This window comes from Chromobacterium phragmitis (genome assembly GCF_003325475.1).
GTDB classification, from domain to species: domain Bacteria; phylum Pseudomonadota; class Gammaproteobacteria; order Burkholderiales; family Chromobacteriaceae; genus Chromobacterium; species Chromobacterium phragmitis.
Map to the genome: position 1 here is coordinate 223,775 of NZ_CP029495.1, position 56,867 is coordinate 280,641.

53 protein-coding genes (2 of these 53 running past the window's edge) are annotated in these 56,867 nt (G+C 64.6%); 31 read left to right on the forward strand and 22 right to left on the reverse strand.

What is annotated here, in order from left to right; translation table 11 throughout:
- From DK842_RS01165 to DK842_RS01190, 6 genes are all read left to right on the forward strand, one after another.
- Positions 1-593, forward strand: partial view of a sensor histidine kinase gene (locus DK842_RS01165; RefSeq protein ID WP_168191771.1) — the final stretch only. It extends 853 nt beyond the left edge of the window; the window shows 593 of its 1,446 coding nt (coding positions 854-1,446); the start codon falls outside the window, past its left edge; its stop codon occupies positions 591-593.
- Positions 590-3,070 (forward strand): two-component system response regulator, encoded by a 2,481-nt coding sequence (locus DK842_RS01170; protein ID WP_114059717.1) that lies wholly within the window; start codon positions 590-592, stop codon positions 3,068-3,070. Before DK842_RS01165 ends, DK842_RS01170 begins: the two co-directional genes overlap by 4 nt.
- Positions 3,071-3,134: 64 nt before the next feature.
- Positions 3,135-3,626: a GNAT family N-acetyltransferase gene (locus tag DK842_RS01175; protein ID WP_114059718.1), complete on the forward strand. Its 492-nt coding sequence runs from the start codon at positions 3,135-3,137 to the stop codon at positions 3,624-3,626.
- A 196-nt stretch (positions 3,627-3,822) separates the two neighbouring features.
- Complete coding sequence (locus tag DK842_RS01180; RefSeq protein WP_168191772.1) at positions 3,823-4,713, forward strand: tyrosinase family protein; 891 nt, start codon at positions 3,823-3,825, stop codon at positions 4,711-4,713.
- 29 nt (positions 4,714-4,742) lie between these two features.
- Positions 4,743-5,219: a DUF7868 domain-containing protein gene (locus DK842_RS01185; protein ID WP_145963950.1), complete on the forward strand. Its 477-nt coding sequence runs from the start codon at positions 4,743-4,745 to the stop codon at positions 5,217-5,219.
- Between the two features lie 4 nt (positions 5,220-5,223).
- Positions 5,224-5,982: a copper chaperone gene (locus tag DK842_RS01190; protein ID WP_114059721.1), complete on the forward strand. Its 759-nt coding sequence runs from the start codon at positions 5,224-5,226 to the stop codon at positions 5,980-5,982.
- 4 nt (positions 5,983-5,986) lie between these two features.
- Here DK842_RS01190 and DK842_RS01195 read toward each other — a convergent pair whose 3' ends face one another.
- Positions 5,987-7,465 (reverse strand): hypothetical protein, encoded by a 1,479-nt coding sequence (locus DK842_RS01195; RefSeq protein ID WP_114059722.1) that lies wholly within the window; start codon positions 7,463-7,465, stop codon positions 5,987-5,989.
- Positions 7,466-7,893: 428 nt separating this feature from the next.
- Between DK842_RS01195 and DK842_RS01200 the strand changes: the two genes are divergently transcribed.
- The 4 genes from DK842_RS01200 to DK842_RS01215 are packed head-to-tail and all read left to right on the forward strand — an operon-like array spanning position 7,894 to position 12,969.
- On the forward strand, positions 7,894-8,739 hold the full coding sequence (locus DK842_RS01200; protein ID WP_114059723.1) for a heme-binding protein: 846 nt from the start codon (positions 7,894-7,896) through the stop codon (positions 8,737-8,739).
- A gap of 42 nt (positions 8,740-8,781) precedes the next feature.
- Positions 8,782-10,044, forward strand: a complete 1,263-nt coding sequence (locus DK842_RS01205) for a ferritin-like domain-containing protein (RefSeq protein WP_114059724.1) — start codon at positions 8,782-8,784, stop codon at positions 10,042-10,044.
- A 14-nt stretch (positions 10,045-10,058) separates the two neighbouring features.
- On the forward strand, positions 10,059-11,882 hold the full coding sequence (locus DK842_RS01210) for a LodA/GoxA family CTQ-dependent oxidase (RefSeq protein ID WP_114059725.1): 1,824 nt from the start codon (positions 10,059-10,061) through the stop codon (positions 11,880-11,882).
- Positions 11,872-12,969, forward strand: coding sequence for a tryptophan 7-halogenase (locus DK842_RS01215; RefSeq protein WP_114059726.1), 1,098 nt, complete (start codon positions 11,872-11,874; stop codon positions 12,967-12,969). The genes DK842_RS01210 and DK842_RS01215 overlap by 11 nt, the downstream gene beginning before the upstream one ends.
- Before the next feature lie 65 nt (positions 12,970-13,034).
- On the opposite strand, the gene vioE is transcribed toward DK842_RS01215, so the two are convergent.
- From vioE to DK842_RS01260, 9 genes are all read right to left on the reverse strand, one after another.
- Positions 13,035-13,610, reverse strand: a complete 576-nt coding sequence (vioE, locus tag DK842_RS01220) for a violacein biosynthesis enzyme VioE (RefSeq protein ID WP_114059727.1) — start codon at positions 13,608-13,610, stop codon at positions 13,035-13,037.
- 9 nt (positions 13,611-13,619) lie between these two features.
- Entirely contained in the window at positions 13,620-14,741 is a 1,122-nt protein-coding gene (locus tag DK842_RS01225) for a tryptophan hydroxylase (RefSeq protein WP_114059728.1), read from the reverse strand.
- Complete coding sequence (locus DK842_RS01230; RefSeq protein WP_114059729.1) at positions 14,741-16,030, reverse strand: FAD-dependent oxidoreductase; 1,290 nt, start codon at positions 16,028-16,030, stop codon at positions 14,741-14,743. Before DK842_RS01230 ends, DK842_RS01225 begins: the two co-directional genes overlap by 1 nt.
- A gap of 1 nt (position 16,031) precedes the next feature.
- A complete protein-coding gene (gene vioB, locus DK842_RS01235; RefSeq protein WP_114059730.1) occupies positions 16,032-19,028 on the reverse strand; it encodes an iminophenyl-pyruvate dimer synthase VioB in 2,997 nt (998 codons plus the stop codon).
- A 69-nt stretch (positions 19,029-19,097) separates the two neighbouring features.
- Positions 19,098-20,351: a flavin monoamine oxidase family protein gene (locus tag DK842_RS01240; RefSeq protein WP_114059731.1), complete on the reverse strand. Its 1,254-nt coding sequence runs from the start codon at positions 20,349-20,351 to the stop codon at positions 19,098-19,100.
- Positions 20,352-20,655: 304 nt separating this feature from the next.
- The gene (gene sph / locus DK842_RS01245) at positions 20,656-22,158 is read right to left on the reverse strand and encodes a sphingomyelin phosphodiesterase (RefSeq protein ID WP_114059732.1); all 1,503 of its coding nucleotides are present in this window, start codon (positions 22,156-22,158) and stop codon (positions 20,656-20,658) included.
- 211 nt (positions 22,159-22,369) lie between these two features.
- Positions 22,370-22,948, reverse strand: a complete 579-nt coding sequence (locus DK842_RS01250; RefSeq protein WP_114059733.1) for a YceI family protein — start codon at positions 22,946-22,948, stop codon at positions 22,370-22,372.
- Between the two features lie 30 nt (positions 22,949-22,978).
- On the reverse strand, positions 22,979-23,548 hold the full coding sequence (locus DK842_RS01255) for a YceI family protein (RefSeq protein ID WP_114059734.1): 570 nt from the start codon (positions 23,546-23,548) through the stop codon (positions 22,979-22,981).
- Positions 23,549-23,568: 20 nt separating this feature from the next.
- The gene (locus DK842_RS01260; RefSeq protein WP_114063557.1) at positions 23,569-24,111 is read right to left on the reverse strand and encodes a cytochrome b; all 543 of its coding nucleotides are present in this window, start codon (positions 24,109-24,111) and stop codon (positions 23,569-23,571) included.
- A 278-nt stretch (positions 24,112-24,389) separates the two neighbouring features.
- On the opposite strand from DK842_RS01260, the gene DK842_RS01265 reads away from it, so the two are divergent.
- The 5 genes from DK842_RS01265 to acs all read left to right on the forward strand — a co-directional run bounded on the left by DK842_RS01265 (position 24,390) and on the right by acs (position 29,346).
- Entirely contained in the window at positions 24,390-24,836 is a 447-nt protein-coding gene (locus tag DK842_RS01265; protein ID WP_114059735.1) for a lysozyme, read from the forward strand.
- Positions 24,837-24,906: 70 nt separating this feature from the next.
- Positions 24,907-25,092: a hypothetical protein gene (locus tag DK842_RS01270; RefSeq protein ID WP_114059736.1), complete on the forward strand. Its 186-nt coding sequence runs from the start codon at positions 24,907-24,909 to the stop codon at positions 25,090-25,092.
- Between the two features lie 230 nt (positions 25,093-25,322).
- Positions 25,323-25,631 (forward strand): DUF485 domain-containing protein, encoded by a 309-nt coding sequence (locus DK842_RS01275; RefSeq protein ID WP_114059737.1) that lies wholly within the window; start codon positions 25,323-25,325, stop codon positions 25,629-25,631.
- Positions 25,628-27,310, forward strand: coding sequence for a cation acetate symporter (locus DK842_RS01280; RefSeq protein WP_198414608.1), 1,683 nt, complete (start codon positions 25,628-25,630; stop codon positions 27,308-27,310). Before DK842_RS01275 ends, DK842_RS01280 begins: the two co-directional genes overlap by 4 nt.
- 71 nt (positions 27,311-27,381) lie before the next feature.
- Entirely contained in the window at positions 27,382-29,346 is a 1,965-nt protein-coding gene (gene acs / locus DK842_RS01285) for an acetate--CoA ligase (protein WP_114059738.1), read from the forward strand.
- Between the two features lie 64 nt (positions 29,347-29,410).
- On the opposite strand, the gene DK842_RS01290 is transcribed toward acs, so the two are convergent.
- The gene (locus tag DK842_RS01290; RefSeq protein WP_114059739.1) at positions 29,411-31,300 is read right to left on the reverse strand and encodes a methyl-accepting chemotaxis protein; all 1,890 of its coding nucleotides are present in this window, start codon (positions 31,298-31,300) and stop codon (positions 29,411-29,413) included.
- Positions 31,301-31,553: 253 nt separating this feature from the next.
- Here DK842_RS01290 and DK842_RS01295 point away from each other — a divergent pair, with 253 nt between their 5' ends.
- Positions 31,554-31,955, forward strand: a complete 402-nt coding sequence (locus tag DK842_RS01295; protein ID WP_114059740.1) for a hypothetical protein — start codon at positions 31,554-31,556, stop codon at positions 31,953-31,955.
- Positions 31,956-32,073: 118 nt separating this feature from the next.
- On the opposite strand, the gene DK842_RS01300 is transcribed toward DK842_RS01295, so the two are convergent.
- On the reverse strand, positions 32,074-32,895 hold the full coding sequence (locus tag DK842_RS01300) for a 3-methyl-2-oxobutanoate hydroxymethyltransferase (RefSeq protein WP_114059741.1): 822 nt from the start codon (positions 32,893-32,895) through the stop codon (positions 32,074-32,076).
- A 125-nt stretch (positions 32,896-33,020) separates the two neighbouring features.
- Here DK842_RS01300 and DK842_RS01305 point away from each other — a divergent pair, with 125 nt between their 5' ends.
- The 5 genes from DK842_RS01305 (at position 33,021) to DK842_RS01325 (ending at position 37,741) form a co-directional block, all read left to right on the forward strand.
- The gene (locus DK842_RS01305) at positions 33,021-33,953 is read left to right on the forward strand and encodes a LysR family transcriptional regulator (protein WP_168191773.1); all 933 of its coding nucleotides are present in this window, start codon (positions 33,021-33,023) and stop codon (positions 33,951-33,953) included.
- Positions 33,954-33,979: 26 nt separating this feature from the next.
- Positions 33,980-34,747: an electron transport complex subunit RsxB gene (gene rsxB / locus DK842_RS01310; RefSeq protein ID WP_114059743.1), complete on the forward strand. Its 768-nt coding sequence runs from the start codon at positions 33,980-33,982 to the stop codon at positions 34,745-34,747.
- Positions 34,744-35,376, forward strand: a complete 633-nt coding sequence (gene nth / locus DK842_RS01315; RefSeq protein ID WP_114059744.1) for an endonuclease III — start codon at positions 34,744-34,746, stop codon at positions 35,374-35,376. The genes rsxB and nth overlap by 4 nt, the downstream gene beginning before the upstream one ends.
- A 127-nt stretch (positions 35,377-35,503) precedes the next feature.
- Entirely contained in the window at positions 35,504-36,967 is a 1,464-nt protein-coding gene (locus DK842_RS01320) for a DegQ family serine endoprotease (protein ID WP_114059745.1), read from the forward strand.
- A gap of 114 nt (positions 36,968-37,081) precedes the next feature.
- Complete coding sequence (locus DK842_RS01325) at positions 37,082-37,741, forward strand: dihydrofolate reductase family protein (protein WP_114059746.1); 660 nt, start codon at positions 37,082-37,084, stop codon at positions 37,739-37,741.
- A 55-nt stretch (positions 37,742-37,796) separates the two neighbouring features.
- Here the strand turns inward: DK842_RS01325 and DK842_RS01330 are convergent, their stop codons facing one another.
- The 5 genes from DK842_RS01330 to treP form a co-directional block, all read right to left on the reverse strand.
- The gene (locus DK842_RS01330) at positions 37,797-39,194 is read right to left on the reverse strand and encodes an amino acid permease (RefSeq protein WP_114059747.1); all 1,398 of its coding nucleotides are present in this window, start codon (positions 39,192-39,194) and stop codon (positions 37,797-37,799) included.
- A 273-nt stretch (positions 39,195-39,467) separates the two neighbouring features.
- Positions 39,468-39,914 (reverse strand): hypothetical protein, encoded by a 447-nt coding sequence (locus DK842_RS01335; RefSeq protein WP_114059748.1) that lies wholly within the window; start codon positions 39,912-39,914, stop codon positions 39,468-39,470.
- 111 nt (positions 39,915-40,025) lie between these two features.
- Positions 40,026-41,297, reverse strand: coding sequence for a carbohydrate porin (locus DK842_RS01340; RefSeq protein WP_114059749.1), 1,272 nt, complete (start codon positions 41,295-41,297; stop codon positions 40,026-40,028).
- A 107-nt stretch (positions 41,298-41,404) separates the two neighbouring features.
- A complete protein-coding gene (gene treC, locus DK842_RS01345) occupies positions 41,405-43,054 on the reverse strand; it encodes an alpha,alpha-phosphotrehalase (RefSeq protein ID WP_114059750.1) in 1,650 nt (549 codons plus the stop codon).
- Entirely contained in the window at positions 43,047-44,501 is a 1,455-nt protein-coding gene (gene treP / locus DK842_RS01350; RefSeq protein ID WP_114059751.1) for a PTS system trehalose-specific EIIBC component, read from the reverse strand. The genes treC and treP overlap by 8 nt, the downstream gene beginning before the upstream one ends.
- A gap of 812 nt (positions 44,502-45,313) precedes the next feature.
- On the opposite strand from treP, the gene DK842_RS01360 reads away from it, so the two are divergent.
- Entirely contained in the window at positions 45,314-45,682 is a 369-nt protein-coding gene (locus tag DK842_RS01360; protein WP_114059753.1) for a 4-fold beta flower protein, read from the forward strand.
- A 113-nt stretch (positions 45,683-45,795) separates the two neighbouring features.
- Complete coding sequence (locus DK842_RS22855; RefSeq protein ID WP_145963951.1) at positions 45,796-46,038, forward strand: hypothetical protein; 243 nt, start codon at positions 45,796-45,798, stop codon at positions 46,036-46,038.
- Between the two features lie 166 nt (positions 46,039-46,204).
- Here DK842_RS22855 and treR read toward each other — a convergent pair whose 3' ends face one another.
- Positions 46,205-46,909 carry a trehalose operon repressor gene (gene treR / locus DK842_RS01365; RefSeq protein WP_114059754.1) on the reverse strand — a complete coding sequence of 235 codons (705 nt, stop codon included), beginning with the start codon at positions 46,907-46,909 and terminating at the stop codon, positions 46,205-46,207.
- An 87-nt stretch (positions 46,910-46,996) separates the two neighbouring features.
- Positions 46,997-47,893, reverse strand: a complete 897-nt coding sequence (locus tag DK842_RS01370; protein ID WP_114059755.1) for a LysR family transcriptional regulator — start codon at positions 47,891-47,893, stop codon at positions 46,997-46,999.
- Positions 47,894-48,018: 125 nt separating this feature from the next.
- Between DK842_RS01370 and aceB the strand changes: the two genes are divergently transcribed.
- The 3 genes from aceB to DK842_RS01385 all read left to right on the forward strand — a co-directional run bounded on the left by aceB (position 48,019) and on the right by DK842_RS01385 (position 51,165).
- The gene (aceB, locus tag DK842_RS01375; RefSeq protein ID WP_114059756.1) at positions 48,019-49,614 is read left to right on the forward strand and encodes a malate synthase A; all 1,596 of its coding nucleotides are present in this window, start codon (positions 48,019-48,021) and stop codon (positions 49,612-49,614) included.
- A 142-nt stretch (positions 49,615-49,756) separates the two neighbouring features.
- A complete protein-coding gene (locus DK842_RS01380; protein ID WP_114059757.1) occupies positions 49,757-50,452 on the forward strand; it encodes an SIMPL domain-containing protein in 696 nt (231 codons plus the stop codon).
- Positions 50,453-50,553: 101 nt separating this feature from the next.
- Positions 50,554-51,165: a glutathione S-transferase gene (locus DK842_RS01385; protein WP_114059758.1), complete on the forward strand. Its 612-nt coding sequence runs from the start codon at positions 50,554-50,556 to the stop codon at positions 51,163-51,165.
- Between the two features lie 59 nt (positions 51,166-51,224).
- Here the strand turns inward: DK842_RS01385 and DK842_RS01390 are convergent, their stop codons facing one another.
- Positions 51,225-51,902 (reverse strand): DUF1345 domain-containing protein, encoded by a 678-nt coding sequence (locus DK842_RS01390; protein ID WP_114059759.1) that lies wholly within the window; start codon positions 51,900-51,902, stop codon positions 51,225-51,227.
- 155 nt (positions 51,903-52,057) lie between these two features.
- Between DK842_RS01390 and DK842_RS01395 the strand changes: the two genes are divergently transcribed.
- Complete coding sequence (locus DK842_RS01395; protein WP_114059760.1) at positions 52,058-52,825, forward strand: 2OG-Fe dioxygenase family protein; 768 nt, start codon at positions 52,058-52,060, stop codon at positions 52,823-52,825.
- 79 nt (positions 52,826-52,904) lie between these two features.
- A complete protein-coding gene (locus DK842_RS01400; protein WP_232538570.1) occupies positions 52,905-53,642 on the forward strand; it encodes a substrate-binding periplasmic protein in 738 nt (245 codons plus the stop codon).
- A 72-nt stretch (positions 53,643-53,714) separates the two neighbouring features.
- Here the strand turns inward: DK842_RS01400 and DK842_RS01405 are convergent, their stop codons facing one another.
- Together DK842_RS01405 and DK842_RS01410 are read right to left on the reverse strand one after the other, a co-directional pair.
- A complete protein-coding gene (locus tag DK842_RS01405; protein WP_114059761.1) occupies positions 53,715-53,996 on the reverse strand; it encodes a hypothetical protein in 282 nt (93 codons plus the stop codon).
- 120 nt (positions 53,997-54,116) lie between these two features.
- A complete protein-coding gene (locus tag DK842_RS01410) occupies positions 54,117-54,332 on the reverse strand; it encodes a YdcH family protein (protein WP_114059762.1) in 216 nt (71 codons plus the stop codon).
- Positions 54,333-54,522: 190 nt separating this feature from the next.
- Here DK842_RS01410 and hflK point away from each other — a divergent pair, with 190 nt between their 5' ends.
- The 3 genes in view from hflK to DK842_RS01425 are tightly spaced (each overlapping or abutting the next) and all read left to right on the forward strand, a layout consistent with a single transcriptional unit that may run on beyond the window.
- Positions 54,523-55,557, forward strand: coding sequence for an FtsH protease activity modulator HflK (gene hflK / locus DK842_RS01415; protein ID WP_114059763.1), 1,035 nt, complete (start codon positions 54,523-54,525; stop codon positions 55,555-55,557).
- On the forward strand, positions 55,557-56,435 hold the full coding sequence (gene hflC, locus DK842_RS01420) for a protease modulator HflC (RefSeq protein WP_021476555.1): 879 nt from the start codon (positions 55,557-55,559) through the stop codon (positions 56,433-56,435). The genes hflK and hflC overlap by 1 nt, the downstream gene beginning before the upstream one ends.
- Positions 56,432-56,867 carry the 5' portion of an NRAMP family divalent metal transporter gene (locus tag DK842_RS01425; RefSeq protein WP_198414609.1) on the forward strand. The gene runs 818 nt beyond the window's last position, so the window shows 436 of its 1,254 coding nt (coding positions 1-436); the start codon lies at positions 56,432-56,434; its stop codon lies beyond the right edge, outside the window. The genes hflC and DK842_RS01425 overlap by 4 nt, the downstream gene beginning before the upstream one ends.

Consider the following 56,867-nt stretch of genomic DNA (forward strand, 5'->3'; position numbering starts at 1 on the left):
ACCACCGGGTCAAAAACAATCTTCAAGTCATCATCAGCCTGCTGAACATGCAGACCCGCTACGTGCGCGAGGAAAGCACCCGCGGCGTGCTGCAGGACAGCCAGGCGCGCGTGCGCTCGATGGCGCTGATCCACCAGTTGCTGTACGAGCGCCACGATTTTTCCAAGGTGGACCTGGGCGAATACCTTCAGCGCTTCAACCAACTATTGCTGAGCAGCTACGGCCAACTGGCCGGCGAACTGGCCGTGGAGCTGGACGCGCCGGCCGGCCTGGTCTGCATCGAACTGCAGCGGGCAACGCCCTGCGGCCTCCTGATCAACGAACTGCTGACCAACGCGCTCAAGCATGCCTATCCCGACGGGCGAGGCGCCATCAGAATCCAACTGACGCGCGAGAACGAGCGGCAAGCCTTGCTGGTGGTGGCCGACCACGGCGCCGGCATGCCCGCCGCCCCCCCCATCCAATCTCTGGGCCTGCAACTGGTGCCCATGCTGGCGGAGCAGATGGGGGCCCGGCTGGACACGCTGGACAACCGGCCCGGCGTACGGGTGGAAGTCCGCTTCCCGGTGTTCGGCGCAGGAGGAACGCCATGAAGAACGTCCGCATCCTGATAGTCGAAGATGAACGCATCATCGCAATGGACCTGCAGCTGCAGTTGCAGGCGCTTGGCTATCAAGTGTGCGGCGTGGCCGCCGACGGCGCCCAGGCGATCGCCCGCTCGCGCAAGGAACAGCCCGACCTGGTGCTGATGGACATTCATCTGGAGGGCCCGATGGACGGGGTGGAAGCCGCTTGCGAAATACATCGCCAACTGCGCATCCCCATCGTATTCCTGAGCGCCTACGCGGAAAACGCCACCTTGCAGCGGGCGGAAAGCGCGATGCCCTACGGCTATCTGGTCAAGCCGGTTTCCCCGCGGGAGCTGCACGCCACGCTGCAGATGGCCATGGTGCGCTTCGGCATCCAGCGCCAGACGGACGAGCACCTGGGCCGCATCGGCAAGGCGATGCAGGCCGCCGAACTCGACGTATGGGAATGGAAGGTCGATGCCGACCAGATGCGGATGTTCAGCCTGGCCGACGATGCGCCGGCGTCCGCCGGCCTGGCGGCGGACGAGTCCATCCGCCACTTCCTGGAACAGATAGACGCCCGCGACGCCCCGGCAGTAGAGGCCGCCGTGGCCGCGGCGCGAGACCAGGGCTGCGGTATGGACGTGCAGTTCCGCGCCCGTACCGGTCCCGATCAGGATGAGCGCTGGCTGCTCGCCCGCGCCCGCTGTTTCGACGAAGGTGAACGCGGCCGCCGCATCGTAGGCGTGCTGCAGGACATCTCCGGCCAGCGGCGAGCCGAGGAAAAACTGCGTCAGGCCGCGACTGTGTTCGACTCCACCTCCGAAGGCATCGCGATATTGGACGCGCAACGCCGGGTGATTTCGGTCAACCCGGCCTTCAGCCTGCAAACCGGCTACAGCGCGGAGGAGGCGATGGCCTGGCCCGACATTTCCCCGCTATACCCGTCTACGCACGGCTTCTCCCATCCCGATCCGCAAACGCCGCCTGGAGACCGCAAACTTTGGCAAGGCAACGTCAATTACCTGCACAAAAGCGGCGAGGTGCTCAACATCTGGGAAAGCATCAGCATCGTGCCCGGCCCCGGCGGCGGCATCGCCAGCTACGTGCTGGTGTTTTCCGACATCAGCTCGGTGCTGGCCGTTCAGGAACAGCTGGACTATCTGGCCAAGCATGATCCGCTGACCAATCTATGCAACCGCCGCATGCTGCAGGACAGGATGGAATACGAACTGGCCCAGGCCCTGCGCCACCAGAAAATGATGGCGCTGCTGCTGATCGATCTCGACCATTTCAAAACCATCAACGATTCGCTGGGACACGGTCACGGCGACCAGTTGCTGACCACCATCGCCGCCAGGCTGCAAAGCGGCGTCCGCGCCAGCGATACCGTCGCGCGACTGGGCGGCGACGAATTCTGCATCGTGCTGGGCGACATCGACGCCCCCGGCGACGTGGATCTGATGGCGCAAAAGCTGCTGCAGCGACTGGCCGAGCCAGTGCGGCTGGAGCAGATGGTGTGCTACGTCACCGGCAGCATCGGCATTTCGATGGCGCCGGCGGACGGCCTGTGCGTGGACGAGCTGTTGCGCAACGCCGACCAAGCGATGTACGGCGCCAAGCATGCCGGCCGCAATCGCTATTGCTTCTTCGCGCCGGCGATGCAGAAGGCAGCCGAAGTCAGGCTGCAAATTTCCAGCGGCCTGCACCAGGCGCTGGAGCAAGGCCAGTTCCAGCTGGAGTTCCAACCCATCGTCGATCTGGCCAACGGCCGCATCCACAAGGCCGAGGCGCTGCTGCGCTGGCAGCATCCATTGCATGGCACAATCGCGCCGGCGGTATTCATCCCCATCGCCGAGGAGTGCGGGCTGATCTCCAAGATAGGCGAATGGGTATACGACCAGGCGCTGCGCGTGGTCCGTGAATGGCGCAACGCGTTGCGCGACGATCTGCGCATCGCAGTCAATATCTCCGCCGTGCATTTCCGCGACCCTCAAAACCCTCTGCGCTGGCTGGACAAGCTGTCGCGCAGCGGCGTGCCGGGCGAGGCGCTGATGCTGGAAATCACCGAGACCCTGTTGCTGGATGCCGATCGCAAGGTCCAGGACTCCCTGGATCGCTACCGCGCCATCGGCATCCAGATCGCGCTGGACGATTTTGGCACCGGCTACTCCGCGCTGTCCTACCTGAAACGCTATCGGCTGGACTACCTGAAGATAGATCAGGCTTTCGTGCGCCAGATCGCCGAGGACCCGCGCGACCACGCCTTGTGCGAAGCCATCATCGTAATGGCCCACAAGCTGGGATTGAAAGTCATCGCGGAAGGCGTGGAAACGCCGGCCCAGGCCGCCATCCTGCAAGCCTGTCATTGCGAATACGCGCAGGGCTTCCTGTATTCGCGGCCGCTATCGGGCGCCGCCTTCGCTGATCTGCTGCGCAACCATAATGGAAGCATGCCCGGAGAATTTCCTCCCTCCATGCGCGCCCTGCCCGCGGCTTGACCTGGCGGCGAGCGCAGCCGAAGATGGCGGTTTCCGTTGCGCGTCCCGGCGCGAGGAGCCGCTCATGCTGGAAATCCGCCTGGCCGACTTGCAAGACCGGGACGGCATCGCCTCCCTGCTGCGAGACAATTCGCCTTCCCGCGGCGGCGCGCTGACCGGAGAATTCCCCGCGGACAAGGTCGCCGCCATGCTGCAGACAGGCATGCCGGTGATTGCGGCCTTGCGCGGCGGACAAGTGGTCGGCGCGCTGTTCAGCGCCGCCGCCGACCATCCTTCGCCCCCGCCAGCGGTAGCCGCCATGCTTCGCGCCTGGCCGGGATCGCCCAACGCCTATGTCTACGGACCGATTTGCATCGCCGAGTCGGAACGGGGACAGGGACTGCCCGCCCGGCTCTATGCTGCGTTGCGGGCCCGCCTGCCGGGAAGGGAGGCCATCCTGTTCATCCGCCGCGACAATGCCCCTTCGCTGAGCGCCCACTTGCGGCTGGGCATGCGCGAAAAGGTGGCCTTCATCCTGGACGGCGTGGAATACACGGTATTAAGCGACGCGGATTAACCATTGCAAAACCATCCGTACTGACACTTAAGTATTCGCCCCGTAGCGGCGCGCTCCCTTTGCCAGCTATATCTGCATGGCGGCTCTCGTCCGCCGCGCATGGAGGCGCAAGCCCCCCTTCCCGCCAGGAGGCCCGCTCCGCAACCGCGCCGTCCGCCTCCAGGCCAGACGCGATGCCCTATCAGGAGCGGCCGACATGACTACCCCCCGCCTGCGCAAGGATGTGTTCAAACTGGATGCCGGCGACCAAACCCTGCAATGGTATGCCAAAGCCATTCACGATATGCAGCAGCGGCCGATCAGCGACACCTCCAGTTGGCGTTACCAAGCCTCGATTCACGGCACCCTGCAGAACCCATCATCGCTGACTTCGGACCAACGCCAGGCCTGGGCGCAATGCCAGCACGCCACCTGGTTTTTCCTGCCCTGGCACCGCGCTTATCTCGGCATATTCGAAGACATCGTCGCGGCGACGGTCGCCAAGCTCGGCGGTCCTGGCGATTGGGCACTGCCGTACTGGAACTACAGCGAAGCCAACGCGCGCGCGCTTCCCCCCGCCTTCACCGCGCAGGCATTTGCCGGACTGCCAGGCCAGAATCCCCTGCGCGTGGAACGCGACCAGGGCAATGACGGCAAGCCTTTTCTGGACAACAAGGCGGTCAGCCTGAACTGCCTGAAGCGCAAGATATTCGGCGGACACCTGACCACCGCCGGAGACTCCGGCTTCGGCGGCCCTGTCCGCGGTCCCAACCATATGGGCGACAGCGATCAGGGACAACTTGAAATGGTGCCCCACGACATGGTGCACAGCGATATCGGAGGCCTGATGGGCGATCCGGACACTGCCGCGCTGGACCCCATTTTCTGGCTGCACCACGCCAATATCGACCGTCTGTGGGAAGTATGGCGCAAGATGGGCAACGCCAATCCGACAGACCCCAAGTGGCTGAGCGCGACCCGCTTCTTCTTCCACGACGCAAGCGGCAGGGCGGTCACCTTCGCGCCGCAGGACGTAGTGGACACGGCAACCGGCCCATGGCGCTACCAGTACGACAACCTCGCCAACCCGCTCGGCAATGTCCGCTAGGGCTGCGCAGCATACGGGAGCAAGCAATCATGTCATCGGAACACCCGTGCGAAATGGTGGCTGCCACGCAGGAGCCATTCCCGCTCACATCGCGTGACGCCACTATCAGCCTGTCCATCGAAAAGCCCACCGGGCCGGCATTGCAGGCCCAGACGGCCGGCAGGCCGCGCCAGGTTTACTTGCGGGTGGAGCGCGTCACCGGCAAGGGAGCGCCGCCTGGTTATGAAATCTACCTGCACGCCACGGGCGAGGATCATCCCGGCCGCCGCGAAGAACTGTGCGCCGGGGTCCTGCCGCTGTTCGGCTTGGACAAAGCCTCGCGCCAGGGAACCGGCCATGCCGGCACCGGCTTGCACTACGTGTTCGACGTCACCGAGCTGATGGCGCTGTTGGAGCGGGAGCCCGGCTGGGACCCGAAAGACCTGCGCGTCACTTTCGTGCCTCGCCGACAAGCCAAGCCCGGCACGGAAATCCGAGTGGGACGGGTCAGCCTGTATTACGAGTAAGGGCATGCCCGCCCTCCTCGCCGACACATCTGGATTGGCATCGACGCGCTGGCGGAAACTATTCGCGCGTTGGCTGCGAGACTGCCCGGAATGGTGGGTGCTGGCATTGTGCGCGGCCGCCTGGCTTTGGCTGCTGAGCCTGTCTGGCATGCCTTGGCTGGACGATATTTGCCGCGTCGACGCAGGCGGAACCAATCTTGTGCGAGCGCTGCAGGGCTCGATAGACGACGCGATGTTGCCAATGACCGCCGCGATGATGCTGCCGCTGGCCGCCGGCCCCGCCCGCTATGCATCCTTGCGCAGCCTGTGGCGCCGCCGGCACCTCGCCATTTTCCTGGTGCTGTGCGGCTACTTGGGACTGTGGCTGGCGGCCGCCCCGCCGCTGCATGCGCTCTCCGCCTTCATCGGGTTGATGGCGGGCGATCCGTCCATCGCCATGGCCGTCGCCGTTGCGGCAGCCGCGCTCTGGCAGAGCAGTCCCTTCAAGTCCGCCGCGCTGGCCGCCTGCCATCGGGGCCGCGCGCTGGCACCTGCCGGCGCGGCCGCGAATCGTGACTGCCTGATTTACGGCGCGCAAAGCGGGATCGCCTGCCTGCGAAGCTGCTGGCTGCTGATGCTGCCGCCGCTGGCGAGCGGCCATAGCCCGACCGTCATGATAGAAATCGCTGCGCTCGCGGCCGCTGAACGCTACCGGGGGCTGCCGACAACGATTTCCAGCGCGCTGCTGCTAGGCCTGCTCTTCGCTTGGCGAATCTGGGGCTGAGCCGTCACTCCGCGTCGAAACTGTCCAGGGAACACATCGTCAATCGCGCTTGCCCGCCGTAAAAGCTCGCCACCTGCTCCAACGCGCGGTGCCCCAGTTCCATCATGTAAGCCATGCTGTCGAGCGCCCGGCGCTGGGCGGCGGCGCCCAACAGCGACATCTCGCGGAAAAACAGCTGCGGCAGCGCCGCGAAACCCTCATCCGCCCCCCCCTCTCCCGAACCGGCCTGCGAATAACAGGCTCGCTCCTCGGCTACCCGCCCCTCCTGCATGCAGGCCAGGCTTTTCATGCCCAAGCCGCCCTCGAAAGCCGTCAGCGCGGCGAGATAGCCTATCGGATCATAGCGGCCCAGCACGGTGAAGGCATCGACATAAGCCTGGAACAACGGCAGCGGCAACGCTTGATCCAGCCAGGCTGCCGGCACGCCCAGCGCTTCGCATACCGAACGGCCATACACTTCCCGTCCCAACTCCTCCTGGAAATAGCGGTGCACATGCTGCTTCAGCGGCAAGCGCATGCGCTTGATCATCAACGGCGCGATGATCTCTGCGAAGCGGCGGGAGACATGGTATTGCTCGATGAACAGGCCCTGCACCAATACGCCGCTATCGGCGCCTTCCCGTTCCATGCGGCGCGCGAGGCCGCTTTCCCCCAATTGGGCGAGGCCGGACCGTCGGCACTGCCTGGCGCGACGCATGAAATTGACGCCGCTGTCGGCCATCGTCGGAGACGGCCAGCCGGGCAGCAGCCGATTCGCCCGCGGCGCCGGCGCCATCCGCACCAGTTCGACCAGGCATAGCAAATAGGCCTCTTCCTGAGTCGGGCAATAGAAACCCATCACATCGGGCCGCGCCACCCGGCCCTGCGCCTCCATGGCGTTGAGCGGCAAACCGGCAGCCTCGGCGAAACCCTGCAACACGCGGCGCCACAAAGGAATCAATTGCGGCAAATTGTCTTCCAGATACAGCTTTTGCAGATGGAAAGTCTGCAGGGCGAAATTGTCGGCCCACTCCGGCGCACCGACCTCTCCCAGCGAAAAGGCGCCCGCAACCGGAGGCGGCTCGTCCAGCAGCCTCAGCATCGCCAGCGCGATGGGCGCATGCAGTGCAGCCCGCTCGCCGCAAACCGCCAGCAAACGACACACGCAGCGCTGGATCAGCGACTCTTGCTCCAACCGGCGCATTTCCAGCGCCGAGCGCCCGGCGGGCGCGTCACGAATCAAGGACAGCTCGTCCAACTGTCTGGCCAGCGACAGCTGCCAGGGCTGAGCGGTGCCGGAATGGATGTCGAACCAGATTTCCGAGCCCGGATTCGCCATCGCCAGCACGCTGTCCAGCACCCGGCCGCCTTCCACGCCGTTGAACGCCAGCTTGTATTCGTTGGCGTCGGCAGCCAGCACCACGGTATTGCCATCCGCGTCGAGGCGGGCGCTGAACGATACCAACTGCGGCGCCCGGTATTGATTGATGCGCCAGGTTTCCATCGCAAGCTCCTGCGTGGGCCGGCGCGGAACAAACGGCCGGCTCGTGGTCCAGGGGCATGTCATGGACAGCGCCCCGCCGGCCCCAGCTCTGCGCGCAGAACAGGACCGGCAATTCTTATCTTATGCCGAGCGCCCTCCCGTCCGCAGAACCAGAAGCTGTCATAAATAACTGTTTTTAAAACAAAAACAAACAACAAAAGAGGTGAAATAAATTCGTCCCATCGCTCGCCAAGCCCCTCCCCGCTTGACTTGGCCCCTCTTACGGCTATAACCAGCACATGCCGGATATTCCACATGGCAAGTATGGTTAAGCAATACTACTTAACCGGCATGATCCGTCATCAAGACGGACCACAATATCGCGGTATCGGGTCGGCAACACACCAGGCAGCAGCAGTCATCCTGACCATGTCTTGGGAGAGCCAACCATGAACCTCAGCCAATTCCAGCGCGCGTCCGCGCCGCTGTCGCAAAGCCTGGACCATCTCGGCCCGCTGGCCGAACTCGCCGGCCATTGGACCGGCCACGGCTACAATATGATCGCCGTGCCCGACCATCAGCACGGCCAGATCTTCCGCCTGATCGTCAACGCCACCACCGAATCCATCAGCTTCACCCCGATAGGCGGCCCGGTGCCCAACCGCGGCTCCAAGCAAAACGACATCTTCCTGTATGGCCTGACCTACCTGCAGCAGGTCAACGACGCAGCCACCGGCGAAGGCATCCACATCGAACCCGGCCTGTGGCTGAACGTGCCGGCCACCACCGCGCCGAGCGATCCGCCCACCATTGTCCGCCAGGCCACCATCCCCCACGGCGATTCGTTGCTGGCCCAGGGACAATCGTCCAGCGAGGCGCGCGCGCCCAATATCGCGCCGGTCAGCACCTTGCCCACCCGGGTGGACGGCAAGCCGTTGCCGCTGGGCTACACCGATCCCTACCTGAATGGCCATTTCCCGCCGGGCTTCGACATGCAGAACCCCAACCAGGCGCTGGTGGACGTGCTCAAGCGCCAGCAGCAGCAACTTGAGCTCAAGGTGGCCAGCACCGTCAACCTGCCGGTCAGCACCCGCGACGCCGGCGGCATCAGCAACATTCCCTTCATCGTCCGCAACGCCGACGCGGTGGAGATGAACGCCATTTTCTGGATCGAAACGCTGCAGCGCCCCGACGGCACTCAATTTCTGCAATTGCAGTACACGCAGACCGTGCTGCTGGTATTCGACGAGATCATCTGGCCGCACGTGTCGGTGGCCACGCTGATCAAGCGCTGAGCGCGTCCGTTGTTTGCCCATCCGACGATACGCGGAGGAAACATGAGCATCGATTCGAGCAAACCCTTCGGCAAGCTGTTCGACCGCATCTACGGCCAACCCGGCGCCGAGGACGCGGCAGACCCGCGCAAGCCGCTGCAGGACGCGGCCCAGTTGGCCATCCAGGTGGAAATGACCACCATCCCGCCCTATCTGACCGCGCTGTATTCGATCAGCGATCCCAACTGCGAGGCCTACCAGCTGCTGCGCAGCGTGATGATGGAGGAAATGTTCCACCTCAACCAGGCCGCCAATCTGCTGGTAGGAATAGGCGGCAGGCCCAAGTTGACCGGCAGCGCCGCGCCGGTCTATCCCTGTTATCTGCCCCACGCCAACACCAGCACCACCCCCTTCATCGGCCTGTGCCGGGCGTCGGTGGAAGTGTTCAACGACACCTTCACCGCGATCGAAACCCCGGCGCCGCCGCACGCGCCGCCGCGCGGCGACAATTACAGCTACATCGCCCAGCTGTACGACGCGCTGCTGGACGGCCTGGCCGCCTACCCCGACCAGCAGGCGCTGTTCGCGCAGAACGCTGACGCCTGTCAGCGGCTGGACATCTATCTGGGCAAATTCGGCGGCAAGCCCGTTTTGGTCACCGACCTGGCCAGCGCCCAGCTAGGCGTCCAGCAGATCGTGCAGCAGGGCGAAGGCAGCGTGCCGGAATCACAATCGATGATCCCCATCGAACCGTGGGCCACCTACAACACCTATGGCGAGCGCACCGATGGCACTTACGGCCCCATCATCGGCACGCCGTACGAAATGTCCCACTTCAAGAAATTCCGCACCGTGTCGCTGGACAAGGCCGCCTTCCCGCCCACCTACCCCATCGTCTCCAATCCCAAGCGCGCCGACTTCACCAATCCGATGGCCATCCAGCTGGCGGAGATGTTCGACATCGCCTACAGCCTGATGCTGGACGCGATGGAGCGCAGCTTCGTCGCCGGCCACGCCCGCGACAGCTTCTTCACGCTGGGGCTGCCGCTGATGCACCAGGCTCTGCCCAGCCTGGCGCGCAAGCTGATGCAGACGCCGCTGCACAAGGACACCGACAGCGACGTCGGCCCCAACGGCGCGCCCACCTATCTGTACCAGCCCGGCAGCAAGCTGGCCGATCTGGAAAAGCGGCTGCCCGCAGCCGTCCAGGCGGCCAAACAGCAGATAGACGATCCGACCGAGCGGAACGACATGGTCGACGCGCTGGAATGCGTGCGCGACAACATCGGCCGCCTGGCGGCCACCCATCCGTCCGCTCACGCTTGAAATCGGGAGACATCATGATCGAATACCGGATCTACCCCGCCATCGGCATCGCCCGCGTCGGCAACGCGCCGGAAAAGTTCTATATCGAGCCGGACCGCTACTGCGGCCTGCCCATCATGCCGGACGGCCAGCCCTTCACCCAGCAGGACTTCCGGGACGCCGAGGGCCGGCTGTGCCGCCAGGCCGCGCGCTTCAAGGTGTACAAGGTGGAAAACGGCGTCAGCGAGGAAGTGACGCTGAAAACCGACGGCGTCCAGGCCATCCGCTGGACCGCCCATCTGGCCAACAAGAAGCCCAGCTGGTACACCTTCGTCCCGGCCGAAGGAGAAGGCGGCTACGCGTCCAACCACCCGCTGCGCAATCCTCAGGTCGAAGACAGGCACACGCTGCTGATCGACGCCGGGCCGCGCAGCATCTCCGGCGCCGGACAGCAAGGCGTGCCATTCAGCAAAAGCACTGTGCCGGAAGGCTACGATGGCGCGCACTTCCCGCCCAGTCCGCTCTATCCGATGAAGGATTCGATCGACACCTTGGGCGAACTGCGCACCGACCAGGATGGCCGGTTGCTGGTGCTGGGCGGCTACGGCGTCTCCGGCTCCGCCGATCCCGACGCCGTCATCACCGACTACGCCAACAACGACGGCTGGTGGGACGACACCTCGGACGGACCGGTCAGCGCGGTGATCGAGCTCTCCGACGGCAGCCGGATCGAGGCGCTGCCAGCCCACGTGCTGGTGGCCCCGCCCAAGTACGCGCCGGAGGTGCCCAACCTGATCACGCTGTACGACACCATCTTCGACGCCATGGTGCGCAGCGGCCACTATCCGGCCCTCTATGAAAACGGCTTCTGGAAATCCGGGGCGGATGGCTTCAAGCCCAATTTTCACACCGAAATCCGCCCATTGCTGGAACGCGCCACCTATATGCCGTGGGTGGCCGCCATTCCGCCCAAACCGCACCATTTCGATTTCGAAAAACTGGGCGCGACCGGGGCGGACGGCCAGGGCGCGCCGGAATACCAGGGCTTTCGCCAATACATCCTGGACTTCATCCGCCCGCCCTACCAGGAAAACGACATCCTCACCGCCAGCGGCGCGACGATGATGCCGTATCTGGCCGGCGACAACTGCCTGGTGCTCAGCACCGCCACCAGCAAGTACATGCGCCTCACCGACACCCAGTACTTCATGTTGCAGCAGTGGGTGGGCGGCTGGTTCGTCAACCGGCCGGAGGAAGGCGACGCGGCCGAGAGCCTGACCCGCGCGGCGCTGGACAACTGCGTCGGCGGACCGTTTTCGCCCGGCATCGAGATGACCTGGATATCGCGCAACCCGGCCATCTACCGCCAGCCCTTCCGCATCCGCAACCACTTCGTGCCCGAAGGCCCGCTGAGTCTGGACTTCAATCTCAAGCGCGGCATGGAGCCCGGCGACGTCACCCGCTACATGGCCATTCCCTGGCAGGCCGACTTCAACGAGTGCTCGTCGCAGCCGCTGGACGGCAGGCGGCTATGGTGGTGGCCGGCCCAGCGGCCGGAGTTCGTCTATCTGGAGCCGCAACCGCAACCACGGACGCTGGCGGCCGCCTCGCCTCCGCCGCCGCCTGACCAGGAAACCGGCAAGCAGGTGCCGTGGCTGGGCACCGACTACGACCAGCTGGCGGGCGACTTCATTCAGTTCGCCGACGACATCGACATGGTCAAATACTGGTCCGGCCTGGGCTTCGTGATGGAAAAACGGGTGGACGGCGAACGCCGCTTCGTCGAGGTGGAACGGGAACTGCCGCGTCCGTTCGACCCCGCCCATCCTCCGCAGCCGGAACCGCGCAATGAGCGTTAGCCGCTATCCGGTGGCGATTGCCGGCGCCGGACCGGCCGGCAGCGCCGTCGCGCTGGCGCTGCATGCGCTGGGCGTGGAGGCGCTGCTGCTGGACCGGCCGCTGGCCCAGCCCTTCCGCATCGGCGAATCGGCCACGCCCGACGTCGCCGGCTTGCTGGACAGGCTGGGCGCCGGCCACGCGCTGGACGGCCATCTGCGCTACCACGGCAACCTTTCGCTGTGGGGAAGCGAGACGCCCCGCCTGGATCACTTCCTGCACCGCGGCCAAGGCCACGGCTGGCATCTGGACCGCGCCCGCTTCGACCAGGCGCTGCGGCAGGAGGCGATGGCGCGCGGCGTGACGGCGCTGGGCGACTCCGGCGTCGACGGCATCGCGCCTTCCGGCGACGGCTGGCGGCTGCAAGTGCGGGGCTTGGGCGAGGTGGAGGCCAAGGTGGTGGTGGATGCCGGCGGCCGGCGTTCGCCGCTGGCCTCCCGGCTGGGCGTGGAACGGCACCGGCTGGATCGGCTGCAGGCGCTGGCCTGCCACGCGCCCAATCACGGCGGCTTGAGCGGCTACTCGCTGGTGGAAGCCGCGCCTTACGGCTGGTGGTACGCCGCCGCGCTGCCGGACGGCCGCGCGCTGGCGACGCTGATGGTCGACCAAGATCTGGCGCGCGGGCAGAAGCTGGACCAGCCCGCCCAATTCCTGGCCGCCTGGCGCGCCACCCGGCTGCTGGCCGAGCGGCTGCCGCCGCCCGCGCGGCTGGACGCCGTGCACGCCTTCGCCGCCCACAGCGGCTGCGTCGCCCGCGCCGCCGGCCGCGGCTGGATCTGCGTCGGAGACGCGCTGATGGGACTGGACCCGCTGACCTCGTCCGGCATCAGCGGCGCGCTGGGCGACGCGCTGGCCGCCGCGCCGGCCATCGCCGCGATGCTGGACGGCGACCTGGCGCCGGCGCGCGCCTACGCCAAACGCGCCGACGACGGTTTCCGCCGCTACCTGGCGGAGCGGAGGCGGCATTACCGGCAGGAAACCCGTTGGCCGGAGCAACCGTTCTGGCAGCGTCGCGCCTTCGCGCCCGCGGCGCTGGCCGTTTCCGCCTGATCCGCGCCCGGCGACGACAACGGGGCTGCCCGCAAGCAGCCCCGTTTTTCTACCCGATCCAAACGCTAAGAGTTGGCGGCGAAGACCGCGTCGGGGATGCCAGCCTCGCTGACATTGGGGAAATCGCGCAGCGACGCGCGCGATGCCTCATCCCCGGTCACCATCCTCAACGGCGCGCCGCTGGCGGCGTCTAGATACAGCGTGGACGGCCCCTTGCCCGGACGTTCGTAACGCCAGCCGTCGGCCTCGCGGCCCAGCACCTCGCGGCGGCCGATGAAGCGGGCGCCCAGCCGGCGCAGCACGTCGCGCGGCAGGAACAGCTCGGCGAACGGGCCGGTTTCGTCGTCCAGCGGACGCTCGCACAGCTGTTCGCCCGTAGCGGTCCGCTCGCGGCCGTAGGCCACCTTCTGCTTCCAGGTGCGGCCGCTGGCGGCGTTGCCGACCTCGGACATCCACAGCCGGTAGCCGGTGTCGCGCTCCGACCAGGGATTGAACAAGCCGTCGATGCGACAGACATCGCGCTCGTAATCGAACCAGCAGTAGCCGGACGTCAACTGGTCATCCGGCAGCATCGGACTCCAGTACGACACGTAGGCGCTGCTCCAGCGCGCCGGCAGCAGCGGCGGTTCCCGGTTTTCCATGCGGCCTCCTCAGCGTTGCAGCGCGTAGCGCAGGTTCTGCGCCAGCGCTTCCGGCATCGGCGGCAGCGATTTGCGGCGGGCGTCGAAGCTCTGCACGAACTCGGCGCTGGACAGGTGCATGCGCTCGTCCACTGTTTCGAACCAGACCCGGCTGTTGTCGGCGTGGCCGCGAAACAGCTGGACCAGCGGCAGCGCGCGCTCCTCGAAACTCCGCAGCGCGGCCGGCACGCCATCCTCGGCACACAGCGCCTTGACCAATAGCTGCGCGACCACCACCGCCATGGTTGTGCCGTGGCCGATGGAGAAGTGGCCGGACTGCAGCGCGTCGCCCAGCAGCACCAGCTTGCCGTCATGGCAGCGGTCATGGCTCAGCGTCATGAAATTGCGCCAGCCGATGCCAGGCTGGCTCGCCAGCCCGTGCCCGCCCAGCTCGGCCTGGAACACCTTGGCCACGTATTCGGCCGACGCTTCGTCGGACATCTCGCCCAGCCGGGTGCGGGCATAGGTTTCCTCGCTGCATTCGACGACGAAGGTGCTCATCGTGTCCGAGTACTTGTAGGCGTGGGCGATGAAGACGTCCTTGCCGTGGGTGCGGAACACCAGATTCATCTGGTCGAACAGTTGGCTGGTGCCGTACCAGATGTATTTGTTGCGGCCATAGTCCACCTGCGGCGCCAGCGCCTCGGTGAAGTGGGAAGTCTTGTGGTTGACGCCATTCGCCAGCACCACCAGGTCGTAGTCGGCCAGCGGCAGCTCGCCGCGCTCCAGCAGCGGCGATTCGAAGCGGATGGAAATGCCTTGCGAGCGGCACTTGTCGCGCAAGGCGTGCACTAGGCCGCGGCGCTCCACGCCGCACAGCAGCACGCCGGTGCTCATCAGGCTGGGCTCGTTGTGATGCACCAGCTTGAACTCCTCCAGGAACTGCGGACTCAGCCTTTCCGGCGCGTCCAGATAGGACAGCGGATTGGCCGGATGCTGGCCGGGCTTTCCGGGCAGCACCACGCCCCAACCCAGCACTTCCTGCTCGTCGTTCTTTTCGACGATGTCTATCGTCCATTGCGGACGCGCCTGCTTCATTTGGCTGGCGAACACCAGGCCGGCCGGCCCCGCGCCGATGACCAGAATCTTCATCAGTTGACCCTCCCTATTTTGTACCAAACGTTCTGCTTGCTCTGGATCTGCTGCAGCCTGTCGTACGGTTCCGACGTGAAATACAGCTTCTCCGCCATGTCCGGCGGGTAAAGGCCGGGAAACTTGTCGTGCATGTAGCGGGTGTAGCGGGCGCGCATGAAAAAGATGGGATTGGAGCAACTGAGCACGTCGTAGTTGGCTCGCGCCATGTCCTGCATCGCGTCCGCCTGCACCTTGCGCTGCGCGGTGAACTCGGGGAAAGCCTTGTCCTGATCGCCCTGGTGGCGGTCCAGCAATTCGACAAAGGCGCGGGCGTCCTCCAGCGCCATGTTCATGCCCTGGCCGAGGAAGGGCGCGGTGGCGTGGGCAGCGTCGCCCAGCAGCAGCGCATTGCCCTTGTAGTGGAAGGTGCTGGAGCGGACATTGATCAGGTCGTTGCTGGGTTTGGCCAGGAACTGGCGCAGCATCTCGTCGCGCGCGTCTTGCGGCAGCTTGGCGAAATAACGGTCGAAGAAGGCGCGCATCGTCGGCTCGTCGGTGGTGTTCAGGCTGGGGCTGCCGCTATAAGGCAGGCAGACCGCGATGCTGACGCTGCCGTCCGGGATGGTGGCGGCGCGGCCGGCGAACAGGCCGCCGGAATCCATGCCGAAGAAGTACAGCGTGTCCTTGCGATAGCCCAGCGCCGCCGCGTCCGGCAACACCAGCGTCTTGTAGCCGTGGCGGAAGAAGGACTGCTGGAATTCGAAGCGGCGCAGGCCGCTCTGCATCGCCTGCCGCACCGCCGAGTGGGCGCCGTCGGCGCCGATGATCATGTCGCCGGCCAGACGCAGCGATTGGCCATCCTTGTCCTGGATCAGCACCGACTTGCCCTCCAGGTCCACCTCCAGGCATTTGTGCTCGAAGTAATAGCGGACGCCGGCCAGATTGGCGTACTTGTTCAGCAGTTTCTGGAAGGCCGCGCGGTTCAGCGACAAGGGGCGGAAATCCTCCAACGGCTTCAGTTCCCGCATCCGATACTGGCCGCCGACCGAGAACGCCATCGCCACGATGGGTTCGCCGCAGGCCTCCAGCTCTTGTCTCGGGATGCCGGCGGCCAGCACCGCCTTGATGCCGCGCACCGTCATGCTGACGCCTATCGCCCGCGAGCTGACCACGTCCACATAGGACGATAAGTCTTGCAGCGGATCGCCGCGCTTTTCAGCCACATGCACCTCGTAGCCGCGCTTCGCCAGGTAGATGGCGGTCAGCCCGCCCGCGAGCCCGCCTCCGACTATGATTGCTCTCTTCATTTCAGGCCTCTCTTGAAAGCTTTCCACAAGCCAAATCCAGCATCTGCCGGCGATAGAAATCCAGCAGTTCCAGTTGCGCGTCTGGCAGCCAGCCCGGCTCCAGCATCGACGCTTGCGCCAGGAGCCGCTCGCAGCGCCGCGCCAGCAGCTTGCAACCCAGCGCGTAGTCATCGCAGTTGCGCGTGTCCGCCGGACCCGGCAGCGGCGGCCCGGCGGTGCGTCCGGCGATGCCGGACGGCAGGTTCATCAAGGCGCAGGACAGCGGCCGCAGCAGGCCGGTCATCAAGTCGATCGCCGCGTTCATCAGCCGCGAACGCCTGAGACTGCCCAACGGCTTCACGGCGAAATGCTGCGCCATCATCGCGAACATCAACTCGTACACGCCTTGGTACAGCCCCATCAGCGCCCGCGCCCGCTCGTCCCGCACGCGCTGGCAGCCCGGCTCCTCATCCAGCACCGGATTGCGCAAAGCCGGCAGCGCCGGCTCGAACGGTGCCGGCTGCGCCATGATCCGGGCCGCCAGCTCGCGCAGCCGCTGGAAATGGGAATGCTCGTAATGCGGCGAATCCAGCGCCCCGCCCTCGCCCTGGTCGGTGACGAAAGCGATGCCGAACAGCGCGCTGTCGCGATCGAACACCTCCAGCTGGTAGCCCGGATTCGCGCGATTGGTCAGTTCGTTGAGGAACAGGTGATGCTCGCCGCCGCGCTTGCCGGCCTCGCCGTCGAACAGGTCGGGCAGATCGAGGAAGGCCTGGCGGATGGCGGCGTAGAAATCCGCGATGGACTTGCCCGGCGCCGGGATGAAATGCGGCCATTCCAGCCGAACGAAGCGCGCCAGCGCCGATTCGGAGAACGGCTCCAGCGCGAACTCGGTGTCCAAGCCGAACGCCTGCCGCGCCGCCTCGCCCATCAACGGCACGCCGGCGTAGAACGGCTCGCCCAGCGCCATCAGCAGATTGTTCACCACCAGGTAATGGATCATCTCCTCGTGGGCGATTTCCAGCAGCGCGGCGCGGATGCCGCCGTCGCGGCGCCGGTCGCCGCCGCCGCAAGCCAGCTGCAGCTGTTCCGGCGTCCACGCGCCGTCGGCCACGCGTTGCTGGCCTTGGGCGTAGTTCGGGATGGAATAGGCTGCGTACAAATACTGCAGCATCACCGACAGTTCCAGATCCACCGCCTTGCGCAGCTCGGCCGCCAGCTCCGCCTTGCTCGCGATGCGCGCCGGCCCGGCCGGCGGCGGCGCCTGCAGCCTGGCCTCGCCCTCGACATGGGCCAGGTATTTGAGGAACAGCCTGGCCTTGGGCGCGGACAGCTCGCGGGTGCTGGGCATGTAGTAGCTCTTACCGCGGTTCTGCGGATCGCACATCTGCCACATCAGCCTGGCGTAGGTCTCGCACTTGCAGCGGTCGGCCAGACTGAACACCTTGTCGGACATGAAGGGATAGACCAGTTCGTAGTAGGCCATCACGTGTCGGTACAGGAAGGCGTAATCGACCTCCTCCACCGTCGCGTCGTCCAGCGCCCAGTCGTCCGGCAACACCCTCAGCCGGATCGCCTCCTCGCCGTCGCCCAGCACGATGCGAGCCGGGCCGGGCCGCAGGCCGGTCAGCCGCCATTCGGTGGCGATGCCGTCCTGGCGCGACTCCACCCCGACCAGGCCCATGCCCTCGATCTGGTAGGGAATGGATGCCCGCTCGCGGGCCTCGCCGCGGAAATAACTGCGCAGCGAGATGTTTTCCGGAAAGAAACGGCCATGGCGTCGATCCGGCGCTTCCAGGTAAAGATTGGAGGCGTCGGATTGCGTGACCCAATCCTGCTCGCGCCACTCGGCCAGCTCGCTGGACAACGTCAGCGAGCCCTTGGGCTCGCGCAGCAGCGGCAGATCGATGATGCCGTGGTTAGCCCAATAGTCCTGGTACAGCGCCTGCGGCACCCGCGCCAGCAGCGCGCCGCCCTCGTCGCGCAGCAGCAGATCGCCCAGCGGCAGCTTGCCGCCCAGATCCGGCGTCAGGACGCCCGCTGAGGACGGCTGTTCCGCTCGGGTGGAAAACGGAATCGCGCAAGCCAGGTTGAGCGCCGCCCGGCCGCCGCCCACCTTCAGCGTCAGGTCGCCCAACCCGGGCCGGCTCGGCCGCAGCAGCCGGCCGGCCGGATAGCTGGCCAGCTCGCCCCGCCGCCACAGGCCCACCACGCCGACCATGTCGTGAAACACCGGCGAATTGGGCTGCGGCGGCGTGGACATATTGAACAGCGCGTACTGCACCGTCAGGCCGAGCGCGTCGTCGCTCTCCAATTCCCGTTGCAACCGGTTCCAAACTTCGGAATCGAACTGCCGCGGATGAAACAGGAAGTGCGGTTGCTGTTTGGACACCGAGAACTGGAACAGACGGACCAGGCCGAATTCATCGTCCAGAAAATGGCCGCTTTTCTCCGCCACGTGGCCGCCGCGCGTCCAGCGCGCGCCGTGGCCCTCCTCGATATCGGCGGTGAACAGCCAAGGCGTGCCCGGGCCGGCACCGGCAGGGCTGATGGTGAACTGGCCGGCATAGATCTGCGCGGCGTCGCGGCGGGTGGGATCGTTGTCCACCCAGCGCGCGCGGTTGAAAGTCGTGCGCAGGTAGTCGTTGTAATGGCCCCACAGCGCCAGCTTGGCGCCGACCAGGCCATCGCTCCGATCCGGTCCGCCACCGTCCAGCTCCACGTGGCTGACTGCGGCGTTTTCCCAGGAAAAATGGTTGTTGCCGGCAGCGTTGTAGCCTTCCGCCAGGCTGAACGGCCCTGCCGGGTCAGGCCGGCCGTCCAGGCCGAAGCGCGGCTGCAGCGCTTGCAAATGGCGATGAAACTCAGTCGGATGGCGCGCGAGATCGAACGGCTGGCCGTCGATGAAAACCGCGTTGCCGGCCATGTCGATCTGGCCATGCGGGTCGCGGTTGGCGGTGGGCGCGTTGACGCGCGCCCAGCCGCGGAAATGTATGCGGGGAAAATCCAGAATGCTCATGTGTCTCCCGAATGATCATGGCGAGGCATGGCCCAAACAGCGGCCAGGCCCCGCGTTCAGGCTGGCGCGTCAGGAGAGGCGCTGCAGCAGCAGCCGGCTGGCTTCGCGCGCGCTGAGCAGGCCGCCTTCCATCCAGCCGCAGTGCTCGGTATAGGCATCCGAGCAGGCGATGATGCCGTTGTCGCGGTGGCTGAGCGCGGGAGGATGGGCGATATCGCTATCTCGACAGAACTCAACCCCGTGGGTCCAGTATTTGTGCAGATGCGAGCGAGGCTGCGGAATGCGTTCGGCGGCGATGCCCAGCGCGTCGGCCAGATGGGCGCGAATCTGCGCCAGATAATGCTCCTCTCCCTCCGCCAGCGCGCCGCGCCAATGATTGGCCATCTCGCTGTCGGTGTAGAAGAACAGGTATTTGTCGCCCTTGAAGTAGATTTTGCGCAGCGGGTTGTCGACAATCAGCACCTGGTCGTCCAGCTTGTAGTCCAGCCACCAAGGCTCGTCATAGGTCAAGAAGCCCTTGAACAGCGGCAAGGAGCCGTAGCGCGCGCCACTCCAGGCCTCGGGGAAACCGACATCCAGCCCCGCCATCGCCGACGGCGGGATCGCCAGAATCAGGTGCCGCGCGCGATGCTCCAGCTTCCAGCCGTCGTCGCCGGCGAACTGCAGCCGGTAGCCGTCGCCGTCCGCCGCCACCGACAACAGGCGGTAGCCCAGGCTGAGGCGCGCGCCGCCCGCTTTCACCTTGGCCTTGATGCCCTGGATCAGGCCATCGAAGCCGGTTTCCGCGGAAAACCACTGATTGGCGTCGTTGTCGGTCACGCTCTGGATTTCCGGATGCTTGCCGACGATGTCGTAAGCCATCTCGGCCGAGATGTCCGGCAGGAACAGCGCGTCGTAGCCCATGGAGCGGATCATGCCCACCGCGCGGTCTTTCCCCTGGAAACGGCTGACGAACTGCAGGAAGGACTCCTTCCCATGCTCCTTCAGCCGGGGAAACAGGTCGCTCATCGTCCGCTTCAGCTTCTGCTGAGCATGGCTCTTGAACTTCAGCTGGGTGAACGGATACACCTCGCTCTTCTGGCGGTAATGCTGCATCGCGCTCTGGAAATGCGGGTGCAGCTGCGGGGAGAAGCGCCCCGCGCCCAGCTCGATCGCGGCCTTGCCGTCCAGCGTCTTCGAGCGGATGCGTCCTCCCGCCTCTTGCTGCATGTCGAAAACGCGCAAGGACAAGCCGCGGCAGGCCGGCGAGTCGAGCAGATGGCTGGCGCAAGTCAGGCCGCTGATCCCAGCGCCAACAATGCAAATATCGGAAGAATGCTTCATCGCGAATGTCCCTTTGACAATTCAATCCAGGCCCGCCGAGCGGCGGCGGCGGGCAAGCATGGCGGCGAAATTCTTGCAGCGTTCGCCTCGGAATCGGGATGTAGCCTCTTGTTTCCTCATCAACTCCGGCAAGCAGAGAAGATATTTGGCATTCAAATTAAATTTGATCTATGCCTTTGTAATTTCAAGCAACGGTAGTCCATCCGTATCCATTCATCAAGAATATTGTCGGACACAGTGACGAATCCTGTTCCAATGAACAGGCCCTGCCGTGGAGAATGGGAGACAAGAGGCCGCATCGCGGCTAGCGGCGCCAGGCCTGGCGCGGCGCGTCAACCCCCAGCCGGATGCGGAAACGCTCCCCATCGCCGACAGTCGGCTGCCATAAATAGAGTTGGTCCCCGTGGCTGCCGCCGCTCCAGGCGGTCAGATAATAATCGGCGGCTCGCGCCCAGTCGCGAAACGACACGATGTCGCCATCCGCCAGACATCCCCCCGGCCGACTATGGTTGATCAGGCGCAGCTCCGGCGAGCGGCTCAATGGCCCCTGAGCGGTGTAGTAAGCATATTGGTTGCCGCCCGCGCCGCCCCACCAGGTCCAGAACCAGCCCGGCCGGTCTGCTCGCTCCAGCCTCACGTATTCTCCGGAGCGGATGCAGCCGTTATCGCGCATCGAAAAGTTATTGGACAAATTGAAGCGCGCGCGCGGCCCCGCCTCCGCCGCGTCGGTCCTCAGCCAGCCGTCGTTCGCCTCAGCGGCCTGGACGTAGCGGCCGCTGGCCAGGTTCTGCAGCGTGGCGTGGCGATACCCACCGCCGCCTTTCAGCCTAAGGGGGGCCTTCGCGGCGGCCTGGGCGTAGGCTTGCACCGGGTAATGATCGCTGTAATCGGCGTAAGCGTAGGTCTGCTTCGCCAGCGCCGACTGCGCCGTCCATTGCGGCGACGCCGCGTCCAGCGCCAGATTGGTCCAGCCCAAGGGCTGGCGATGGGCCGTCAGCGCCAGAATGTAATCCAGGTATTCCGGCGCGTCGCCGGTGCGCGCGCCGTAGCGCTCCAGCGCGATGCCGTTGCCGGCGGTGTCGAAGCTGTGCGGCGCGCCGGAATAGGCCGGCTCGGACGCCTTCAGGATGTCCAGCATCGCCCGGTACTCTCCGGTCTTGCCGCGGTCCACGTTCATGTCGCCGGCGATGATGACCGTCTCGCCTGCCGGCAGCCGGCGCGCCTGGACCCAGGCGGCGATCTCGCGCAGCTGCGCCTGGCGCACCGCGATATCGGCATGGTTGGCGCAGCCGCTGTCTTCCGATTGCAAATGGGTGCCGATCACGTGGTAATTGCGGCCGCCCACATCCAGCCTCGCGTAAGCGAACCCCTTCAGCGCCTGGCCATCCCAGCTGCAGCCGGCGGTCCGAAACAGATACTGCCGCTTCTCGACGATGGGCCAGCGGCTGACGATGGCGACGCCGCCGTCTTCCGGCTTCATGCCGTTCCAGCCCTCGGTGCCGTCCCAGCCATCCCGCGATCGGCCGATCACCGGCGTCTGCTGGGGAAAACGGGGTTTGAGCAGGGCCAACAGCTTCTCCGACGCGGCGTTGTCCTGCAGTTCCTGAAACACCAGCACATCCTGCTCCTGCAGAATGGGCGCGGCCGCCATCAACTCGACGCGGCGCATCTGGCCGTAGTTGGGATACAGCGCCTGCGGCAGCAGCATCGCGTTCCAGGTGGTGAGCCTCAACTCTTCGGTGGCTTCGGCATGAGAGGCGACAGGCAGCGATAGCGCCGCGCACAGCAGAAAACGCCAGGCTTTCATCGGTCATCCTTGGTGGGTGAGAAAGCGGAAAAGGCTGGATCAGTTTTCTTGCACTATGGTTAATTGACAGAAATTTAATATTCAATTTACATTTCAAGCACCCATAAGCCACGCCGGGACTAATCCATCCCATACCCCGCCGAAGCCTGCGGACGCAAAAAAGGCGCCGTCCACAAGGACGGCGGCTTTCGCGCGAAAAGCCTCCGCGCGCTTACTCGTGGATGGCTTCCAAGGCGATGTCGATGGTGACGTCGTCGCCGACATACGGCGCGTACTTGCCGGCGTTGAATTCAGTGCGCTTGATCTTGACGCTGGCATTGGCGCCGATGGCGTCCTTCTTCAGCATCGGATGCTCTTTGTTGGTGAAGCTGGACAGTGTCAGCGTCACCGGCTTGGTCACGCCCTTGATGGTCAGATTGCCCTCCACCGCAGTCGGCTGGTCGCCGTCGAACACCACCTTGGTCGACTTGAAGGTGGCGGTCGGGAACTTGGCGGTGTCGAAGAAATCCGCGCCCTGGATATGGCCGTTGAACACCGGGTAGCCGGTATTCACCGATTTCATGTCGATGGTCACGTCGACGGAGCCGGTCTTGGCCTCCTTGTCCAGCACGACCTTGCCGCTGGCCTTGTCGAAACGGCTCAGCTGGGTGGAAAAGCCCAGGTGGCTGTACGAAAAGCGCGGGAAAGTGTGGCTGCCGTCGATCACATACGTTTCCGGCTTGGCGAAGGCGGCGCTGCTGAAACCGGCGGCGGCCACGGCGGCCAGCGTCAGGCGGGTCAATCTGTTCATGGCTTCTTCCTTGTTTTGAGTGGGCGGCGCTTACTTGGCGCGCGCCAGCAGATGGAACTTGATCTGAATTTCGTTGGCGACGGTGCCGAAATCCTTCCAGTCGCCCTCGCCAATGGCGAAATCGGCGCGCTTGATGGTGAATGCGCCATCAAAGGTCGCGGCGCTGCCCTGCGGCGTCATCGTCGCCACGGTGCTCACCGGCTGGGTGCGGCCCTTGATGGTCAGCTTGCCGTCCACCTGGAAGCGGTTGCCGCCCAGAGGCTTGATGGCGCCGGAGACGAAGCGGGCGGTCGGATACTGCTTGGTATTGAACCAGTCCTTGTCCGCCACCTGCTCGTTGGCTTCGGCCGAGCCGGTGTCGATGCTGGCCAGGGCCACGTCGAACTGGGCCTTGGCCGCGGCCGGCTTGGCCGGATCGAAGCTCAGCGAGGCCGAGAATTTCTTGAAATGGCCCTGCATTCCCACGCCCATCTGCCTGTAGCCGAAAGCGATATTGCTCTTGTCCTGCAGGATGGAGCTGAACTCGACAGCCTGGGCCGCCAGCGGCGCGGCAAGCAGGCCGCCGAGCAGCAGCGGCATGGCGATGCGTTTGATATCCATGGTGGATTCTCCGGATAGGGTCAGGATTTGATGCGCCAGGGCAGCATGCGCGTCAGCACGTCGTCCCTATCGATCAGGTGGTGTTTAAGCGCGGCGCCGACGTGTCCAAGCACCACAGCGGCCAGCAGATAGTTGAGCAAGCCATGCAGGCGCTGCAGGCTGTCGCCCAGCGCGCGGTCCGGCGCGATCAGATCCGGCAGCGGCAGCACGCCGAAATAGACGGTCTGTATGCCTTTGGCCGAGCTCATCAGCCAGCCGGACAACGGGATGGCGATCATCAACAGATACAACAACGCGTGGCCGGCATGCGCGGCGGCTTTCACCGCGCGGCCCATGCCCGCCGGCAATGCCGGCGGACGATGGCCGAAGCGCCAGGCCAGCCTTAGCCACACCAGCAGGAACACGCTGACGCCCGCCCACTTGTGCCAGGAATAGATCTGCAATTTGAACGGCGACAGCTTCAAGCCCTGCATGTAGAAGCCGACGCCGAACAGACAGACGAGCAGGACCGCCATCAGCCAGTGCAGCAGGATGGCGGTAGCGGTGTAACGCGTTTGCGACATGGACAGCCTCTTGATGAAATCGACGAAAACCGGCATCCCTCCGCTTATCCAGCTTGACCATGGCATGGAGGGACGCCGCGCAGTCAAACTGTAAGCGCTTTTCATGTCATGAAATAGGCCGCTCGGACAAATTCATTATTTCCCAATAGGAAACAATAAAAGGGAACTAAACCAAAAATGGCCGACCAGCTTGACAGCCCGCGTCTGCGCTTGCCATAAAATACCGTCAGCATGGCGAATCATTCCCAAACCCGACAAGTAGCGGAAAGGACAGACTCATGCAAACCAGCGACAACGGCGTCAATCTGATCAAGCGATTCGAGGGGTTGCGCCTGCAGGCCTATCAGGACGCGGTCGGCGTCTGGACCATCGGGTATGGCCATACCGGACCCGAGGTGCATGCAGGACTCTGCGTCAGCGATGAGCAAGCCGAGCAACTGCTGCGCCAGGACCTGAGCCGCTTCGAGCAAGGCGTGGCGAGTTTGGTCAAAGTCGCTCTCAATCAAAACCAGTTCGACGCGCTGATCAGCTTCAGCTACAACCTGGGCTTGGGCAATCTGCAAAGCTCCACTCTGCTTCGCCTGCTGAACCAGGGCGACTACCAGGGCGCGGCCGGCCAGTTTCCCCTGTGGGACAAGGCCGGCGGCAAAACGGAGCCCGGATTGCAAAAGCGCAGGCAGGCCGAACAGGCGCTGTTCGGCACGCCCAGCGCCGCCGCAGCCTGAATCCGGCATCGGGCTGGCGCTCCCTTTCCCCTCGCCGGTAAACTCGATTTTTTGCCGAAACTCCGCCCCCATGCGCCCCCACTCCGCGCCGCTTTGCCGCCGTTGCCGGCATTACTTCATCACCCATGACCCGCGCTTTCCTTATGGTTGCCGAAGCATGGGCTTCACCAGCACGCGCGCGCCCAGCCAGGACGTGCTCGAAGCCTCCGGCCAGCCTTGCATGCGTTTTCAGGCCAAGGCCGCCCTCCCTCGCTGAACGCAATTGGCATAGCCCGCACTTTCGAACAAAACTCATCTCCCCTAGCCGCCGCCACCCGGATTCGAGCAAACATTCCACAGCAGACCATTGATTTCAATACAATTTTGCAAAGCATCATCGGTCTGACTAATTCAAAGCATCAGAAAAAACGATTAGCCTCCTTTCTGCTTCCTCTCTTATTTTTTCAGCAGCGCCACACGAGCGCAGCACCCCCAAAGGAGGATGTCATGAATGAGGAGACTCTGAAGAAGATCCAGTCCAATCCGAAGTACTTGGAACTGGTCCACAAGAAAACCAGCCTAGGCTGGACCCTGGCCATCGTCATGCTGGCCATTTATTACGGTTACATCCTGGTTCTGGCCTTCGCTCCCGGCTTGCTGGGCCAGCCGCTGTACCAGGGCGCCACCATGACGGTGGGCATTCCGGTGGGCGTATGCATCATCCTGTCCGCCTTCGCGCTGACCGGCATCTACGTGCGCCGCGCCAATCGGGAATTCGACCCGCTGACCCAGCAAATCGTCGAGGAGGCCAAATGATGCGACACACCCGATTGAAACTCGCCGCCGGCGCGGCCGCGCTGCTGCCGGCGCTCGCCTGCGCCGCCGGCGCGATTGAAGGCGACGTCAAGCAACAAGCCACCAACTGGCACGCCATCATCATGTTCTTCCTGTTCGTGGCCTTCACGCTGGGCATCACCTACTGGGCCGCGCGCCGCACCAAGTCGGCCAGCGATTTCTACGCCGCCGGCGGCGGCATCACCGGTTTCCAGAATGGCCTGGCCATCGCCGGCGACTACATGTCCGCCGCGTCCTTTCTGGGGATTTCCGCGCTGGTATTCGACAAAGGCTACGACGGCCTGATCTACTCGATGGGCTTCCTGGTGGGCTGGCCCATCATCCTGTTCCTGGTGGCCGAGCGGCTGCGCAATCTGGGCAAGTACACCTTCGCCGACGTCGCCTCCTATCGCTTGCAACAGATGCCGGTGCGCAGCCTGGCAGCCGTGTCCACGCTGGTGGTGGTGGCCATGTACCTGATCGCGCAAATGGTGGGCGCGGGCAAGCTGATCCAGCTCTTGTTCGGCATGAGCTACGGCTCCGCCGTGGTGCTGGTGGGCGTGCTGATGGTGTGCTACGTGTTGTTCGGCGGCATGCTGGCCACCACCTGGGTGCAGATCATCAAAGCGGTGCTGCTGCTGTCCGGCGCCACTTTCATGGCCATCATGGTGCTGGCCTCGGTCGGCTTCAGTCCGGAAGTGATGTTCGAGAAAGCCGTGGCCGCGCATAGCAAGGGCGCCGCCATCATGGCGCCGGGCAAGGCCGATCCGATCGACTCCATCTCGCTGGGCCTGGCGCTGATGTTCGGCACCGCCGGCCTGCCGCACATCCTGATGCGCTTCTTCACCGTGGCGGACGCCAAGGAAGCGCGCAAGTCCGTGTTCTACGCCACCGGGTTCATCGGCTATTTCTACATCCTGACCTTCATCATCGGCTTCGGCGCCATCATGCTGGTGCTGAACCAGCCGGGCATGATGGAAACCGTGATGAAGAACGGCAAGGAAGTGCACCAGCTGATCGGCGGCAGCAATATGGCGGCCATCCACCTGGCAGACGCCGTGGGCGGCGACATATTCTTGGGCTTCATCTCCGCCGTGGCCTTCGCCACCATTCTGGCGGTGGTGGCCGGCCTGGCCCTGTCCGGCGCGTCCGCGGTGTCTCACGACCTGTACGCCAGCGTGATCAAGCACGGCAAAGCCAACGAGGCCGACGAGATCCGCGTGTCCAAGATCACCACCGTGGTGCTGGGCGTGGTGGCCATCGTGCTGGGCCTGGTGTTCGAGAAGCAGAACATCGCCTTCATGGTGGGCCTGGCCTTCTCCATCGCCGCCTCGGCAAACTTCCCGGTGCTGTTCCTGTCGATGTTCTGGAAAGGCCTGACCACGCGCGGCGCGGTGACCGGAGGACTGGTGGGACTGGCCAGCGCGGTGCTGCTGATCGTGCTGGGGCCAACGGTATGGGTGGAGGTGATGAAGCACGAACACGCCATCTTCCCGTACAAGAACCCGGCCATCTTCTCGATGACCCTGGCCTTCGTCGTCACCTGGCTGGTATCGGTGCTGGATGCCTCCAAGCAGGCCGCCGACGAGAAAGCCAAGTTCGACGCCCAGTATGTGCGCTCGATGACCGGCATCGGAGCCAGTGGCGCCAGCAAACATTAAATGTCATTATCATTGACATGCCGCGCGCCGGATGACGCGCGGCGATAACACCAAAGACTCTGGAGAAACGCATGTCCACGCTAGATTCCATCCTCAAGGAAACCCGCAGCTTCGCGCCGTCGGAAGAATTCCGCCGCAAGGCGTCCATCAGCGGCATCGAGGCTTACCACGCCTTGTGCGAACAGGCGGACGATCACTACCTGTCGTTCTGGGGGGATCTGGCGCGTGAACTGATCAGCTGGAAAAAGCCGTTCTCCCGCGTGCTGGACGACAGCCAGGCGCCGTTCTTCAAGTGGTTCGACGACGGCGTACTGAACGCGTCCTACAACTGCCTGGACCGCCACCTGGCGTCCAACGCCAACAAGATCGCCATCATCTTCGAGGCCGATGACGGCGAAGTCACCCGCGTCACCTACTCGGAACTGCATCGCCGCGTCTGCCAGTTCGCCAACGGCCTGAAAAGCCTGAACGTGAAAAAAGGCGACCGCGTCGTCGTCTACATGCCGATGGGCATAGAGGCCGTGGTGGCGATGCAGGCCTGCGCCCGCATCGGCGCCATCCACTCGGTGGTGTTCGGCGGTTTCTCGGCCGGCGCGGTGCGCGACCGCATCCAGGATGCCGGCGCCACCATGGTGATCACCGCCAACGAAAGCCTGCGCGGCGGCAAGAGCGTGCCGCTGAAGGCCACGGTGGACGAAGCGCTGGCGCTGGAGGGCTCGGAGTCGATCCAGCACGTGGTAGTGTATCAGCGCACCAACGGCGGCGCGGCCTGGACCGACGGCCGCGACGTATGGTGGCACAAGCTGGTCGAAGGCCAGAGCGAGGCCTGCGAGCCTGAATGGATGAGCGCCGAAGATCCGTTGTTCATCCTCTACACCTCAGGCTCCACCGGCAAGCCCAAAGGCATTCAGCACAGCACCGCCGGCTATCTTCTGGGGGCGATCAACAGCTTCCGCTGGGTATTCGACTACAAACCCAACGACGTCTTCTGGTGCACCGCCGACGTGGGCTGGATCACCGGCCACAGCTACGTCTGCTACGGCCCGCTGGCCAACGGCGCCACCCAGGTGATCTTCGAGGGCGTGCCCACCTATCCCGACGCCGGCCGCTTCTGGAAAATGATAGAACAGCACAAGGTATCCGTCTTCTACACCGCGCCGACCGCGATCCGCTCGCTGATCAAACTGGGCGCAGACCTGCCCAAACAATACGATCTGTCCAGCTTGCGCGTGTTGGGCACGGTGGGCGAGCCCATCAATCCTGAAGCGTGGATGTGGTACTACGAAACGGTTGGCGGCGGCCGCTGCCCCATCGTGGATACCTGGTGGCAGACCGAAACCGGCTCGGCGATGATCGCGCCGCTGCCGGGCGCCGTGGCCACCAAGCCGGGCTCGTGCACGCTGCCGCTGCCGGGCGTGATCGCCGACATCGTCGACGAATCCGGCGCGCCGGTGGAGCCCGGCCGCGGCGGCTTCCTGGTGATAAAGAAACCCTTCCCGTCCCTGGTGCGCACCATCTGGAACGACCCGGAACGCTTCAAGAAAACCTATTTCCCGGACGAGTTCGACGGCAAATATTATCTGGCCGGCGACTCCGCCCACCGCGACGAGAACGGCTACTTCTGGATCATGGGCCGCATCGACGACGTGCTGAACGTGTCCGGCCACCGGCTGGGCACCATGGAGATCGAGTCGGCGCTGGTGGCCAACCCGCTGGTGGCCGAAGCCGCCGTGGTGGGCAAGCCGCACGATGTCAAGGGCGAGGCCGTGGTGGCCTTCGTCGTGCTGAAGGGCGCCCGCCCGCAAGGTGACGCGGCCAAAACGGTGGCGGCGGAACTGAAGAACTGGGTGGCGCACGAGATCGGCAAGATCGCGCAGCCGGACGACATCCGCTTCGGCGAAAACCTGCCCAAGACCCGCTCCGGCAAGATCATGCGCCGCCTCCTGCGCTCCATCGCCAAGGGCGAGGCGATCACTCAGGACGTCTCCACGCTGGAAAATCCGCAAATTCTGGAACAGCTGCAGCAGCAACTGTAAGCCGCGTCCCGGTAAGAAAAAGCCGCCATTTACATGGCGGCTTTTTCTTTGCGTCTCCAAATGGCTACTCCAAACGGAAGCGCGCGATCATCTTGTCCTGCTCGGCCACGTCGGCGGCGGTATCGCTGCAGTGTCGCAGCTGCACCTGGGCCGTATCGCTGACCCGCTGGCCGATATGCCTGATGCTGCCCGCGTTGTCGTTGATGTCCTGAGTCATCCGGCTTTGCTTGCCCACCGCGCCGGCGATTTCGCCGTTGCGGGCGTTGATGTCCGAAATCACATCCTGAACGCGCACCAGCATCTCGCTGATCTGCTCCGCGTCCTTCACCGTGCTGCCCGCGCACTCGCGGCTTTCCTCCATTTTCTGCCGCGCGGCGGCCACGCCGCGTTGCAACTGTTCTATCATGCCGCGGATTTCCTGGGTCGCGGTCTGGGTCTGCGACGCCAACTTGCGCACCTCGTCCGCCACCACCGCGAAACCACGGCCCATTTCGCCGGCTCGAGCCGCCTCGATGGCGGCATTCAGCGCCAGCAGATTGGTCTGCTCCGCCACGCCGGTAATCACCCGGACGATGGATTCGATGTTCTTGCTGAATTCCGCCAGCTCGTCCATCGAATGCGAGGTTTCATCCAGCGTATCCGCCAGCCGGCGTATCGCTTGCCCGGACTGGCTCACCAGCGCCACCCGGCTTCCGGTTTCCTCATGCGCCAGCCGGGCCGCGTCGGCCACCGCGCTGGCATTGGCCGTCATATCTCCCGCGGCCTCGGCCATCTGCCCGATGGCCGCCACCAATTGCTCCAGCTCCTGTTGCAGACGACTGGCTTCGCCGCTGCTTTGGCGCGCCTCGTTCGCGCTTTGCTCGGTGCCCTGCGACACCCGCAGCGAAATCTGGCGGATATCGCCTATCAATTGCTGCAGGTAGGCGATGAAGCGGTTCAGCTCCCGCGCCACCTCGCCGAACTCGTCGCGCGAAGATTCGTCCACCCGCCGGGTCAGATCGCCGTTGCCGCTGTTCAGCTCCACCAGCGAATGTTTCAGCTGCTGCAAAGGCCGGCGCAGGATTTGCTGCATCAGCGTGCTGAGGATGACCATGCTGAGCACAACGCCGATCACCGCGCCCCAGAAGCCGCGCCAGCCTATCTGCCTGGCCTCCGCCATCACCTTGTCCTCGTCCAGCACAACGCCCACCAACCACTTGGCTTGCTGCAGGCTGGCCAAAGGCTGGAACACCACCATCAGGCGCTGGCCGTTGACCGTGACTTCCTGCGCCTGGTTGCTAAGCTGCGGCGCCGTGCCGCCAAACAGTTCGGCGATGCTTTTGCCATTCAGCTTGGCATCCGGGTGGCTGATGATCTTGCCGTCGGCGGACAAGAGAAAAGCGTAGCCCGCGCCGTTGAACGTGGCGGTATTGAGCGCCTCGGACACCGTTTTCAGGCTGAGATCGCCGCCGAAAGCGCCCTTGAAGGCGCCCTTGTCGGTCAATTTGGCCACCACCGAGATCAGGATTTCGCCGGACGCAGCGTCAGGATAAGGGTCGGTCAGCGCCGCGCCGGACGCCGCCTTCGCCACCGGGTACCACGGCCGCTTGCGCGCGTCCCAGGTCGGCGGCGGATTCCATGAGGAGTCGTTGGAAATCTTCTTGCCATCGGTATCCAGTCCGCCGAAGATCAGCTTGAAGCCGGTTTTCAGCGAGGGCATCAGAAACACCTGCTGGATGCGTTCCGGACTGAAGCTGGCATCTATCATTTCCGACATCAGCTGAATTTGCGCCAGCTTGCCGTTCAACCAGTTGGCAATCTGGACAGACAGCACCTCGCTGGTCTGCATCACCTCCTGCTCCTTGCCGGAACGTATGCTGTCCGCCACGCTCAAGTATTGCATCCAGGACAGGGTGGACAGGGTGGCAGCCAACACCAGCGCGGAAATCAGGCCGGCCTTATGGGCGATTTTCATGGTGGAGGCTCCGCGGCGATCTCGGTATTTTCACCATAGATCGCGGTCTTCCGCAGCCAAGCCCAAACCATTCGATTACGCGTAATGAATCGGATAAATAAAACTTTAACTAGTACAAATATCCACCGCCAAGCCAAACCTCCGCGCTCCCTGCCGCTTCGAAGATTCACAACAACGCCTTGCCATCGTTCTGACATCAGCATCCATGCGGGACGCCGCTGACCCGAACCTCCGCCTCTACAGGAGAGCCATCATGAAATACACCTACTTCATCACCACGCCGGGCTACTCTCCCAACTCCTATATCGCCAGGCAAACCACTGCCGGGCGGGTCAATGGCAGCTACTTCAAATTCGGCGACACCAACCATGTGAACAAACTGGATATCCGGAACGGCTATACGACGCACAACCCGGATATCGGCGTCTTCGCCTTGCTGCGAAACGACGCCACGGACTTCAACCTGGGCACAGCGATCAAAGCTTTCCTGCGAGAGGAGCTAAAACTGGAACCGGTGAGCGGAGAATGGTTTTTTGCCGATTTCGAAGCCATCAAGCAGCTGCGCAAGGTGATGCGGGAGAACGATGAGCTCGCCTTCGATGTCCACAATGCCGGGGAACTCCTCGACTCGATCAAAACGGCGCTGACGAGTTGAAGACTGTGGGCAAGCCCATGGTCCCGGCGCTTCAGGAGAAAACAGCCAGCCCCTCCCCCGACTGCGCCTCCTCCCGCCGACAGGCAACGATGGCGCCGCTGTCACCAGCGGCCGCCAGTCAGTTTGCCGCCGGCGAACGTGCCCGGCCAAAAGCGCGGGCGCGCGCAGGCGCGACGGGAATGCTCAAGACAGGAACCGAAGTCTGGACGATAGGCGTTGGCTCCACCACCGCCAGCATGTCGGCATGCTGCCTAGCCATGCGCTGCACGAAGTCGCCGCCCAGTCCCAGGATATCCTCATTGTCCAGGATCTGGCCATCGCTGCCCGCCCCCGCCAGCACCGGAATGGAAACCGCAGCGGCGATTCGCCCTGCCGCATCGCCGCCCACGCCCTCCAACACCAGGCAAAAGGCGCCGGCTCGCTCCAGTTCTCGAGCGGCCTGGATCATGCGATCGCAGGCCACCACGCCGCCCTCCGCGACCGCGCCTTGCGCGCGCTCCGAAATCCGCCTTAATTGCGCGATGACAGGCACCCCGTTTTTCACCAGATAAGCCACGGTGTCCGCCATCTCCACGCCGCCCTCCACTTTCACCGCGGACGCGCCCGCCTCCAGCAGCCGCAATGCGCTGTCCAAGGCCTGCGCCGGAGATTTATGGCGGCTCGAGAACGGCAGGCCCGCCGCGACGCAGGCCCGCCGCGCGGAGCGGGACACCGCCCGGGCGTGGCTGACCATGTGTTCCAGCGTGAACGACAGCAGGGTGGGTTGGCCAAAGTCTCCCATCGTGGCGATGTCGTCGATCAACACGATATCCACCCACTCGTCGACAACTTCGGTGATGGCCCGGCCGTATGCGGTCGCGGCTATCAGCTTGCGCTGCCCCTTGCTGCTGCGGATGGACGGCACGGTCACGCGCCGGCTAACGCTTGCCTTGCTGCTCATGATGCATGCTCCTTGTAATGGCCGGCGCGCTCGCCGGGGATGAAGACATGCATGCTATTGGAGTATTCTATGCAGATGTTAATGAGAAATTGTCATATCCTGTTCATCCAAACGTTATACACCCCATGAATCTGCGCAATTTACGCTACTTCGTCGCCGTGGCCCGCCACGGCAGCTACCAGAAAGCCGCTGCGCGCATTCATCTGACGCAGCCGGCGCTGAGCAAGGCCATCCAGCAGTTGGAGGAAGAACTGGACGCGACCTTGCTGGTGCGCAGCCGCCCAGGGAGCCCGGCCAGCCTGACCCCCGCTGGCGAACTGGTGCTGCGCCGCGCCGAAAGCCTGCTGCGGGAGAACGCGGCGATGCTGGACGATCTGGCCCGGCTGAAATGCCAGACCCAGGGCGAACTGCGCCTGGGCCTGCCGCCGCTGGCGGGCATTCCCAGGGTGGCCAGACTGATGCAAACCTTCCGCAGCCTCTATCCGCTGGTTCAGTTGCGTCTGTTCGAAAGCGGTGGCTGCGAGCAAGAAGACGCCGTGATGAGCGGAGACATCGAGGTGGCGATCTGCCTGACGCCGCAGCATCCGGAACTGGATAGCCTGCTGATCGGAGAATACCCGCTGCGCTTCGTGCTGCCGGCCTCCCATCCTCTGGCCGGCCGCGCCAGCCTGAAGCCGGCAGAAGTCGCCGACATGCCCTGGATACGGCTGGAGGGCGCCTCTCAGGTCAATCGCATGGCCGCCGACGCCTGGCAGCAAGCCGGCCTGGTGCCGGAAACCTATGCCGACAGCGGCCATCTGGGACTGTGCCTGTCGCTGGTGGCCGCCGGCTGCGGACTGCTGATCCTGCCCGAACCCTGGCTGCCGCCGCATCCGACCGACATCGCGCTGGTGCCCTGCGACGATCCGTCGCTGACCTGGAAACTGTCGCTGATCTGGCGCCGCGGCATCGCGCTGTCCGAGCCGGCCGAGCGCTGGCGGCAATTGCTCATCGAGGAGGGAAAGGCCCGCGACTGCCCGCCGGGTGTTGAAGAGGATGCCGCTAAAGAAGATAATTAACGGTTTTTGAAGCGGAATCCGACAGCATGGCCGTCATCACACTCGTCGACCGGATCGACGCCCTCCTGCCCCAGACCCAGTGCGGACAGTGCGGCCATGCCGGCTGCCGTCCGTACGCGGAAGCGCTGGCGGAAGGCGCGGACCCGATCAACCGCTGCCCGCCCGGCGGCGATGACGGCATCAGGGCGCTGGCGGAACTGCTGGGCCGGCAGGCCATTCCCTTCGACCCCGCCGGACAGCAGCCCAAGCCGCGCGCGCTGGCCGTCATCCGCGAGGATAGCTGCATCGGCTGTACCTTGTGCATCCAGGCTTGCCCCGCCGACGCCATCGTCGGCGCAGCCAAGCAAATGCACACCGTGATCGCCGACGAATGCACCGGCTGCGAGCTATGCCTCGCGCCCTGTCCGGTGGACTGCATCGACCTGATCCCGGTGGCCGATCCGCGCGACGGCGAACGCGAACGCGTGATGGCCCGCGCCGCGCAGGCGCGCAGGCGTTACGACTCGCGCCAGGCGCGCAAGGCGCGCGATGCCCAGGATAAGGCCAAACGCCTGGCCGAGCGCGCCGCCGTAGCCGCGCCCTCCCCCGCCGGCCGCGCCGATGCCGAGCCGCCTGCCGCCGCGAGCGCCGCCGACAAGAACGAGCTGATCCGCAAGGCGATGGAGCGCGCCAAGCAACAGGCCCCGGTGGCCGCCACCGCCTCCGCCGACAAGATGGCTGTGATCCGCGCGGCCATGGAGCGCGCCGCCGCGATGAAAGCCGCCCAGCAAGAAGCCGACAAGGACGCCGAGTGAATCCCGCCAAACGACAGGAAATCTTCCGCCGCCTGCACGAAGACAATCCCCATCCCGCTACCGAACTGGAATACAACACGCCGTTCGAACTGCTGATCTCGGTGCTGCTGTCGGCTCAGGCCACCGACGTGGGCGTCAACAAAGCGACGCGCCGGCTGTATCCGGTAGCCAACACGCCCGCCGCGATGCTGGCGCTGGGCGAAGAAAGCCTGGCCGACTTCATCAAGACCATCGGCCTGTACAAGACCAAGGCCCGAAACGTGATCGCCACCTGCCGCCTGCTGCTGGAACGACACGGCGGCGAAGTGCCGCAAACGCGCGAGGCGCTGGAAGCGCTGCCCGGCGTCGGCCGCAAAACCGCCAACGTGGTGCTCAACACCGCCTTCGGCCAGCCCACCATCGCGGTGGACACCCATATCTTCCGCGTGTCCAACCGCACCCGTCTCGCGCCTGGCAAGGACGTGCGCGAAGTGGAGGACAAACTGGAGCGTTTCGTCCCCGCCGAATTCAAACGGGACGCGCACCACTGGCTGATTCTGCTCGGCCGCTACGTTTGCAAGGCCAGGAAGCCCGAATGCCAGCGCTGCGCGATAGCGGATCTCTGCGAATACCCGGCCAAGCCCTTATGATAAAATTGGAGTGTAAACTCGATATCGATGACAGAAGACAGCTTGTATACTCTTCTATCCGCCCCCATTTACCTTTCCGAATCAGCCAGCTATTAAAGGATTGCCAGTGACAACGAGTCTTCGCATCATGGCCGGCGCCCTGCTCGCGGCGTCGTTACTGTCCGGCTGCGACAGAATCGAGCAGTTTGTCAAAGGCAGCAGCCAGCCCGCTCCCGTCGCCATACCCGCGCAGCAGGACGGCCGTGTCGCCATGCTGCTGCCGGACTTCACCCAGTTGGTCAGCCGCGATGGCCCGGCCGTGGTCAACATCCAGGCCACCCGCGAAGGCGCCGCGCCGCAGCAAAGCGCCAACAACATGCCCTTCCCGGTGCCGGAAGACGACCCGCTGTACGACTTCTTCCGCCGCTTCATGCCCAACCAGCCGCAACAGCAGGACCAGACGCCCGAGGAAAGCGTGTCCTACGGCTCCGGCTTCATCATCAGCAGCGACGGTTTCATCCTGACCAATGCCCACGTGGTGGCCGACGGCGGCCAGATCCGCGTCACGCTGACTGACAAGCGCGAACTGCGCGCCAAGCTGGTGGGCCTGGACAAGCGCAGCGACGTGGCCTTGCTCAAGGTGGCCGCGGCCGACCTGCCGGTGGCCAAGATAGGCAGTCCGGCCGACCTGAAAGTCGGCGAATGGGTGGCCGCCATCGGCGCGCCCTTCGGCTTCGACAACACCGTCACCGCCGGCATCGTCTCCGCCAAGGGGCGCAGCCTGCCGGACGAAACGCTGGTGCCCTTCATCCAGACCGACGTGGCGATCAACCCCGGCAACTCCGGCGGCCCGCTGTTCAATCTGCGCGGCGAAGTGGTTGGCATCAATTCCCAGATCTACAGCCGTTCCGGCGGCTTCATGGGCATTTCCTTCGCCATCCCGATCGACCTGGCGATGCAGGTGGCCGATCAGCTGAAGTCCAAGGGCAAGGTCAGCCGCGGCCAGCTGGGCGTCAACATCCAGGAAGTGACCCAGGAGCTGGCGCAATCGTTCGGCCTGCAGCGCCCGTCCGGCGCGCTGGTGGTGCGCGTCGACCCCAAGGGCCCTGCCGCCAGGGCCGGACTGCAAGCCGGCGACATCATCCTGAAGCTCAACGACCAGGCGATCAGCAGCTCCAAGGACCTGCCGATGCTGGTGGGCTCGCTCGGCCCCGGCACCAAGATCAGACTGGTGGTATGGCGAAAGGGCTTCGAGAAAACGATGGAAGCGACGCTGGTGGAGCAAGCGCAGGAGCCCGCCGCCAACAGCAAGCCTGCCAGCGACAACGCGCCGCAGGGCTACCAGTTCGGCAAGCTGGGCTTGACCCTCAGCGAACTGACCACGGAACAGCGCGCCGACCTCGGCATCCGCGGCGGCCTCCTGATCCAGAAATCGCAAGGCCCGGCCGCCCGCTCCGGCTTGATGCCCGGCGACATCATCCTGGGCCTGAACCAGGTCGACGTCACCAGCATCAACGCGTTCGAGAAAGCGCTGTCCGGCGCCGGCGGCCACGCCGCGCTGCTGGTGAAGCGAGGCGAAGCGGTGCTCTACATCGCGCTGCGCACCGATTGACCCCATGCCCCCGATTAAAAACGCCGCCCACTGGGCGGCGTTTTTTCATTGCGTTTCCACATCTATAAATCCGGCATGACTGACAGATTCCGCCGGTCGCGGATGGAGAATGCGATGAGCAAGCTGCGCGTAGCCTGTTTTTCCCTGTCCGCGGACGGTTTCGGCGCGGGCCCGAATCAGAGCCTGGACCAACCGTTGGGCATCGGCGGCATGGCGCTGCATCAATGGGCGTTCGCCACCGCCGCCTTCCAGCGCCTGCACGGCGGCGGCATCGGCGGCGAGGCCGGGGTGGACAATGACTTCATTGAACGAGGCTTCGACAATATCGGCGCCTGGATACTGGGACGCAATATGTTCGGCCCGTTGCGCGGCCCCTGGCCCGATCTGGAATGGAAAGGATGGTGGGGAGAAGAGCCGCCCTACCGCACTCAGGTGTTCGTGCTGACCCATCATCCCCGCCCCGCGCTCGCCATGAAGGGCGGCACCGTCTTCCACTTCGTCTCCGACGGCATCCGCCCGGCGCTGGAGCGGGCCCGCGAAGCGGCCGGCGGCCGGGACGTGCGGCTGGGCGGCGGCGTCGACGCGGTTCGGCAATACCTGCGCGCCGGCCTGATCGACGAGCTGCACCTCGCCATCGCGCCCACGCTGCTGGGACGCGGCGAAGCCTTGTTCGCCGGGCTGGACCTACCCGCGCTCGGCTACCAATGCGCGGAACGGGTCGCCGGAGAAAGAGCCTGCCACTTGCTGCTGCGCCGGCTCGACAAGCCCGGTTGAGAAAGAAACAAAAAAGCGGAGCCCATGGGCTCCGCTTTTTCCAACACGCCCCGGATCAGGCCGGATTATGCAGCAATGAATTGCGCCGCGAATAACCGAAATACACCACTAGGCCGATGATCAGCCAGGCAGCGAAGCAGGTCCAGGTCAGCAGCGACAGCTGGGTCATCAGGAAACCGCAGCACAGGATGGCCAGCGCCGGAATGGTGGGCACCGCCGGGCAGACGAACTTGCGCGGCAGGTCCGGCTCGCGCTTCCGGAGCACGATCACCGACAGCGCGATCAGCGTGAACGCGGCCAGGGTGCCGATGTTCACCAGCTCGGCCAGCGTGTGCAGCGGCACGAAGCCGGCCAGCAGCGCGATGATGGTGCCGATCAACCAGGTGGCCTTGTACGGGGTGCCGTACTTCGGATTCACCTCGGAGAAGATCTTGGGCAGCAGGCCGTCGCGGCTCATGGCGAACAGAATGCGGGTCTGGCCATAAGTCATCACCAGGATCACCGTCATCATGCCCAGGATGGCGCCCAGGTCGACGAAGCCGGCGAACCAGTCCAGCTTGGCCACTTGCAGCGCCAGCGACACCGGGTGGTCGACGCCGGCGAACTGCATGTAGGGCACGATGCCGGTCATGATGGCGGCCACCACCACGTACAGGATGGAGCACACCGCCAGCGACCAGATCACGCCGCGCGGGATGTCCTTGGCCGGGTTCTTCACTTCCTCCGCCGCGCAGGTGACGGCGTCGAAGCCGATGAAGCTGAAGAACACGATGGCGGCACCGTGGAACACGCCGGAGAAGCCGAACGGCAGCGCCGGCTCCCAGTTGGCCGGCTTGACGTGCCACACGCCAATGGCGATGAACAGCACCACCACCGCCACCTTGATCAGCACCACGATATTGTTGACGCGCTTGGATTCCTTGATGCCGAAGGCCAACAGCGCGGTAATGATCATCGCGATGCAGAAGGCCGGCAGGTTGAACAAGGTGTCCTTGCCCGGCACCGAGCCGGCGGCGGCGGTCAACGCCTGCGGCAGCGTGACCCCGAAGCCGGACAACAGGCTCTGGAAGTAGCCGGACCAGCCGACGGACACCGCCGACGAGGCCAGCAGGTATTCCAGCAGCAGGTCCCAGCCGATGATCCAGGCGATCAGTTCGCCCAGCGTGGCGTAGGCATAGGTGTAGGTGGAGCCGGAAATCGGCAGCATGGAGGCGAATTCGGCATAGCACATCGCCGCAAAGCCGCAGGCGAAAGCGCTGATGACGAAGGAAAGCACCAGGCCGGGGCCGGCGATGGTGGCGCCGGTGCCGGTCAGCACGAAAATCCCGGTGCCGATGATGGCGCCGATGCCCAGCATGGTAAGGTCGAACGCGGAGAGCTCTTTTCGCAGCCCGCGCGAAGTCTGAGCGGCGGCCAACATGCCTTGCACGCTCTTCTTGCGCATCAAACTCATTGTCTTCTATCCCGTATTTGCCCGCACCGGTCCGCGCCGCCGTGCATTGCGGCAGCGCTGAAACGACAAGACGCCCGCTGTCCAGGCGGGCGCCTCATACTCGGATTCGGCTGTTGTGATCTGATTTGTCCCTCCGCCGCTGTCCTGTCTTGTCTGAGCGCATGCAGGCCATGCTCGCGGAGGCCATCGATACTACCGCAGGAGGCCATGGTCACAATACGGGAAAACGCCAATAGCTTACAAATAAATAATCATTAGTCATAACAAGAAGAATCAAGGCAGCGGCATGCGATCGATCAGCCTGCGCGCAGCCTGCTCCAGCCTGGCCCGCGCGCTGTCGCCATCGCCCAGCCGCTCCCGGCCGCTCCACAATACCGCGCCGTCTTCGCCCCTCACGGCCAGGCTCAGTTCCGCCCACTCTTCCAAACGGTAAGGCGGCTGCCGCCAATAGCCGTCGTAGCGCCAGTCCATGGGCTGCTCCACCCATTGTCGCCTCGCCTCCTGGGAAAAGCACAGCCGCCACGCATGCTCGCCCCCTTCTTCCAACCCGCGCAACGCCAGCCGGGTTTCCAGCCAATCCCGCCAGTCCGCCCCATCGCCGTCCGGCAGGCACTCCAGCTTGAAACGCGGCGCGGACGCCGCGGAATCGCCGATATCGGCCCAAGCGAGACCCGACACCAGCAGCAAGGCCGCCAAGCCGCCCGTCAACATGCCGCTCATCGTCTTCTCCCTGTTTTAACCATGCCAGACAGACTACGCCCAAACGACAAAGTGCCGCGACTCACGCCGCGGCACCGTAAACAATCGTTTGCAAAACCGCTCAAGCCGTGCTTACCACCAGGCCTCCAGCTGCACGCCGAAGGTATTGGCGCGGGTGCGGCCATTGGCGGCGAAGGTGGTCAGATTGGCCTGCGCCGCCGCGTTGTTCCAGTTGTAATGGCTGGCGTACACCCGCAGCTCCGGCCGGGTCCAGAAATCGGTATTGGGCGCGAACGCCACCGCCACCGTCGCCTTGTTCAGTTGCTGCGCCGGCTGATCGTCGGCATTGCGCCGGGTCAGGCCGATTTCGGTCAGCAGCTTGACGTTGGCCGCCACGCCGTAGGACAACCGGCCGCCCAGGGTCGAGTCACGGTACTTGGCGGCGTTGTCCGGCGATACCGTCTGCCACCCTAGCACCGCCTGTCCGCCGAAGCGTCCGCGCTGCCAATCCAGCACCTCGGCGATGCGACTCTGCCGCGCGCCGGCTTGGGCCGCGCCGCCGTTGTCCAGATTGAAGAACTGGCCGGACAGCGACGCGTGGCCGGTGGACGCTTGCAGGAACAAGGAATTATTGACGCCCTGAGCCAGGAAGTCCTTCTGGTTATGCAGCAGGCCCAGCGCCGCGCCGGGCTTGCCGATGGCGAAATCGCCGCTGACCGCCGCGCCGGTCAAGGTCAGCTTGCCGCCCGGATTGGTTGCGATGCCAGTCAATTGGAAATTGGCTCGCCGCGCATTGTTGGGCGTGGCGTTGTCGTTGGCGTAGCTGCCGGACGAAGAGACGGACAGGTTGAGCTTGGCCTGGCCGACGGCGATGCCGTCCACGCCGGCGCCGTAGTTGTCGCCGTCCTGCATCAGCCAGTTGTCCAGAATATGGATGTCCTGGACGCGGTGGTAGCGCTGGCCGGCCCACAGCGTCAGATTGGGCGCGAATTCCAGCCCGCTGATGTAGCCGTATACCTGGGAGGCGCTGGTCTTGCCGTTGTAGATGGTGGGCATCACGTAAGCGCCCCAGCTCACGCCGTTGCCCAGCGTCCATTTCTTGCCGATGCCGAACTCGATATAGGTATCGCCCTCATTGCCCAGCCGGTAGTGCTGCAGATCGCCGCCCAGTTGGTACTGGCCCTTGGGCAGCTTGTCGCCGCTGGCGTAAAAGCCGCTGCGCATATAGCCGTCGAACTGGAATCCCATATCATCCAGCGCCTTCTTCACCGCGCCGCTCAATTGCTCGGCGCTGAGCTGCGGCCCAGGCGCGGCCGCGGCATCTGGCGCGCCGTCGGCCCAGGCCGGCAGGCCCGCGCCCAACGGCAGCAGCGCGCACAAACAGCTTATCGTTTTCGTCCTCATTCTCGTCTCCTTGTCCCAATGGATGATCGCGCCCGTTTTTTTCGGGCAAAGCTCCGCCCTGCCGGCGGGTCGGCCGGCATGAGGGGGTGATTCGGGTATGGGCGCGTTCAGGTCGCGGCTGGCGGCGTCGCCCGGTACAGCAGCGAATGCCAGGGGCGCAGCTGGCCCTGGGCATGCGGCGGGTAGTTTGACAGCAGCAGCTCCAGCGCCCAGCCCTCCGGCACGGCGTCCGCAGGCGGCTGGTAATGGAGGCTGTCGCCGCCGAAATGGTTGATCGCCAGCAACATTTCATCGGCGCAGCGGCGGGTGTAGACCCATAGGCTGGGGTGGTCCGGCGTCAGGCAGCGGTAGTCGCCGTCGGCGAACACGCGGTACTGCTTGCGCAGCTGGATCAAGCGGCGGTAGTGATGCAGCACGGAATGCTTGTCGCCGATGGCGGCTGCCACATTGATCTCGGCCGCATCCGCCGCCGCACCTATCCACGGCTCGGCCGCGCTGAAGCCGGCGTTGACGCTGTCGTCCCACTGCATCGGCGTGCGGGCGTTGTCGCGCGAGCGCTGGCGGATCACCGCCATCGCCTCGGCGTCGGCATAGCCCTCCGCCAGCAACTGGCGATAGGCGTTGAGGCTTTCCACGTCGCGCAACTGGCCGATATCGGCGAAGCCAGGGTCGGCCATCGCGATCTCCTCGCCCTGGTAGATATAGGGCGTGCCCTGCAGGCCGTGCAACGCGGTGGCCAGCATCTTGGCGGACTCCGTCCGGTAGCGGCCGTCGTCGCCGAAACGGGACAGCGCGCGCGGCTGGTCGTGGTTGCACCAGAACAGCGCGTTCCAGCCGCCGCCGGCATGCATGCCGGTTTGCCAGTCGGACAGGATGCGCTTGAGGGCGATGAAATCCACCTCGCCCGCCCGCCACTTCTCGCCGTCCGGGTAGTCCACCTTCAGATGGTGGAAGTTGAAGGTCATGCTCAGCTCGCGCCTCTCCGGCCGGCTGTAGGCGATGCAGTGCGCCAGCGAGGTGGACGACATCTCGCCCACCGTCATCAGCTCATGGCCATCGAACACTTCGCGGTGCATCTGCTGCAGGTATTCATGCACGCGCGGACCGTCGGTGTAGAAGTGGCGGCCGTCGCTATCGTCCTCGGAGAAGGCCGGGTCCTTGGAAATCAGGTTGATCACGTCCAGCCGGAAGCCGGCCACACCCTTGTCGCGCCAGAAGCGCATCATCTCGAACACCGCCTGGCGCAGCGCCGGGTTGTCCCAGTTCAGATCGGCCTGAGTCTTGTCGAACAGGTGCAGATAATACTGGCCACTGGCTTCGTCCCTCTCCCAGGCGTTGCCGCCGAATTTGGATTGCCAGTTGTTGGGCGCGTCGCGCCAGATGTAGAAATCGCGGTAGGGGTTGTCCCTGCCCTGCAACGCCTGCTGGAACCAGGTGTGTTCGGTGGAGGTGTGGTTGACCACGATGTCCAGCATCACGCCGATGCCGCGCCGCTTGGCCTCCGCCAGCAACAGCTCGAAGTCTTCCATGCTGCCGTAGGCCGGATCGATGTTGTAGTAATCGCTGACATCGTAGCCGTTGTCGTTTTGCGGCGAGCGGTAAAACGGCGTCAGCCACAGGTAATCCACGCCCAGCCAGGCCAGGTAGTCCAGCCGGTCCGCCACGCCCAGCAGGTCGCCGGTGGCTTGGTTGCGGTGGCTGCTGAAGCTCTTGGGGTAGATCTGGTAGACCACCGCCTGTTTCATGTCCTTAGGCATGTTGCGCGGCCTCCTCTTTGGCGGCCGCGGCCAACTGGCGGCGCGCCAGCAGCCAGGTCAGGCCGAAGGGCACGATCAGCGCCACCAGCATGCCAGCCAGGAACAACGGGATGTACTGCGGAATGATGGAAATGAAGGCCGGCAAGCCGCCCACGCCGATGGCCGACGCCTTGACGTGGCCCAGGCTGATCAGCACCGCCGCGCAGGCGGAGCCGGCCAGCGCCGCGTAGAACGGCAGCTTGTGGCGCAGATTGACGCCGAACATCGCCGGCTCGGTGATGCCGAAGAAGGCCGACACCGCCGAGGTGGACGCCATGTTCTTGTCGTTGGAGTTCCTGGCCAGCCAGAACATCGCCAGCGCGGCGCTGCCCTGCGCGATATTGGACAGCGCGATCATCGGCCAGATGAAGGTGCCGCCCTGGCTGGCAATCAGTTGCAAGTCCACCGCGATAAACATATGGTGCATGCCGGTCAGCACCAGCGGCGCGTACAGCGCGCCGAACAAGGCCGCGCCCAGCCACGGCACCAGGTTGAACACGTAGACCAGCGCGTCAGTGACGGCGATGCCCAGATGGCGGGCCAAGGGGCCAATCACCGCCAGCGCCAGGAAGCCGCTGACCGCGATGGTGACAATGGGCACCACCAGCAACTGCACCGCGTTGGGCACCCGCGGCTTCAGCCACAGCTCGACGCGGCACATCACCCAGGCGGCGGCCAGGATGGGCAGGATCTGGCCCTGGTAGCCCACTTTTTCGATATGCAGGCCAAACAGGTCGAAGTAAGGCACCGACGCGCCATCCAGCCCCGCCGCAGCCTTGCCATAATTCCAGGCATTGAGCAGGTCCGGATGCACCAGCAGCAGGCCCAGCACGATGCCCAGAATCTCGCTGCCGCCGAAGCGCTTGGCCGCCGACCAGCCCACCAGCGCCGGCAGGAAGACAAAGGACGTGTTGGCCATCATATTGATCAGCCCCCACAGTCCGGACAGGCCCGGATAGGCGTCCAGCAGGCTCTTGCCTTCGATGAACATGCCCTTGGCGCCCAACAGATTGTTGGCGCCCATCAGCAGGCCGGCGATGACGATGGCCGGCAAGATCGGCATGAACACGTCGGAGAACACCTTGACCAGCTGCTGCAGCCGGTTCTGCTTGGCGTCGCCGCTGGCCTTGACGTCGGCGATGGTGGCGCGGGCCACCCCGCCCTGCTTCACCATCTCGGCGTAGACGCGGTCCACATCGCCGGAGCCGATGACGATCTGAAATACCCCGGCATTGCTGAAGTGCCCCTTCACCAGCGCCACCTGGCGCAGCGCGTCTCCATTCACCTTGGATTCATCGTGCAAAGAGATGCGCAGCCGGGTGAGGCAGTGCGCAGCCTGGCGGATATTGTCCGCGCCGCCGATGTTTTCCAGTATCCGCGCGGCGATCGCCTGATAGTCGTGACTCATCGTCCCTCCCTGTCCCTTGTTGCGGCGGTAGGTTTGCTTCCGGCAACGATGCCGGAAATCCGCCGGTTTGTGGTGATTGTCTGCATAACAACTGGGGGCAAGTTAACTCGTACATACAAGTTGGTCAACACTCGTCTGTACGAGTTTGCGAAAAGTCAAACCGACTGCCGCCATTTCACAACAGAGGGAAAAGAGAAGGCCCGGGCGGATCACTCCGCGCCGGGCCGGTCTCATTCATCTGTTCTGCAATCAACGGTGGATCGCCCCTGCGGGGCATCCACCCTACAAAACCGCCTGCCGTAGGGCGGAATCCCGGCAAAGCCGGGCGTTCCGCCGGGTCGCGGTCATCATGGTGATATCCGGGGTACGTCGTGGCGGAGACCCACCAGCAGGGGACCAGAACTTGTACCGATATGCTTGTAGCGGGTCATGCCGGATGCCACACGATGCAGCCTGGATATGTTGATGGGATGAAGCAGGAGTGGCAAGATGGGGTTTTAGTACAGCGTCGTTAGGCCGCAGCAGGTACAGCACCGGGCAAAACACGTCGTACAAATCCACTCGTCGAGGGCTTGTTTTCTTGCGTGCGCTTTCCAGTAGCGGCTTGATGGCTTCAAATTGTTCGCGGCTGATGTCGCTTGGGTAGCTTTTCTCACCCCCGGAGTTTCTCACATCCAGCAGTGCGCAGAGACTTTGAACAGGTTCTAAGGAGTCACCAGCTCAGACAGTCCAAGCATTAATCGCTCGCCGCTGACGTCGGTTTCACGCAGGTGCACAAATCACAACACTCCACTACTTAGGGAAGCTAGCCAATGCTGTTCGCGCTTTTTGACAAAGACTGTGACTTGGTCGGCTGGATTAAGCCCAATGAGCATGTCTTTGACACTGACATGAACTGGGTGGCGTTCATAGCCAATAATCACGCGTGGTCCGCAGAATCCGGAAACTGGCTCGGCCCCGTAAAAGGTCTGTTATGCCTCGACACTGGAGGCAAGCCGGTCGCTTGGAATCCTAAGGAAGGTGTTCGCGGTACAGCGGGACTGGCAAAACCTGCGAAGGCTGCAAAGGCCGCGAAGCCGGCCAAACCTGCGAAGCCAGCCAAGCCAGCTCGCCCTGCCAAACCTACAGCGCCAGCAGGCGGCTGGTCTCAACGCTCGTTTTTCAGCTGGCTCGATCAATAGCGGCCTAACCCATAACTTGAGCCGACTCGCACCGATAGGGCGCCGCTCGCGGCTCAGCTTCAATGTTAGGCAGTGGTAAACAAAGTACGTAACCCAACCAAAAGGAGAAGAAAATGGCAGGCCGTCCTTATGAATTTCCAGACCCAAAGGACCAGTCAGTTAACAATCCTCATCGTCTTGTGGAGCGAGAAGCTGTCTTGGCATTATTCAACCAAGCGAACCCAGAAAACACCTATACCAACGTTTCCGAAACCGTGCGTTCGTGGTTCGAAGCCGAAGCGAAGAAGTACAAGTGGACTTCAGTCACCTTTGTTGATCAAGCTGCCGTTTTAGTGGCGACGGTGACACTCGGCTAACGCAGCCGGGCAGCCTAACAGTTCCGTCGAGAGGGCCGTCTGGGATAGTAAGGGACAGACCATAATTTCCATCAATTCAGCCAGATGAAATTAAACCTGGTCTGCCCCTTCCCCACCCAAAGTCCGGTTACACAAACTCTGCACACCCTCGCGCCAAGGGAAAATACTAGCGCCTGGCAATATCCGTGAAATAGAACTTATCCAGCCTATGCCGCGATTCGGTGTACTCGAACAGCCGGCCGTCGTAGAGGTGGGTCAGGTTTTTGACCACGATGACGTGGTCCATGCCGTTCAGGTCCAGGTAGCGGCGGTCGTCGTCGCTGCAGGGCTGGGCTTCGATGATGCGCTGGGCGTAGCTGATGGTCAGCCCCAGATCCTGCTCGATGTAGCGGTAGATGGAGCCGGCGGCGATGTCCGCGTTCAGGCCCGGCACCAGGCCGGCGACAAAGTGGTTGATGTCCAGGATCACGTTCTCGCCGTCGATATTGCGCACCCGCTTGATCTTGACCATGCCGGTGCCCTCCGCCAGGCCGGTGGCCTGGGCCAGCGCCGCGTCGGCTGGCAGCTGCGCCAGCTCCGCCACTTGCGACACCACCTTGCGCCCCATGCGCTCGTTCATTTCCTGGAAGCTGACGATGCCGCTGAGCTGGAATTCGATATTGCCCGGCTTGAGCACGAACATGCCCTTGCCGTGGATTTTCTGCACATAGCCGCGTTCCTGCAGCATGTCCACCGCCTTGCGCACGGTGCCGCGGCTGGCGTCGTAGCTGTGCATCAGCTCGGATTCGGATGGGATGCGCTCGCCCTGGGCGTAACGCCGGTTGTCGATGTCGGCGACGATGTCGGAATAGATCTGATGGTATTTGTTCACGTTGTTTGTCTTCTTGTGCGCGCGGCCCCTGCGCGGCGAGGCCCTACCTTAGCAAGACGGGCTCGGCGCGGCAAACCGGCGCCGCGATCAATCCCAATATCCCGGCGCGGCGTAGGCGGCGCGCAAGTGTTCGATGAACAGCCTCACCCGCGCCGGCAACAAGCGCCTCTGCGGCACCACCGCGTACACCGGATAGTCCGGCGACGCGCAATCGTCCAGCACCGTGAGCAGCCTGCCTGCGGACACGTCGTCCTTCACCTCCCACAAGGAGCGCCAGGCCAGGCCCAAGCCCTGCAGCGCCCAGTCGTGCAGCACCGCGCCGTCGTTGCACTCCAGCGCGCCGGACACTTTCAGGTTCACCGGCTTGCCGTCCACCACGAAACTCCAGCCGCGGCTCTGGCTTTCGCCCAGCGACAGGCACTGGTGATGCTGCAGATCCTCCAGCGCCCGCGGCGCGCCGCGGGCGGCCAGATAAGCGGGGGATGCCACCACCACGCGGCGGTTTTCCGCCAGCCTGATGGCCACCAGGCCGGAATCGGACAGGTCGGAGATGCGGATGGCGCAGTCGACGCGGTCGCGCTGCAGGTCCACCAGCCGGTCGGACAGGTCCAGCGTCACCTTCACCTCCGGATGCAGGCGCTGGAAGGCGGCGACATGCGGCGCCACGTGGCGGCGACCGAAGCCGGCCGGGGCGGACAGCCGCAGATGGCCGCGCGCCCTGCCGCTGCCGGACGCCGCCGCCGCCTCGGCCTCTGTCAGATCGGCCAGTATCCGCTGGCAATCTTCATAAAAAGCCTCGCCTTCCTGGGTCGGCGCCACGCTGCGGGTGGTGCGCGCCAACAGGCGCACGCCCAGCCGTTCCTCCAGCGCGTCCAGGCGCCGGCCCACCATGGCCGGTACCACGCCCAGCTGCCGCGCCGCGGCCGACAGGCTGCCCAGCCCCACCACCGCGACAAAGGTCTCCAGCTGCTTCAGCTCGCTCATTAGCTACCTAAAAGTAAAAAATGTTATGTTTTTCATGCCATTTCTTTTTACTTGGATGGCGAATAGACTGTCAAACATTGCATTGCAGCATCATCATGTCATTTCCCTTACCAAGGAGCGCGCGCATGGCAGTCAATCTCCCGCAGGGCGTGGAAGTTCTCGCCGACATCACTCCGGCCTACGCCGAAATCCTCACTCCCGAGGCGCTGGCCTTCGTCGCCAAGCTGCACCGCCGCTTCGAGCCGACACGCCGCGAGCGCATCGCCGCCCGCGCCGCGCGCCAGGCCGAGCTGGACGCCGGCAAGCTGCCGGACTTCCTGCCGGAAACCGCCGCCGTGCGCGCCGGCGGCTGGAAGATCGCGCCGCTGCCGCAGGACCTGCTGGACCGCCGCGTGGAAATCACCGGCCCGGTAGAGCGCAAGATGATGATCAACGCGCTGAATTCCGGCGCCAAGAGCTTCATGGCCGACTTCGAGGACTCCAACTGCCCGAGCTGGGACAACCAGATCGCCGGCCAGATCAATGTCCGCGACGCCTACCGCAAGACCATTTCCTTCCAAAGCCCGGAAGGCAAGCAATACCGGCTGAACGACACCATCGCCACCCTGCTGCTACGCCCGCGCGGCTGGCACCTGATGGAAAAGCACGTCAAGGTGGACGGCGAGATCGTGTCCGGCAGCCTGTTCGACTTCGGCCTGTCCTTCTTCCACAACATCCATTACCTGCGCGAAAACGGCAGCGCCACCTATTACTACCTGCCCAAGATGGAAAGCCATCTGGAAGCGCGCCTGTGGAACGACGTCTTCGCGTTCGCCCAGAACGAGCTGAACGTCCCGCAAGGCACGATCAAGGCCACCGTGCTGATCGAGACCATCCTCGCCGCCTTCGAGATGGACGAAATCCTCTACGAGCTGCGTGAGCACTCCGCCGGCCTCAACGCCGGCCGCTGGGACTACATCTTCAGCTGCATCAAGAAATTCAAGCAGAACCGCGACTTCTGCCTGGCCAACCGCGCGCTGATCACCATGACCGTGCCCTTCATGCGCGCCTACGCGCTGTTGCTGCTGAAAACCTGCCACCACCGCGACGCGCCGGCCATCGGCGGCATGGCGGCGCTGATTCCGATCAAGAACGACGCAGCCGCCAATGACAAGGCGCTGGCCGGCGTCAAGGCGGACAAGGACCGCGACGCCACCGACGGCTACGACGGCGGCTGGGTGGCCCACCCCGGCCTGGTGCCCATCGCCGCCGCGGCTTTCGGCGCCGTGCTGGGCGACGCGCCGAACCAGATCGCCAAGCAGCGCCCGGACGTGCAGGTTTCCGCCGCCGATCTGCTGAACTTCCAGCCGGAAGCGCCGATCACCGAAGCCGGCCTGGCCATGAACATCAACGTCGGCATCCAGTACCTGGGTTCCTGGATTTCCGGCAACGGCTGCGTGCCCATCCACAACCTGATGGAAGACGCCGCCACCGCCGAGATCTCGCGTTCGCAGATCTGGCAGTGGATACGCTCGCCCAAGGGCGTGCTGGACGATGGCCGCAAGGTGACGGTTGAGCTGTTCCGCGAGCTGCAGGCCCGCGAAGTGGCCAAACTGCAAGCCGAATACGGCGCGCGCTGGACCCGGCAATACGAAGACGCGGCCAAGATGTTCGATCTTCTGACTACGTCTGATGACTTCGTCGAATTCCTGACGCTGCCGGGCTACGAATACATCGCCTGATCCGGATGCCGGATTGTCAAACGGCCCCGCTTGGGGCTGTTTGGCATTTTCGCCCGCGCTCGCCGCCGCCGGCATGGAACCGGCGCTTGCCAAGCGAATCGAAGGAGAGTCTACTTCCCTCACCTTCAGCCAAGGAGCCGAAATGAGAAAAAACCGAATCAAGCCCATGCTGTTGTGCTGCATGCTGGCTGGAGCCGCGCCGCTGGCCTCCGCCGCCGACGGCGTTCAGCTCAATCTGTCGGCCAACGCCCAGCGCGAAATCGCCAACGACCAGATCAGCGCCACCCTGTATGTGCAACAAAGCAACAACCAGGCCGCCACGCTGGCCGATAGGCTGAACAAGGCCACGTCCAACGGACTGGCCATCGGTCGAAACTACAAGGACGTGCAGCTGTCCAGCGGCAGCTACAGCACCTGGCCCAGCTACGACAAAAACGGCAAGATCACCGGCTGGCAAGGCCGCTCCGAGATCCAGCTCAAGAGCAAGGACTTCACCCAGGCCGCCGAGCTGATCGCCAAACTGCAGCAGACCATGCTGCTGGAAGGCGTGCAGTTCGGCGTGTCCGACGAGGCGCGCCGCAAGGCTGAGCAGAGCATGATTCCGGAAGCCATCGCCAACCTGAAGCACCAGGCCGAAATCGCCGCCCGGGCGCTGGGCAAGAACACGGTCAACATCCAGCAGCTGGATATCGGCCAGCAAAACCACGGCTTCCGTCCGCCGGTGATGATGATGAAGGCGGCCATGGCCGGCGCCGAATCCAACGTCAGCCAGCCGGATCTGCAGCCGGGCCAGACCCAGCTGCAGCTGCAGGTCAGCGGCAAGGTGGAACTGAAGTAAAGGCTTTCGGCCCTCGCCCGCTTGCGCTAAAGTAAGCACTGCGCGCGCCGGCCCCCCCACGGGCCGGCGTCATCTTCCGATCCCTCGCCATCGCTCCTAACATGAAACTGATCGCCTCTTTAACCAGCCCCTACGCCCGCAAAGTGCGCATCGTGCTGGCTGAGAAGAAAATCGACTGCCCGCTGGAGGAGGACGTGCCCTGGAACGCGGACACCCGCGTCGCCGAGTACAACCCGCTGGGCAAGGTGCCGGTGCTGGAGCTGGACGACGGCTCCACGCTGTACGACTCCCGCGTGATCGTCGAATATCTGGAAAACAGCTCTCCTGTGTCGCGGCTGCTGCCGCAGGATAACCGCCAGATCATCCTGACCCGCCGCTGGGAGGCGCTGGCCGACGGCATCATCGACGCGATGGTGGCCATCGTGCTGGAACGCCGCCGCCCGCCGGAGAAGCAGATGGCGGAAGTGGTGGAGCGCCAGCGCGGCAAGATCGCGCGCGGCCTGGCCACGCTGTCGGAAGACCTGGGCGAAAAACCATGGTGCACCAGCCATGGCTACAGCTTGGCCGACATCGCCGTCGGCTGCTGCCTGGGCTATCTGGATTTCCGCGCGCCGGAAATCGACTGGCGCAAGGCTCACCCCAATCTGGACGCGCTGCTGCAGCGCCTGAACACCCGCCAAACTTTTCAGGATACCGAGCCTCCTGCCGCCTGAGCGGCTTTTCAGGATAAGAAAAACGCCACCATAACGGTGGCGTTTCTCATTGCCGGCCCTCAGATCAAGCCAGCCGCGATATTGATCATCAAGGCCAGCACCGTGGCGTTGAAGAAAAAGGCCAGCACGCAGTGCACGGCGCCGGCGCGGCGCTGGCTGCCATCGGTGAAGCTGACGTCGGCGGTCTGGCCGGATGTGCCGATGATGAAGGCGAAATAGAGGAAATCGTCGTAATCCGGCTGTCGGGTGCCGGGAAACTCCAACCCGCCCGGCAGGCCATGCGCCTCTCTGGCGTAGAAGGCGCGCGCGTAGTGCAGCGCGAACATCACATGGGTGAAGGCCCAGGACGACAGCAGCGTCAGCACCGCCAGCGCGATATGCCCGGCGCGCTGCCAGCCATGCATGTCCTTCACCACCGCCAGCTCCATCACGATGGCCGACAGGCTGGCCGCCGCCGCCAGGCACACCAGCAGCAGCACCAGCCACTGCCCCTCGTCCTCCACCCGGGCCCAATGCCGTATCGATTGGCGCCTCGGGCCGAACATCATCCACCCCGCCAGCGCGAGATACAGCCAGGCGCCTGCGTTCCAGCCTACGATGTAGCGCGTGACCTCGTGCACCGCCGCCACCTGCGGCAATGCCAAAATGGTCAAGCCGCCGAACAGCGCCGACCAGGCCAGCCTGGGGCGCGCCATCACCATGCGCAACAAAACAAAACGGCGCAACACGCTAGTCATCTGTCCATCCCCTCTCTGTCCAATGCGCGCAACACGCGGCGGCTAGGCTGTCCGGCAGGCGGACAAGCCGTAAATGCTTTTCGCATAAAATATTTCTCTTTTCGATTCACTTACAGCAGAATTCAGATGACAAGCACAAGAACCCCGGAGAGATCATGAGCTCGGCACTTGCCGCCCACCCATCGCCACTCGCCGCCAGCCTGGAGCCGCTGCTGGAACCGATCTGCCGACGCCTGGCATTGCAGGATTTCTGCTTGCTGCCGGCCGAGCAAAGCCGCCCCTTGCTGCAGGCGTTTCCCGGCGCGCTGGCAGACTGGCCGGCGTTCCAAGACAGTTGGAACCATCTGCAACAAGACAAGTTCATGGCCGACGGCGGCCGCTACCGCAAACGGCTGCACGCCACGCTCAGCGCAGAGCCTGCTTCCCGCCAGGCCCGGGCCGAAGCCCATCGCCCCCATTACCAGAGCAAAGTGTACAACCCGCTCAACGGCGGCGTGCCCCGCCATTTCGAGCCGATACGCAACGACATCCTGCTGGGTCCCAGCATGCAGGCGGCGCTGGGCCTGGGCTGCGCCGTATTCGGCAAAGTCTCGCCCTATACCCCTTGGCACATCGAAGCCCATCAATTCCGCATCGAGGCCCGCGACTGCCGGCCGGGCTGGCCCACGCCGGAAGGCGTGCACCGCGACGGCGTGCAGTTCCTGATGATGATGATGATCAGGCGGCACAATCTGGTGAACGGCGCCACCGAGCTGTTCGATCTGGGAAAACAGCCTCTGGCCTCGTTCACGCTGACCGAGCCGATGGACATCTCGCTGGTCAACGACGAACGGGTGCTGCACGGCGTCACGCCGGTCAGCCAGCTCGACCCCTCGCGCGAGGGATGCCGCGACGTGCTGCTGATCAGCTTCCGCCGCCGCTGAGCCATTCATCGCCAAATAGTAAACTGCCTGGCCTATTCTGACTGATAGCGATCGCAACGATCCGCTGGATGGAGGAACCGTGAGGAAACGCATGCTGGCGCTGTTGGTCGCCTGCTGGGCCGGCTGCGCGCCGGCGGCAGGCCTCCACGCCTATACCGAAGACGTGCCGCCGCTGAATTACCTGGAAGGCGGCATAGTGAAGGGCTTTTCCACCGAACTGCTGCGGCAGGCCGCGCGCGAGGCCGGCTTCGATCTGACGATAGAGGTTCTGCCCTGGCTGCGCGCCTACGCCAAAGCCAAGGAAACGCCCGGCGGAGTGCTCTACACCGTGGTGCGCACTCCTGAGCGGGAGGCCCAATTTCAATGGGTGGGGCCGATCGGCCCCCGCCGCATCTACATGTTCAGGCTGGCCGAACGCGGCGACATCCATATCGGCGCCGCCAGCGACCTCACCCGCTATCGCAACGGCGCGCTGGCGGGCTCCGCCGCCGCCGGGCAGTTGCAGGCGCTGGGCCTGCTGCCCGACCGGAACCTCGATTTGGGCCAGAGCGACGCCGTCGATCTGAAAAAGCTGCAGCTCAAACGAGTGGACATGGTGGCGATGCTGGATTGGGCGATGTCCTGGCAACTGCGCCAGTTGAAACTGCGGCCAAGCGCCGTGACCGCCGCCTGGCTGCTGGACGGCAAACAGGAATACTGGTTCGCGCTGAATCCGGCCACGCCGCCGGAGCAAACCGCCAGATTGCAGGCCGCGCTGGACAAGATACGCGCCGACGGCCGGCTGCAGGCCATCCGCCGCCGCTATCGCGACGACTGAGCGCGGCTCGGCCGGCGCGAATGAAAACGCCCCGGCGTCTCCGCTCGGGGCGTCCGCGGCGAGAGGCGGCGCTTATTCCGCGCCCAGCGCCTGCAGCAGCGCCTCCGGGGACTCCGCGGCGGCCATCGCCTCCCGCAACCGGTTGAACGCCTCCGCCGCCTTGTCCGGATGCTTGGCGAACGGCACCAGGCCGTCATAGGCCCAGCCGGCCGCCGCCAGCGCCTGCTTGCGGAAATTCATGCCGTCGTTGCCGCCTCCTCCCATCGCCACCAAGGCCTGCTCGATCAGCGTGTGCGGCAAGGGCGTGCGGCTGAGAGTAACGAAATGCTTGCTGTGGATCTCATCGAAATGCATGGAAACTTCCCCGGGTCGTCGTCATTGTTTTATTAGTATTAGTCCTTATCAAACTTGTTTGCAGGAGGAAAAACAAAGCCGGCGCAAAGCGCCGGCTTCAAACTGGCATGGGATGCGCCGTCAGGATGCGTGCGCCTTCAGCAAAGCGTACAACTCGTCCTTCAGCTTCAGCTTTTCCTTCTTCAATGTCTCAATCTCCTCGTGCGAGGCGGACAGGATGCGGTCTTCCATGTTCTTGATCTGCTGATCCAGCTCATTGTGCCGGTCGAACAGGCGGGCAAAGTGGAGGTCTTCGGTCTTCAGGCGGGAAATCAGTTCGCGGTATTCGGGAAACATCGGCGTTCTCCTTCATGGCGGGTGGGGCCGGCTACGCCGGCCATGACTGCATGCTAACGTCAAATCAGCCAAGCATGCTTGACCTGTCTCAGGTTTGCCTGACAGGAGAGCTCCCTGCTCTTGTCATCCTGCCCGCATGCGGCGCGTTAAACCCGGTAGCAAGCATGGTCAAAACCGGAACACAATCCTCATGCCAGACAACAACGCCGCCGCGCGGCCAGTCACGCCCCCCGACACGCCGCTCGCCTCCCTGCTGCTGCGGCTGGATTACACCCTGGCCTTGCTGGGCATGCGCGGCAAGGGGCTGGCTTTGCTCGCCGCCATCGCCGCCATCGCCTGGCTGGCCTCCGGCATCTATCGGGTGGAACCGGACGAACAAGGCGTGGTGCAGCGCTTCGGCCGCTGGACCGACACCACTTCGGCCGGCCTGCACTACCACCTGCCCTGGCCGGTGGAGAGCATACAGCTGCCCAAGGTCACCCAGATCAAGCAGTTGAAGCTGGCCAACCTGTACGAAGCCGCGCCGCCCGACGGCGCCGACCCGCGCGAAAAACAAATGCTGACCGGCGACGAGAACATCGTCGAGGCCGACTGCGCCGTGTTCTGGCGCATCAAGGACGCCGGCCGCTTCCTGTTCCGGGCCAACAAGCCGGAAGACGCGCTGCGCGTCACCGCCGAGGGCGCGCTGCGCGAAGTGATCTCCCGCACGCCGATCCAGGCGGCGATGTCCAACCGCCGCCAGCAAGTGGCCGAAGAGGCCCGCGGCCTGATCCAGCAGCGGCTGGACGCGCAGCAGGCCGGCATCCTGATCACCCAGGTGCAGCTGCAGCGGGTGGACCCGCCGGCGGCGGTGATCGACGCCTTCAACGACGTTCAGCGCGCTCGCGCCGACCAGGAGCGCGCGCGCAACGAAGCCCAGGCCTACAGCAACGACATCCTGCCCAAGGCGCGCGGCGAGGCCGAGCGCATCCGCCAGGAGGCCGAGGCCTACCGCAGCCAGGTGGTCAACCTGGCGCAGGGCGAGGCCAAACGCTTCGACTCGGTGTACCAGACCTACGCCCAGGCCAAGGACGTCACCGCGTGGCGGCTGTACCTGGAAAGCATGGACGACATGCTGAAGAAAGCCAGCAAGGTGGTGATAGACGGCAGCGGCAAGAGCGGCGCCGGCGTGCTGCCGCTGCTGCAACTGCAAGACAAGCCCAAGGCCGGCAAGGAGAACCGCTGATGGACAAGCAATGGCGCGGAATCGGCTGGGCGGCGGGCCTGGCGGCCGTCTGGCTGGCGCTGTCGGCCCAATACACGCTGAACGAGGGACAGAAGGCGCTGGTGGTGCGGTTGGGCGCGCCGGTCAACGTGGACGGCGAGCCGGGGCTGAAATTCAAGCTGCCGCTGGTGGACAGCGTGCAGTACTACGACACCCGGCTGCAGATGCTGGCGCCGCCGCCGGAGCAGGTGATTCTGGGCGACGAGAAGCGGCTGGAGGTGGAAACCTACACCCGCTACCGCATCGCCGACACCCTGCGCTTCTACCAGGCGCTGCGCACCGAGGAACAGGCGCGCGCCCAGCTCACCCAACTGGTCAGCACCTCGCTGCGGCGCGAGCTGGGCAAGGCGCCGCTGACCGACCTGCTGTCTCCCGGCCGGCGCGCCATCGTCGCCCGCATCCAGCAGGAGGTGGCGGAGCGCGCCCGTCCGCTGGGCCTGGAAGTGACCGAGGTGCAGCTGCACCGCGCCGACCTGCCGCTGGAAACCAGCCAGGCCATCTACGACCGGATGAAATCGGCCCGCCAGCAGGAGGCCAAGGAATTGCGCGCCCAGGGCGCGGAATGGGCGCAGCAGATCCAGGCCAAGGCCGAGCGCGACCGCACGGTGATCCTGTCCGAGGCGCAGCGGCAAAGCGCCATCATCCACGGCGAGGCCGACGCCGACGCCGGCCGCACCCTGGCCCAGGCCTTCAGCAAGGACCCGAAGTTCTACAAGTTCTACCGCTCGCTGCAGACCTACCGCCAGTCGCTGGCCGACTCCGCGCCGACGCTGGTGCTGTCGCCCGACTCCGCGCTGCTGCATGACCTGAAAGCCGGCCCCGCGGGCGGCAAGCCATGAACGGAGCCGACATGCCGCTGCAAGCCTCCACGCTGCGCCGGCTGCGCCATCTGCTGGCCGCGCTCGGCCCCGGCCTGGTGGTGATGCTGGCCGACACCGAAACCGGCAGCGTGATCGCCGCCGCCCAGAGCGGCGCGCACTGGGGCTACCGCATGCTGCCGCTGCTGTTCGTGCTGATCCCCTTCCTGTATCTGACGCAGGAGCTGACGATACGGCTGGCGCTGGGCACCGGGCTGAGTTACGGCGAGCTGGTGCGCCGCCGCTGGGGCCGCCGCGCCGAGCGGGCCTCCGCCGCCGTGCTGCTGCTGAGCTGCCTGGGCGCGCTGGCCACCCAGCTGGCGGGTCTGGCCGGCATCAGCCAGCTGTTCGGCATCCCAGCCTGGCAGACGATAACCCTGCTGTGCGCGCTGATCCTGGCCATGGTGTGCAGCG

Coding starts and splice junctions, on each gene's coding strand:
- DK842_RS01170 (WP_114059717.1), top strand. CDS start 590: ATGAAGAACGTCCGCATCCTGATAGTCGAAGATGAACGCATCATCGCA.
- DK842_RS01175 (WP_114059718.1), top strand. CDS start 3,135: ATGCTGGAAATCCGCCTGGCCGACTTGCAAGACCGGGACGGCATCGCC.
- DK842_RS01180 (WP_168191772.1), top strand. CDS start 3,823: ATGACTACCCCCCGCCTGCGCAAGGATGTGTTCAAACTGGATGCCGGC.
- DK842_RS01185 (WP_145963950.1), top strand. CDS start 4,743: ATGTCATCGGAACACCCGTGCGAAATGGTGGCTGCCACGCAGGAGCCA.
- DK842_RS01190 (WP_114059721.1), top strand. CDS start 5,224: ATGCCCGCCCTCCTCGCCGACACATCTGGATTGGCATCGACGCGCTGG.
- DK842_RS01195 (WP_114059722.1), bottom strand. CDS start 7,465: ATGGAAACCTGGCGCATCAATCAATACCGGGCGCCGCAGTTGGTATCG.
- DK842_RS01200 (WP_114059723.1), top strand. CDS start 7,894: ATGAACCTCAGCCAATTCCAGCGCGCGTCCGCGCCGCTGTCGCAAAGC.
- DK842_RS01205 (WP_114059724.1), top strand. CDS start 8,782: ATGAGCATCGATTCGAGCAAACCCTTCGGCAAGCTGTTCGACCGCATC.
- DK842_RS01210 (WP_114059725.1), top strand. CDS start 10,059: ATGATCGAATACCGGATCTACCCCGCCATCGGCATCGCCCGCGTCGGC.
- DK842_RS01215 (WP_114059726.1), top strand. CDS start 11,872: ATGAGCGTTAGCCGCTATCCGGTGGCGATTGCCGGCGCCGGACCGGCC.
- vioE (WP_114059727.1), bottom strand. CDS start 13,610: ATGGAAAACCGGGAACCGCCGCTGCTGCCGGCGCGCTGGAGCAGCGCC.
- DK842_RS01225 (WP_114059728.1), bottom strand. CDS start 14,741: ATGAAGATTCTGGTCATCGGCGCGGGGCCGGCCGGCCTGGTGTTCGCC.
- DK842_RS01230 (WP_114059729.1), bottom strand. CDS start 16,030: ATGAAGAGAGCAATCATAGTCGGAGGCGGGCTCGCGGGCGGGCTGACC.
- vioB (WP_114059730.1), bottom strand. CDS start 19,028: ATGAGCATTCTGGATTTTCCCCGCATACATTTCCGCGGCTGGGCGCGC.
- DK842_RS01240 (WP_114059731.1), bottom strand. CDS start 20,351: ATGAAGCATTCTTCCGATATTTGCATTGTTGGCGCTGGGATCAGCGGC.
- sph (WP_114059732.1), bottom strand. CDS start 22,158: ATGAAAGCCTGGCGTTTTCTGCTGTGCGCGGCGCTATCGCTGCCTGTC.
- DK842_RS01250 (WP_114059733.1), bottom strand. CDS start 22,948: ATGAACAGATTGACCCGCCTGACGCTGGCCGCCGTGGCCGCCGCCGGT.
- DK842_RS01255 (WP_114059734.1), bottom strand. CDS start 23,548: ATGGATATCAAACGCATCGCCATGCCGCTGCTGCTCGGCGGCCTGCTT.
- DK842_RS01260 (WP_114063557.1), bottom strand. CDS start 24,111: ATGTCGCAAACGCGTTACACCGCTACCGCCATCCTGCTGCACTGGCTG.
- DK842_RS01265 (WP_114059735.1), top strand. CDS start 24,390: ATGCAAACCAGCGACAACGGCGTCAATCTGATCAAGCGATTCGAGGGG.
- DK842_RS01270 (WP_114059736.1), top strand. CDS start 24,907: ATGCGCCCCCACTCCGCGCCGCTTTGCCGCCGTTGCCGGCATTACTTC.
- DK842_RS01275 (WP_114059737.1), top strand. CDS start 25,323: ATGAATGAGGAGACTCTGAAGAAGATCCAGTCCAATCCGAAGTACTTG.
- DK842_RS01280 (WP_198414608.1), top strand. CDS start 25,628: ATGATGCGACACACCCGATTGAAACTCGCCGCCGGCGCGGCCGCGCTG.
- acs (WP_114059738.1), top strand. CDS start 27,382: ATGTCCACGCTAGATTCCATCCTCAAGGAAACCCGCAGCTTCGCGCCG.
- DK842_RS01290 (WP_114059739.1), bottom strand. CDS start 31,300: ATGAAAATCGCCCATAAGGCCGGCCTGATTTCCGCGCTGGTGTTGGCT.
- DK842_RS01295 (WP_114059740.1), top strand. CDS start 31,554: ATGAAATACACCTACTTCATCACCACGCCGGGCTACTCTCCCAACTCC.
- DK842_RS01300 (WP_114059741.1), bottom strand. CDS start 32,895: ATGAGCAGCAAGGCAAGCGTTAGCCGGCGCGTGACCGTGCCGTCCATC.
- DK842_RS01305 (WP_168191773.1), top strand. CDS start 33,021: ATGAATCTGCGCAATTTACGCTACTTCGTCGCCGTGGCCCGCCACGGC.
- rsxB (WP_114059743.1), top strand. CDS start 33,980: ATGGCCGTCATCACACTCGTCGACCGGATCGACGCCCTCCTGCCCCAG.
- DK842_RS01320 (WP_114059745.1), top strand. CDS start 35,504: ATGGCCGGCGCCCTGCTCGCGGCGTCGTTACTGTCCGGCTGCGACAGA.
- DK842_RS01325 (WP_114059746.1), top strand. CDS start 37,082: ATGAGCAAGCTGCGCGTAGCCTGTTTTTCCCTGTCCGCGGACGGTTTC.
- DK842_RS01330 (WP_114059747.1), bottom strand. CDS start 39,194: ATGAGTTTGATGCGCAAGAAGAGCGTGCAAGGCATGTTGGCCGCCGCT.
- DK842_RS01335 (WP_114059748.1), bottom strand. CDS start 39,914: ATGAGCGGCATGTTGACGGGCGGCTTGGCGGCCTTGCTGCTGGTGTCG.
- DK842_RS01340 (WP_114059749.1), bottom strand. CDS start 41,297: ATGAGGACGAAAACGATAAGCTGTTTGTGCGCGCTGCTGCCGTTGGGC.
- treC (WP_114059750.1), bottom strand. CDS start 43,054: ATGCCTAAGGACATGAAACAGGCGGTGGTCTACCAGATCTACCCCAAG.
- treP (WP_114059751.1), bottom strand. CDS start 44,501: ATGAGTCACGACTATCAGGCGATCGCCGCGCGGATACTGGAAAACATC.
- DK842_RS01360 (WP_114059753.1), top strand. CDS start 45,314: ATGCTGTTCGCGCTTTTTGACAAAGACTGTGACTTGGTCGGCTGGATT.
- DK842_RS22855 (WP_145963951.1), top strand. CDS start 45,796: ATGGCAGGCCGTCCTTATGAATTTCCAGACCCAAAGGACCAGTCAGTT.
- DK842_RS01370 (WP_114059755.1), bottom strand. CDS start 47,893: ATGAGCGAGCTGAAGCAGCTGGAGACCTTTGTCGCGGTGGTGGGGCTG.
- aceB (WP_114059756.1), top strand. CDS start 48,019: ATGGCAGTCAATCTCCCGCAGGGCGTGGAAGTTCTCGCCGACATCACT.
- DK842_RS01380 (WP_114059757.1), top strand. CDS start 49,757: ATGAGAAAAAACCGAATCAAGCCCATGCTGTTGTGCTGCATGCTGGCT.
- DK842_RS01385 (WP_114059758.1), top strand. CDS start 50,554: ATGAAACTGATCGCCTCTTTAACCAGCCCCTACGCCCGCAAAGTGCGC.
- DK842_RS01390 (WP_114059759.1), bottom strand. CDS start 51,902: ATGACTAGCGTGTTGCGCCGTTTTGTTTTGTTGCGCATGGTGATGGCG.
- DK842_RS01395 (WP_114059760.1), top strand. CDS start 52,058: ATGAGCTCGGCACTTGCCGCCCACCCATCGCCACTCGCCGCCAGCCTG.
- DK842_RS01405 (WP_114059761.1), bottom strand. CDS start 53,996: ATGCATTTCGATGAGATCCACAGCAAGCATTTCGTTACTCTCAGCCGC.
- DK842_RS01410 (WP_114059762.1), bottom strand. CDS start 54,332: ATGTTTCCCGAATACCGCGAACTGATTTCCCGCCTGAAGACCGAAGAC.
- hflK (WP_114059763.1), top strand. CDS start 54,523: ATGCCAGACAACAACGCCGCCGCGCGGCCAGTCACGCCCCCCGACACG.
- hflC (WP_021476555.1), top strand. CDS start 55,557: ATGGACAAGCAATGGCGCGGAATCGGCTGGGCGGCGGGCCTGGCGGCC.